This window comes from Haemophilus parainfluenzae ATCC 33392, from assembly GCF_031191205.1.
Lineage (GTDB): Bacteria > Pseudomonadota > Gammaproteobacteria > Enterobacterales > Pasteurellaceae > Haemophilus_D > Haemophilus_D parainfluenzae.
Genome location: NZ_CP133470.1, coordinates 1,794,074 through 1,851,744, shown reverse-complemented (window position 1 = coordinate 1,851,744; position 57,671 = coordinate 1,794,074). Strand labels below are relative to the sequence as shown.

The 57,671-nt window shown below is 38.5% G+C and carries 58 protein-coding genes and 1 tRNA gene (2 of these 59 running past the window's edge); 23 read left to right on the top strand and 36 right to left on the bottom strand.

The genetic code is table 11. The features are described 5' to 3' along the window. The 8 genes from RDV53_RS08990 to recB form a co-directional block, all read right to left on the bottom strand. A protein-coding gene (locus RDV53_RS08990) for a tetratricopeptide repeat protein (protein WP_005696074.1) crosses the window boundary here: on the bottom strand, positions 1-290 show its beginning. The gene continues 967 nt to the left of window position 1, outside the view; 290 of the gene's 1,257 nt are visible here — the first part of the coding sequence; it begins with the start codon at positions 288-290; its stop codon lies beyond the left edge, outside the window. Between the two features lie 85 nt (positions 291-375). Then, a complete protein-coding gene (locus RDV53_RS08985) occupies positions 376-651 on the bottom strand; it encodes a YceK/YidQ family lipoprotein (protein ID WP_005696073.1) in 276 nt (91 codons plus the stop codon). 206 nt (positions 652-857) lie between these two features. Beyond that, positions 858-1,319 (bottom strand): threonine/serine exporter family protein, encoded by a 462-nt coding sequence (locus tag RDV53_RS08980; RefSeq protein WP_005696072.1) that lies wholly within the window; start codon positions 1,317-1,319, stop codon positions 858-860. A 4-nt stretch (positions 1,320-1,323) separates the two neighbouring features. After that, positions 1,324-2,094, bottom strand: a complete 771-nt coding sequence (locus RDV53_RS08975; RefSeq protein WP_005696071.1) for a threonine/serine exporter family protein — start codon at positions 2,092-2,094, stop codon at positions 1,324-1,326. Between the two features lie 116 nt (positions 2,095-2,210). Beyond that, positions 2,211-2,855: a tetratricopeptide repeat protein gene (locus RDV53_RS08970; RefSeq protein ID WP_005696069.1), complete on the bottom strand. Its 645-nt coding sequence runs from the start codon at positions 2,853-2,855 to the stop codon at positions 2,211-2,213. A gap of 387 nt (positions 2,856-3,242) precedes the next feature. Further along, positions 3,243-3,890: a glutaredoxin 2 gene (grxB, locus tag RDV53_RS08965; protein ID WP_005696068.1), complete on the bottom strand. Its 648-nt coding sequence runs from the start codon at positions 3,888-3,890 to the stop codon at positions 3,243-3,245. 3 nt (positions 3,891-3,893) lie between these two features. Beyond that, positions 3,894-5,828 (bottom strand): exodeoxyribonuclease V subunit alpha, encoded by a 1,935-nt coding sequence (recD, locus tag RDV53_RS08960; RefSeq protein ID WP_005696067.1) that lies wholly within the window; start codon positions 5,826-5,828, stop codon positions 3,894-3,896. Continuing rightward, positions 5,828-9,469, bottom strand: coding sequence for an exodeoxyribonuclease V subunit beta (recB, locus tag RDV53_RS08955; RefSeq protein WP_005696066.1), 3,642 nt, complete (start codon positions 9,467-9,469; stop codon positions 5,828-5,830). Before recB ends, recD begins: the two co-directional genes overlap by 1 nt. Before the next feature lie 137 nt (positions 9,470-9,606). On the opposite strand from recB, the gene RDV53_RS08950 reads away from it, so the two are divergent. The 4 genes from RDV53_RS08950 (at position 9,607) to RDV53_RS08935 (ending at position 17,016) form a co-directional block, all read left to right on the top strand. Beyond that, a complete protein-coding gene (locus RDV53_RS08950) occupies positions 9,607-11,151 on the top strand; it encodes a type I restriction-modification system subunit M (protein ID WP_005696065.1) in 1,545 nt (514 codons plus the stop codon). A 7-nt stretch (positions 11,152-11,158) separates the two neighbouring features. Next, positions 11,159-12,295 (top strand): restriction endonuclease subunit S, encoded by a 1,137-nt coding sequence (locus tag RDV53_RS08945; RefSeq protein WP_005696064.1) that lies wholly within the window; start codon positions 11,159-11,161, stop codon positions 12,293-12,295. A 1-nt stretch (position 12,296) separates the two neighbouring features. Further along, positions 12,297-13,574, top strand: coding sequence for an AAA family ATPase (locus RDV53_RS08940; protein ID WP_005696063.1), 1,278 nt, complete (start codon positions 12,297-12,299; stop codon positions 13,572-13,574). A 346-nt stretch (positions 13,575-13,920) separates the two neighbouring features. Continuing rightward, positions 13,921-17,016, top strand: a complete 3,096-nt coding sequence (locus RDV53_RS08935; RefSeq protein WP_005696060.1) for a type I restriction endonuclease subunit R — start codon at positions 13,921-13,923, stop codon at positions 17,014-17,016. A gap of 80 nt (positions 17,017-17,096) precedes the next feature. Here RDV53_RS08935 and RDV53_RS08930 read toward each other — a convergent pair whose 3' ends face one another. The 3 genes from RDV53_RS08930 to RDV53_RS08920 form a co-directional block, all read right to left on the bottom strand. Continuing rightward, complete coding sequence (locus RDV53_RS08930) at positions 17,097-17,453, bottom strand: DsrE/DsrF/TusD sulfur relay family protein (RefSeq protein ID WP_005696059.1); 357 nt, start codon at positions 17,451-17,453, stop codon at positions 17,097-17,099. A 61-nt stretch (positions 17,454-17,514) separates the two neighbouring features. Continuing rightward, on the bottom strand, positions 17,515-18,822 hold the full coding sequence (locus RDV53_RS08925; protein WP_005696057.1) for an NCS2 family permease: 1,308 nt from the start codon (positions 18,820-18,822) through the stop codon (positions 17,515-17,517). A gap of 15 nt (positions 18,823-18,837) precedes the next feature. After that, the gene (locus RDV53_RS08920; RefSeq protein ID WP_005696055.1) at positions 18,838-19,791 is read right to left on the bottom strand and encodes an oxidoreductase; all 954 of its coding nucleotides are present in this window, start codon (positions 19,789-19,791) and stop codon (positions 18,838-18,840) included. A gap of 76 nt (positions 19,792-19,867) precedes the next feature. On the opposite strand from RDV53_RS08920, the gene ybaK reads away from it, so the two are divergent. After that, entirely contained in the window at positions 19,868-20,347 is a 480-nt protein-coding gene (gene ybaK, locus RDV53_RS08915) for a Cys-tRNA(Pro) deacylase (RefSeq protein ID WP_005696054.1), read from the top strand. 58 nt (positions 20,348-20,405) lie between these two features. Here ybaK and fabA read toward each other — a convergent pair whose 3' ends face one another. Then, a complete protein-coding gene (gene fabA / locus RDV53_RS08910) occupies positions 20,406-20,939 on the bottom strand; it encodes a bifunctional 3-hydroxydecanoyl-ACP dehydratase/trans-2-decenoyl-ACP isomerase (protein WP_005696053.1) in 534 nt (177 codons plus the stop codon). Positions 20,940-21,107: 168 nt separating this feature from the next. Next, positions 21,108-22,910, bottom strand: coding sequence for an AAA family ATPase (locus tag RDV53_RS08905; protein ID WP_005696052.1), 1,803 nt, complete (start codon positions 22,908-22,910; stop codon positions 21,108-21,110). Positions 22,911-23,012: 102 nt separating this feature from the next. On the opposite strand from RDV53_RS08905, the gene matP reads away from it, so the two are divergent. After that, a complete protein-coding gene (gene matP, locus RDV53_RS08900) occupies positions 23,013-23,462 on the top strand; it encodes a macrodomain Ter protein MatP (RefSeq protein WP_005696051.1) in 450 nt (149 codons plus the stop codon). Between the two features lie 80 nt (positions 23,463-23,542). On the opposite strand, the gene cspD is transcribed toward matP, so the two are convergent. The 5 genes from cspD to RDV53_RS08875 form a co-directional block, all read right to left on the bottom strand. Then, complete coding sequence (cspD, locus tag RDV53_RS08895) at positions 23,543-23,752, bottom strand: cold shock domain-containing protein CspD (protein ID WP_005696050.1); 210 nt, start codon at positions 23,750-23,752, stop codon at positions 23,543-23,545. A 146-nt stretch (positions 23,753-23,898) separates the two neighbouring features. Next, complete coding sequence (locus tag RDV53_RS08890) at positions 23,899-24,063, bottom strand: YoaH family protein (protein WP_005696048.1); 165 nt, start codon at positions 24,061-24,063, stop codon at positions 23,899-23,901. A gap of 22 nt (positions 24,064-24,085) precedes the next feature. After that, positions 24,086-24,802 carry a tRNA pseudouridine(65) synthase TruC gene (truC, locus tag RDV53_RS08885; protein ID WP_005696047.1) on the bottom strand — a complete coding sequence of 239 codons (717 nt, stop codon included), beginning with the start codon at positions 24,800-24,802 and terminating at the stop codon, positions 24,086-24,088. Then, entirely contained in the window at positions 24,803-25,123 is a 321-nt protein-coding gene (locus RDV53_RS08880) for a YqcC family protein (protein WP_005696046.1), read from the bottom strand. A 70-nt stretch (positions 25,124-25,193) separates the two neighbouring features. Next, the gene (locus RDV53_RS08875; RefSeq protein ID WP_005696045.1) at positions 25,194-25,463 is read right to left on the bottom strand and encodes an acylphosphatase; all 270 of its coding nucleotides are present in this window, start codon (positions 25,461-25,463) and stop codon (positions 25,194-25,196) included. Positions 25,464-25,584: 121 nt separating this feature from the next. Here RDV53_RS08875 and RDV53_RS08870 point away from each other — a divergent pair, with 121 nt between their 5' ends. The 10 genes from RDV53_RS08870 to RDV53_RS08825 all read left to right on the top strand — a co-directional run bounded on the left by RDV53_RS08870 (position 25,585) and on the right by RDV53_RS08825 (position 36,640). Beyond that, the gene (locus tag RDV53_RS08870; RefSeq protein ID WP_005696044.1) at positions 25,585-26,241 is read left to right on the top strand and encodes a curli polymerization inhibitor CsgI-related protein; all 657 of its coding nucleotides are present in this window, start codon (positions 25,585-25,587) and stop codon (positions 26,239-26,241) included. A gap of 98 nt (positions 26,242-26,339) precedes the next feature. Next, positions 26,340-28,493, top strand: coding sequence for a YccS family putative transporter (gene yccS / locus RDV53_RS08865; RefSeq protein ID WP_005696043.1), 2,154 nt, complete (start codon positions 26,340-26,342; stop codon positions 28,491-28,493). A gap of 102 nt (positions 28,494-28,595) precedes the next feature. Then, positions 28,596-29,174, top strand: a complete 579-nt coding sequence (gene rsxA, locus RDV53_RS08860; RefSeq protein ID WP_005696042.1) for an electron transport complex subunit RsxA — start codon at positions 28,596-28,598, stop codon at positions 29,172-29,174. 70 nt (positions 29,175-29,244) lie between these two features. Then, positions 29,245-29,829 carry an electron transport complex subunit RsxB gene (rsxB, locus tag RDV53_RS08855; protein ID WP_005696041.1) on the top strand — a complete coding sequence of 195 codons (585 nt, stop codon included), beginning with the start codon at positions 29,245-29,247 and terminating at the stop codon, positions 29,827-29,829. Between the two features lies 1 nt (position 29,830). Then, complete coding sequence (rsxC, locus tag RDV53_RS08850; RefSeq protein ID WP_005696040.1) at positions 29,831-32,167, top strand: electron transport complex subunit RsxC; 2,337 nt, start codon at positions 29,831-29,833, stop codon at positions 32,165-32,167. A gap of 14 nt (positions 32,168-32,181) precedes the next feature. Further along, positions 32,182-33,264: an electron transport complex subunit RsxD gene (gene rsxD, locus RDV53_RS08845; protein WP_005696039.1), complete on the top strand. Its 1,083-nt coding sequence runs from the start codon at positions 32,182-32,184 to the stop codon at positions 33,262-33,264. Continuing rightward, complete coding sequence (gene rsxG, locus RDV53_RS08840; protein ID WP_005696038.1) at positions 33,264-33,890, top strand: electron transport complex subunit RsxG; 627 nt, start codon at positions 33,264-33,266, stop codon at positions 33,888-33,890. The genes rsxD and rsxG overlap by 1 nt, the downstream gene beginning before the upstream one ends. Positions 33,891-33,900: 10 nt before the next feature. Then, positions 33,901-34,611 carry an electron transport complex subunit E gene (gene rsxE, locus RDV53_RS08835; RefSeq protein WP_005696037.1) on the top strand — a complete coding sequence of 237 codons (711 nt, stop codon included), beginning with the start codon at positions 33,901-33,903 and terminating at the stop codon, positions 34,609-34,611. Continuing rightward, entirely contained in the window at positions 34,608-35,243 is a 636-nt protein-coding gene (gene nth, locus RDV53_RS08830) for an endonuclease III (protein ID WP_005696036.1), read from the top strand. Before rsxE ends, nth begins: the two co-directional genes overlap by 4 nt. A gap of 26 nt (positions 35,244-35,269) precedes the next feature. Further along, a complete protein-coding gene (locus RDV53_RS08825) occupies positions 35,270-36,640 on the top strand; it encodes a sodium-dependent transporter (protein ID WP_005696035.1) in 1,371 nt (456 codons plus the stop codon). 42 nt (positions 36,641-36,682) lie between these two features. Here the strand turns inward: RDV53_RS08825 and RDV53_RS08820 are convergent, their stop codons facing one another. From RDV53_RS08820 to RDV53_RS08805, 4 genes are read right to left on the bottom strand one after another with little or no spacing between them, the layout of a single operon-like run. Continuing rightward, positions 36,683-38,626 carry an ABC transporter ATP-binding protein gene (locus RDV53_RS08820; protein ID WP_005696034.1) on the bottom strand — a complete coding sequence of 648 codons (1,944 nt, stop codon included), beginning with the start codon at positions 38,624-38,626 and terminating at the stop codon, positions 36,683-36,685. Between the two features lie 45 nt (positions 38,627-38,671). Beyond that, positions 38,672-40,024 (bottom strand): anti-phage deoxyguanosine triphosphatase, encoded by a 1,353-nt coding sequence (locus RDV53_RS08815; RefSeq protein WP_005696032.1) that lies wholly within the window; start codon positions 40,022-40,024, stop codon positions 38,672-38,674. Then, complete coding sequence (locus RDV53_RS08810) at positions 40,021-40,713, bottom strand: CidB/LrgB family autolysis modulator (RefSeq protein ID WP_005696031.1); 693 nt, start codon at positions 40,711-40,713, stop codon at positions 40,021-40,023. The genes RDV53_RS08815 and RDV53_RS08810 overlap by 4 nt, the downstream gene beginning before the upstream one ends. A gap of 9 nt (positions 40,714-40,722) precedes the next feature. Next, positions 40,723-41,139, bottom strand: coding sequence for a CidA/LrgA family protein (locus RDV53_RS08805; RefSeq protein ID WP_005696030.1), 417 nt, complete (start codon positions 41,137-41,139; stop codon positions 40,723-40,725). Positions 41,140-41,251: 112 nt separating this feature from the next. Between RDV53_RS08805 and RDV53_RS08800 the strand changes: the two genes are divergently transcribed. The 5 genes from RDV53_RS08800 to queF are packed head-to-tail and all read left to right on the top strand — an operon-like array spanning position 41,252 to position 44,979. Next, positions 41,252-41,767 carry a thermonuclease family protein gene (locus RDV53_RS08800; RefSeq protein WP_005696029.1) on the top strand — a complete coding sequence of 172 codons (516 nt, stop codon included), beginning with the start codon at positions 41,252-41,254 and terminating at the stop codon, positions 41,765-41,767. Next, a complete protein-coding gene (locus RDV53_RS08795; protein WP_005696027.1) occupies positions 41,757-42,959 on the top strand; it encodes a cysteine desulfurase in 1,203 nt (400 codons plus the stop codon). Before RDV53_RS08800 ends, RDV53_RS08795 begins: the two co-directional genes overlap by 11 nt. Next, the gene (locus RDV53_RS08790; protein WP_005696026.1) at positions 42,953-43,327 is read left to right on the top strand and encodes a SufE family protein; all 375 of its coding nucleotides are present in this window, start codon (positions 42,953-42,955) and stop codon (positions 43,325-43,327) included. Before RDV53_RS08795 ends, RDV53_RS08790 begins: the two co-directional genes overlap by 7 nt. Positions 43,328-43,329: 2 nt before the next feature. Continuing rightward, entirely contained in the window at positions 43,330-44,115 is a 786-nt protein-coding gene (locus RDV53_RS08785) for a Zn-ribbon-containing protein (protein WP_005696025.1), read from the top strand. A 24-nt stretch (positions 44,116-44,139) separates the two neighbouring features. Further along, positions 44,140-44,979: an NADPH-dependent 7-cyano-7-deazaguanine reductase QueF gene (queF, locus tag RDV53_RS08780; RefSeq protein ID WP_005696023.1), complete on the top strand. Its 840-nt coding sequence runs from the start codon at positions 44,140-44,142 to the stop codon at positions 44,977-44,979. A gap of 43 nt (positions 44,980-45,022) precedes the next feature. On the opposite strand, the gene tyrA is transcribed toward queF, so the two are convergent. From tyrA to RDV53_RS08735, 9 genes are all read right to left on the bottom strand, one after another. Continuing rightward, entirely contained in the window at positions 45,023-46,147 is a 1,125-nt protein-coding gene (gene tyrA, locus RDV53_RS08775; RefSeq protein WP_005696022.1) for a bifunctional chorismate mutase/prephenate dehydrogenase, read from the bottom strand. Positions 46,148-46,233: 86 nt separating this feature from the next. Then, positions 46,234-47,148: a tRNA pseudouridine(55) synthase TruB gene (gene truB / locus RDV53_RS08770; protein WP_005696021.1), complete on the bottom strand. Its 915-nt coding sequence runs from the start codon at positions 47,146-47,148 to the stop codon at positions 46,234-46,236. Continuing rightward, entirely contained in the window at positions 47,148-47,534 is a 387-nt protein-coding gene (gene rbfA, locus RDV53_RS08765; RefSeq protein WP_005696020.1) for a 30S ribosome-binding factor RbfA, read from the bottom strand. The genes truB and rbfA overlap by 1 nt, the downstream gene beginning before the upstream one ends. Positions 47,535-47,596: 62 nt before the next feature. Next, positions 47,597-50,116, bottom strand: a complete 2,520-nt coding sequence (gene infB / locus RDV53_RS08760) for a translation initiation factor IF-2 (RefSeq protein WP_005696019.1) — start codon at positions 50,114-50,116, stop codon at positions 47,597-47,599. A gap of 11 nt (positions 50,117-50,127) precedes the next feature. Beyond that, positions 50,128-51,615, bottom strand: a complete 1,488-nt coding sequence (gene nusA, locus RDV53_RS08755; RefSeq protein WP_005696018.1) for a transcription termination factor NusA — start codon at positions 51,613-51,615, stop codon at positions 50,128-50,130. Between the two features lie 15 nt (positions 51,616-51,630). Next, positions 51,631-52,086, bottom strand: a complete 456-nt coding sequence (gene rimP, locus RDV53_RS08750; RefSeq protein WP_005696017.1) for a ribosome maturation factor RimP — start codon at positions 52,084-52,086, stop codon at positions 51,631-51,633. Between the two features lie 129 nt (positions 52,087-52,215). Further along, a tRNA-Met gene (locus RDV53_RS08745) sits at positions 52,216-52,292 on the bottom strand. Between the two features lie 114 nt (positions 52,293-52,406). After that, positions 52,407-52,535, bottom strand: coding sequence for a hypothetical protein (locus tag RDV53_RS08740; protein WP_005696016.1), 129 nt, complete (start codon positions 52,533-52,535; stop codon positions 52,407-52,409). Beyond that, positions 52,532-53,254 carry an RIO1 family regulatory kinase/ATPase domain-containing protein gene (locus RDV53_RS08735; protein ID WP_005696015.1) on the bottom strand — a complete coding sequence of 241 codons (723 nt, stop codon included), beginning with the start codon at positions 53,252-53,254 and terminating at the stop codon, positions 52,532-52,534. Before RDV53_RS08735 ends, RDV53_RS08740 begins: the two co-directional genes overlap by 4 nt. Before the next feature lie 90 nt (positions 53,255-53,344). On the opposite strand from RDV53_RS08735, the gene RDV53_RS08730 reads away from it, so the two are divergent. Then, positions 53,345-53,905 (top strand): YceB family lipoprotein, encoded by a 561-nt coding sequence (locus RDV53_RS08730; protein WP_005696014.1) that lies wholly within the window; start codon positions 53,345-53,347, stop codon positions 53,903-53,905. A gap of 27 nt (positions 53,906-53,932) precedes the next feature. Here the strand turns inward: RDV53_RS08730 and qseC are convergent, their stop codons facing one another. From qseC to RDV53_RS08710, 4 genes are all read right to left on the bottom strand, one after another. Beyond that, the gene (qseC, locus tag RDV53_RS08725; protein WP_005696013.1) at positions 53,933-55,288 is read right to left on the bottom strand and encodes a quorum sensing histidine kinase QseC; all 1,356 of its coding nucleotides are present in this window, start codon (positions 55,286-55,288) and stop codon (positions 53,933-53,935) included. Beyond that, positions 55,278-55,946 carry a response regulator gene (locus tag RDV53_RS08720; RefSeq protein WP_032804152.1) on the bottom strand — a complete coding sequence of 223 codons (669 nt, stop codon included), beginning with the start codon at positions 55,944-55,946 and terminating at the stop codon, positions 55,278-55,280. The genes qseC and RDV53_RS08720 overlap by 11 nt, the downstream gene beginning before the upstream one ends. Positions 55,947-56,015: 69 nt before the next feature. Then, positions 56,016-56,384 (bottom strand): YgiW/YdeI family stress tolerance OB fold protein, encoded by a 369-nt coding sequence (locus tag RDV53_RS08715; protein ID WP_032822707.1) that lies wholly within the window; start codon positions 56,382-56,384, stop codon positions 56,016-56,018. A 146-nt stretch (positions 56,385-56,530) separates the two neighbouring features. Further along, positions 56,531-57,217: a hypothetical protein gene (locus RDV53_RS08710; protein WP_005696010.1), complete on the bottom strand. Its 687-nt coding sequence runs from the start codon at positions 57,215-57,217 to the stop codon at positions 56,531-56,533. Between the two features lie 106 nt (positions 57,218-57,323). Here RDV53_RS08710 and yfaE point away from each other — a divergent pair, with 106 nt between their 5' ends. Next, positions 57,324-57,572, top strand: a complete 249-nt coding sequence (yfaE, locus tag RDV53_RS08705; protein WP_005696007.1) for a class I ribonucleotide reductase maintenance protein YfaE — start codon at positions 57,324-57,326, stop codon at positions 57,570-57,572. Here yfaE and dapB read toward each other — a convergent pair. After that, positions 57,567-57,671 carry the 3' portion of a 4-hydroxy-tetrahydrodipicolinate reductase gene (gene dapB / locus RDV53_RS08700; RefSeq protein WP_005696006.1) on the bottom strand. It continues 708 nt past the right edge of the window, so 105 of the gene's 813 nt are visible here — the last part of the coding sequence; its start codon lies off the right edge, out of view; its stop codon occupies positions 57,567-57,569. The two genes, yfaE and dapB, sit on opposite strands and share 6 nt — an antisense overlap.

Genomic DNA, 57,671 nt, shown 5'->3' with positions numbered 1-57,671 from the left:
TCAAGATCGCCATTATCTATCGCATTCATCCCTAAGAAAAATAGGGCATCAGCGTCATCTAAATCAGCAGCATCTTTTAAAAATTTATCCGCTAAAGTACGATCAACCATTTTAGTGATCCCATATTCATAATCAAAACCTTTCTCATAAAGCGCTTTTGCTTTTTTAATACGTTGTTCCTGTGTCATTGAAGTTATATCACTAGTATGTTCTTGTGATAACTTAGGAAGTGAGTTTAATGTGCTTGCGGCAATAATAGTTGCAATGATAGTTGCAGTAAGATTAAGCATTTTTATTCCTTCTATTTTAAGAGCGGTTATATTTCTACTTTATGTTATAAAAACATCGTGAAATCTAACCGCTCTTTATTTGAAATTAATCTTGTGATAATTTTTGAATACCCTTAACTGGCAACATTAAGGTATCGCCAACGAAACTTAATGGAACATCAATAATGATAAATGGATAAAAAAGAATTGTACCAAAGGCCTCACCAACATCTCCTGCTGGAGCGGTTTTAGAAAAGGTAAGACGAGAAACATCTTCTTGAACACCACTATAAACCTCTGGTTGATCTAAAGTCATTAAGGTACCACACCCAGTTAAAGGCAACATCATAGCCAAAAGAAACGATTTATTTAAAATTTTCATAAATTAAATTCCCAAAAGATAATGTTTATTAAATATAATAGGGGTGAATAATATAGTTGTTTACTCAACTACTCAAGAAGAATAACAACAAATTCAAATATAAAATAAAAATGGACGAGTTAATGATCTGATTATAAAAAGATAAGGGCATGTTAAACATGCCCTTATACTAAAATTATTCGATCTCTTATCAAAACACTTCACTTTTATACGACAGGCTTTTGTCTATAAAACAATAATCCTGGCAAGGCTAAACCAAAAACAAGAGCACCTAAAATAAAACTGGTATTGATAAAAGAACTAATCATTTGCTCAAATAATTTATCGGAAAATCCATAATGATGAATTTGTACAATAGCAATCATGGCTTTATAAGCCTGAACACCAGGAATCATTGGAATAATTGCGGCAACAGTGAAAACCTTTGGGTGAGCTAAATAACGATGAGACAAATGTACGCCAATAAAGCCAATGACACAAGTTGCAAAAAAGGTAGAAAAAACAATAGGCAAACCAAAGTATAGTAATAAGGTTCTTGTGATATGTCCAAGTGCTCCTAAAATAGCACAGTACATTAAGGCCTTAGGGGGAACATTAAATGCTAAAGCAAATCCTACTGCCGGGATGGCTGCAAAAAACATATCATCGAGTAAATTCAGTAAAAGCATCTAATTACCCCACCCAAGAAACAATATTTAAAAGATTTAATGCAAAGACGATACCTAAACAAGCACCAAAGGTGAGAACGGTGGCTATGGTCCATCGACCTAATCCCATATTGACATATCCTTTCAAAATATCCGCAAGTGAATTAATTAATGGGAATCCTGGAACGAGCAATAAAACGCTAGAAGCTAATGCGATATGGGGATCGTTGCCTAAACTATATTTCAAACTCATACCTGAAATAAGTGAGGCAACAAATGCGGTAATAGCAAAAACGATGAGTGGATTGTAATGACGTTTAGAAATTTCTTGTCGAACAAACATGGCGATGGCGGAAGCAATAAAGGTAATTATACAAATTGTCATATCACCGCCAGAAAGATGAGCAAAAGAGGCGCAAGATAAACCAATCATAAAAACCACCAAATAACGGTTATATCTTAGTGGTTTTAATTTATCCAGTTTCGTTTGTGCCATCGATAAATCATATAAACGACGCTCTACCGCAATCACAATACGTTGAACATCTGTAACGATTTGCATATTAATGCCTTTATCAACATTCTTACGTATAGTGGTAATACAATGTTGTTTGGAAAGTGTGGTAAGTAATACGGCATTTGCCGTTAAAGCACACTCCACGCTTTCAATGCCTAAGGCAACTCCCAATCGCTGTGCCATTTGCACAACAACAGCACTTTCTGCTCCATGTTGTAATAATAACAAGGCGGTTTGCACACAAATTCGGGTAACCGCACGCTGATATTCTTGCTCCATATCTTTACGCTCTTATTAAAATAGACGTAAAAGATTATAGATCGATAAATAAAAAATACTGAAAAAATGACTGTACCTATGATCCAAGTCAAAGTTAGGAAATATTACAATTCACCTTATTTTAATTTTTTATAATACAAACAACCTTTTTTATCACCACTATCACAAGCCTTACCCAACCATTCTTTGGCTACAGTTCTATTTTGTTTTACACCTTCTCCATCGCGATACATCAGGCCCAAATTAAATTGAGCCATTGTATATCCTTTATCCGCCGCTTTTCGGTACCATTTCGCTGCTTCAACATAATCTTGTTTTACACCTACTCCATTATAATACATCACGCCCAAACTATATTGAGAACGTAGCCCCCCTTGATCCGCTGCTTTTCGGTACCATTTCACCGCTTCAACATAATCTTGTTCTACGCCCTCTCCTTTCGCATACATCATGCCCAAATTATGTTGAGCTTTTACATCCCCGTTTTCCGCTGCTTTTCGAAACCATTTTGCTGCTTCAACATCGTCTTGTATACCATTTCCATTACGATACATAAGGCCTAAATTATATTGAGCTCTTGCATCCCCTTGATCAGCCAGAGGCTTCCAAAGTTTCAACGCTGTTTGGTAATCTCCTTTTTTGACCGCTTCAAAACCTTGATCAAGCTGTTGGTCCGGTGTATTTGTCAAACCTGTTGAATGGCAAGAAGCAAGTGAAAAGCCTAGAATAGCTGTAGTGAGAAGTGTTTTTGTCAATTTCATGTTGGTTTCCTTATTTAATGAAGTCATTTTTAATATTCTGTTTTTTTCACAATAATTGAAAGTGTAAAGTTGGAAATATTTTGTCATTTTAGCATGTAGATGTCGAATAGATGAGGCTTCAATCATTATTATCTAAGTTTTGCACTGAGATCTTTCTTCTGAGCAAAATAAGTTTGAAGTTGAGTTAAATAAACACGGTAATTTTCGACCGCACTTTTCACCACTTATCAAACAGATTCTTTAACATTTTGCTCTTCATCAAAATGATGGGAAATTAAAATGAACGTTAGAGGTTATAAACCGATAAATAAAAATACTGAAAAAATGACCACACCTATAAACCATAGTCAAAATTTCAGTATTTCCAAAGCTTATGTATCACCAAGATTAAACAGCTTTATCAAAATATAATGGCACATCACTTAATTTAGCCATATTCGTGATATAAGCTAAAACTGCTGGTGGGAATTCGATGTCTTTCACACAAGTCAGATTTCGTAATACAGGGAAAACGATAATATCTTCAAGAGAAAGTTGGCCGTTTAACGCATTTTCAGATTGAATCAATACGGTTAATTTCTCTAAATCTCCTTTTAAGCGAGCAAGATAGGTTTCGGTCTTCGCAATATTTTCTGCAAAATCACCAATAAATTCCGTTTTCTTTTTAGTGAAATAATCAACCGCACTTTGGGTTTCAAATTCTGCTAAACCGATTTGTGTAAAGCGTGCAGTCGTAAGATGACCATAATAACTGCCAACTTCTTTTAACCATGTTTCAATTTCAGGACGAACGTGTTCAGATAAAATTTTTTCACCAAAATATTCATCTACATAATGCACGATATCCAAACTTTCCGGCATCGCAGTTCCATCTTCTTTGACAAGAATCGGTACAACTTTTTTACCCACTAAACCAATCGGTGTTGCTTCATCATCATTTGCGAGCACCACAAGTTCTACCGGCAGATTTTTTAAACCGAAAATCATGCGGGCTCGCACACAAAACGGGCAATGATCATAAACATATAATTTCATTTTTTACTCCTCTTTTTCCTGTAATAACTTTCCTAATCCACTTTGTCTTTTTACCGTATTTCTGACCGCACTTTGCCAGATTTTTTGATTGGCAAATACGGAAAGTTGATTTTTCGCACGGGTAACACCGGTAAATACCAGCTCTCGTGAAAGCACTGGATTGGGTTCTGTTGGTAACACCATAACCGTATGATCAAATTCCGAACCTTGGGATTTATGAATCGTCATCATAAACGCAGGATCGTGAGCAGGAATACGACTGGTCGAAACTTCTCTATTGCCGAACCATACTTTGCCTTTAGCTAAACACAAGCCAATATCACCGTTATACAGTTTCACATTATGATCGTTTTCTGTAATCATAATTGGCTTACCGATATACCAATCATCTTCTTGGCGGAACCAAAGTAGTTTTTCTGCACGCAATGCCAAGGCAATTTCACGATTTAATTCTTCCACACCTAATGCTGAAGCGCGAAGTGCGGTCAAAAATCTCACCGAATTAAAACGGTCTAAAATCGCTTCTGCATAAGTTTTCTCATTACCCTTTTCATCTATAAATTTTGCATTGAGATCTTTCTTCTGAGCAAAATAAGTTTGAAGTTGCGTTAAATAAACACGGTAATTTTCAACCGCACTTTTCACCACTTGGCGAACAGATTCTTTAACATCTTGCTCTTCATCAAAATGGTGGAAATGCAACTCTTGTGGATATTCCGCAAAGGTTGCCACACTACCCTCACCTTTTCCTTGTTGAATTTGCGCTGCAAGTTGTTTAATGCCCGACTCATCTCGGAAACGACGACTAAAGGTTAAATGGCAAATGGTATCGCGCAACGGACTATGCTCCCCCCCAGTTGGAACAGTATAGCCTGTTGTTGCATAGATATAATCGGCTTGAGTAGGGCTATAATCTTGCGTTAAAAACTGTGCAATTTCACCTAATACTGCCCCCGCTTCAACAGAAGCCAATTGAGCTTGGTCGCCCAATAAAATCAAACGCGTTTCGGGTTTCAACGCTTGCACAAGTTTCGCCATCATAGGCAAATCAATCATTGAGGTTTCATCCACTACTAGTACATCGATTTGCAGTGGATTATGTGCATGATATTTCACGCTATCGGTAAAAGGTCGAACGCCTAGTAAACGATGCAACGTTTCTGCAGTTTTAGGAATGGAGGCACGTAACTCATCTGAAATCGGCATTTGTGCCAAGGCGTTTTCGATGGATTCCGTTAAACGAGCCGTCGCTTTTCCCGTTGGCGCAACCAATTTAATATGAAGTTTGCCACCAAATAATTCCTGTAATACACATAACAAGCGAGTGACTGTCGTTGTTTTCCCTGTTCCAGGGCCACCTGTAATCACAGAAAATGGGCTTTTTACCGCCGTTGCGACTGCTACTTTTTGCCAATCAACTTGCGCTTGTTGTTGAGGAAAATAACGATCTAATAATGCCCGAATTTGTTGCGGTTCTACTGATAAAGTGCGATCATTTTTCAAGGCGTTTTTAACATATTGCGCAACGCGGAACTCATCTTGCCAGGCTCGATAGAAATAAATCGCCCCAAATTGAAATGCGAGAGGCGCAATCTGATTTTCAGGATCTTGTGTAAAAGCAATATGCCCCGCTAAGGCTGATTGCCATTTGGATACTGGAAGCGAACCGATCTTGTCATTGATCAGCAACAAAAAATCCGCTTCAGTATGGCGATAAGCCAAACCAAATAAATTACGTTCTAAGAAACGATCTAACACACAACAAGTATTGCCTTGTGTATAGCTCCAGTTGCAAAGTGCGGCTAATAAAATCGCTAAATTTTGGACGGGCTCGGCATAGCCTTTATCTTTTTGTTTATCCGCAATTAATTGAGCAAAATAATAATCGCCTTGAGTAATCACACCTTGTTCTTGCAAGGATTTTAATAGGCTTAACATTAAAATAATTCCTCTAATTGTTGGATTAATTGCCAATCTGGTTTATCAAAAAAGATGCCCGATTGTGGCGAACCATTCATTCCTCGTAAAAATGCATAGACCACACCACCAAAATCTCGGTTGTAATCGTAGTGAGGCAAACGTGTTTTTAAATAACGGTGTAATGCCACCACATACAACAAATATTGCCAATCATAATGATGTTCTAATATGGCTTTTTTCAATGCAGCTTGATCGTAATCCTTTAATATTTCACCCAAGAAATTCGATTTGTAATCAAGCAAATAATATTTATCTTGATGACTAAAAACTAAGTCCATTGTACCTCGCACCATACCTTGAATATCATCAAACTGTAACGGTTCTGACGGCAAATGATGCCAAGTTGCTAACGCTCGATTAAAACCTACGACATCAAAATGGCTTGTGATATTGAGATAAAACGCCAACTCTTTTAAGCATTGTTTTTCGTTAATTTGTGCAAGGGTAAAATCATCGTTTGACAAAATTGGTGTACTGAGTATTTGTTCAAACCACTGTTGAACTGCTACAAACTGCTCTTCTACAAGATTCAAATCCTGACATAATTTTTCAATGTTTTCTTTCTCAGCCAGTTGAGCAAAAGGCACCTTTTCAAAATAACGATGTAATAACGTACCGATTTGTGTTCCCCGTGGAAAATCTAAAACCATTTCATCGTTATCATGAGCAAGTGCGGTCAGATTTTCAGTGATATTTTCTGTTGAAATCGACGCATCATAATCTTTCGCATCGTCAAAAATGAGCGATTTTTTCACCGCACTTTCATTCAAATAAGCTTTGCGTTGATGTGTTTGTTCAATGCCACTAAAGCTCGTCACTCGCCAATCTTGTTCAATTTCACCTTGGAAAATTTCCGCACTTAAATTTTCTTGAGAAATATTTAAGGTAAGAGGTTCACTGGCTTTTAACACATCGGTTAATTCAATCGCTACATCATTTGGTAAAAGCTGCTTAAACTTTTCCAATAATGGTTGAGTATCCCAATTATTTGGCAAATCGAGTTTTCGACCAATTTCACCTTGCGTTAAAACATACAATAAAGCATTCCATTTTTTATCCAAGGCTTTCGGTAATACAAAGGCCATTTGGTATTTTGCTCGGGTTAATGCCACATAAAGCAAACGCAATTCTTCCGCAAAAACTTCTTGGGTCAAATCATCCAAGTGTTGATCTTGCATGTCCCACAAGGTTTTGTTTTGTTTCTTATCGTAATATAAATTAAACAGTTTCTTTTTAGTTGGGTCTTTTGCTGCATTTCCTAAAAATGGCAACCAAACTAAATCATATTCCAACCCTTTCGATTTATGGATAGTCACAATCTTCACTAACTGACGTTCGCTTTCTAAACGAATTTGTGCTTCTTGACGACCTTCATCTTGAATTTGCTTTTCAAACCAACGCAATAATGCCGCTTCACTTTCATTTAATGCCGCTGCTTGCTGTAAAATTTCAGCCAAATGTAATAAATCCGTCAGTTTTCGTTCGCCATCAGGCCGAGATAAGAGTTTTTCTGTGATATTTTCAGCTAAAAGTAAATGGTGCAACATCGGCAATACGCCTTGGCGTTGCCAAATTTGTTGATACTCTACGAATTTTTCAGCCCAACGTTGCCACTGAATTTCATCCTGGTGAATTTGGTGAATTTCAGCTGCATTTAAGCCGAAAAGTGCGGTCGCAATTGCATTTAAAATTGGGCGTTCCGTCACGCTTAAACAAGCTTGCAAAATCAAGGCTAGTTCTTTTGCTGTGTTACTCTCAAAGACATTTCCCCTATCCGAAAGGTAAACCGAAGCGATACCGAGTGCTTGCAATTCTTTCTTCACGAGATCCGCTTCGGTATAACCACGCACCAAAACGGCAATATTTTCTGCTCGCAATATTTGATTTTCCGCTTTGCTTTCATTTGGAAAAACAACCGGATTTTCAGCCGCACTTTTTAACCATTGCTGAATCGATGTCGCGCAAGCTTTCGCATAATCTTGCTGGGTGGATTCGTCTTTATCATTAATGTAAAAACGGAAGGCGGGCTCAGGCTGATTATTTAACTGAAAAACAAGATTTTTCTTGGCTGCGCCGACATTTAAAAATTCAATATTTTTATAAATAAAGGGATCATTTTTAAAATCAAATAATCGATTTACCCCTTCCACTAAAGGTTGGGATGAACGGTAGTTTGTGCCGAGATTAAAACGCTGACTCGCCTCTTCTGCTGCTTTTAAATAAGTGAAAATATCGGCACCACGGAAACGATAAATCGCCTGTTTTGGATCTCCGATCATCATAAAGCCAACATTACCAGACGCGGTTTCATTGTGATAAATTTTCGAGAAAATTTGATACTGCAATGCATCCGTATCTTGGAACTCGTCAATCATAGCAAAAGGATATTGAAAACGAATTAATTCCGCTAACTGTTCTCCGCCCTCACCATATAATGCTTCTTTCAATAAGCGTAATAAATCATCAAAGGATTTTTCAGGATGATTCGCTTTGTATTCAAGAAGTTTCTTTTGAATACCTTGACGATAGTGATAGAGAATGATTTTTTTAAATAAATCACTTGGTTGAATTTCTTCAATTAAAGCTTCAATCTCTTCAAAGGCAGGATGTGTTATTCTCACCCCTTTTTTCTTAAAATCTGCTTTGACGGCGTTATCTAAAGCCGATTGCGTAAATTTTTTTACTAATGTTTCATTTAAGGTGATATCTGCTCTATTTTTTGCCCATGAGGTGACTTCATCCACAAAAGATAAAATTGTTTTACTTGAATATGTTTTACCATTTAAACAAGATTTCTCTTTTTTTACGACTTCTTCATCAAAAAGATCGCGAATTTCAACCGCACTTTCTAACCAAGCGTCTTTAATCTTTTCAATAATTTCCGCATTTCTAGTGATATCTTTTTGCAAAAATTCTTTTAATGGCAGTTCTAACAGTTCTGGTTCATCAAGTTGTACAGAAAAATCATTTCCAATATTTGAGCCTAAATCATTCAATACCTCTTCTGGCGACTTTAATTCTTTTGAGATAAATGCAGCCAAATGGAAAGGTAAATCATAAAAATGCTCCCGCCAAAATTCATTCGCAAATTGCTTGAGTAAATCAGACTGATCTTTGAGAAGTTTTAAATTGAAATGCACGCCTGAATTAAAAGCATGTTGCATTAACATTCGACGACAAAAACCGTGAATGGTATAAATGGAGGCTAAATCTAAATTTTGTTCGGCCAGCTTTAAACGACGAAGTGCAGTCGGAATATCCTCTAAATAAGGTAACAATTCCGCTAAAAATTGATGTTCCCCAGTAAAAATCGCCTTATCTTTTGTCTCATAATATTCAGAGAAAACCGAAATTGCCGACGTTAAACGTTCCCGAATTTTACGTTTTAAATCTTCCGTTGCCATTTCAGTAAAGGTTACCACCAAAATTTCTTCCACATTTAACGGTCGAGAAAAACAATTTTCGCCTGCTTGTAAAAGTAAACGAAGATAGATAGAACCGATAGTATAGGTTTTCCCTGTACCTGCAGAGGCTTCAATTAAATTGACTTGATTCAAGGGCAACGAAATGGCATTAAGTGCGGTTGATTTTTGGCTCATTTTTTATTTTTCTGGAAACATTAGCGTGTTTCTATTGTAGAGGAATTTCCATAGAAATTCATTTAGTTATTATTTATTTCCTGTATAATTTTGAACATTTATAACTTAATAATTACACAAAATATTCTGAGGATTTTATGGCAGCAGCAATTCAACAACGCGCAGAACTTCAACGCCGCATTTGGCAAATTGCTAATGATGTACGCGGTTCCGTCGATGGTTGGGATTTTAAACAATATGTTTTAGGTACACTTTTCTATCGTTTTATCAGCGAAAACTTTGCTAACTACATTGAAGGTGGAGATGATAGCGTTGATTATTCTACTTTTAATGATGACGACCCTATTATTGCAGCCATCAAAGAAGACACCATCAAAGCAAAAGGCTATTTTATTTACCCGAGCCAATTATTTAAAAATGTCGTGGCAACAGCCAACACTAATCCGAATTTAAATACAGACCTAAAAAACATTTTTACAGCTATCGAAAACTCTGCTACTGGCTACCCTTCCGAACAGGATATCAAAGGTTTATTTGCCGATTTTGATACCACTAGCAGCCGCTTGGGTAATACAGTTGCCGATAAAAACAGCCGCCTAGCCGATGTATTAAAAGGCGTTGCTGAGTTAGATTTTGGTGACTTTGAAGATAATCATATTGATTTATTCGGTGATGCTTACGAATTTTTAATTTCCAACTATGCTGCTAATGCCGGTAAATCGGGGGGCGAGTTCTTTACACCACAATGCGTTTCCAAGCTGATTGCTCGACTGGCTTTATATGGACAAGACAAAGTCAATAAAATTTACGACCCTGCTGCCGGTTCGGGTTCTTTATTATTGCAAGCAAAAAAACAATTTGATGAACACATCATTGAAGAAGGGTTCTTCGGGCAGGAAATCAATCACACCACTTACAACCTTGCCCGTATGAATATGTTTTTGCATAACATCAACTATGACAAGTTTGATATCGCCCTTGGCAACACCTTAATGAATCCGCAATTCGGCGATGATAAACCCTTTGATGCTATCGTTTCTAACCCGCCTTACTCCGTGAAATGGATTGGCTCAGACGATCCAACGCTAATTAACGATGAACGCTTCGCCCCTGCTGGCGTACTCGCACCAAAATCTAAAGCGGACTTTGCCTTTATTTTGCATGCGTTAAGTTATCTTTCGGCAAAAGGTCGCGCGGCGATTGTGTCCTTCCCTGGTATTTTTTATCGTGGCGGTGCGGAGCAAAAAATTCGTCAATATTTGGTGGATAATAACTATGTGGAAACGGTAATTGCGCTTGCGCCAAATCTTTTTTTCGGCACTAGCATTGCGGTGAATATTTTGGTGCTTTCCAAACATAAACCCAATACCCAAACCCAATTTATTGATGCCAGCGGTTTATTTAAACCCGACACCAATAACAGTTTAGAACCGGAACATATTGAGCAAATTCTCAAACTGTTTGCCGATAAAGAAGATGTGCCGCATTTGGCCAAATCCGTGTCCTTTGAAGAAATCGTTAACAATGAATACAACCTTGCGGTGAGTTCTTATGTGGAGCAAAAAGACACCCGAGAAGTCATTGATATCGATAAACTCAACGCAGAAATTAAGCAAACCGTTGCCAATATCGACCGCTTACGTGTAGAAATTGACAAAATTGTGGCGGAGATTGAGGGGTAAAAATACCATGAAAAATAACCGCACTTTTTTAGAAAAATTATTGGATGGGGCTGAGGTAAAATGGATACCACTAGGCGATGTTGCCGATTATGAACAACCCACTAAATACCTTGTTAATTCAACAGTGTACAATGATAATTATCCAACCCCAGTATTAACTGCTGGGAAAACATTCATTCTGGGATATACGAATGAAGATGAAGGGATATATTTTGCATCAAAATCACCAGTGATAATTTTTGATGATTTTACAACAGCAAATAAATGGGTTGATTTTGACTTTAAAGCAAAATCATCAGCAATGAAAATGATAACATCCAAAAATGAAAAATTTGCTTTATTAAAATATATTTATTATTGGTTAAACACATTACCAAATAACCAAATTGATGGTGATCATAAACGTCAATGGATTTCTAATTATGCTAATAAATTAATCCCCATCCCCCCACTCTCCGTCCAAACCGAAATCGTAAAAATTTTGGATGCATTGACAGCGCTTACCAGCGAACTTACCAGCGAACTTACACTACGTCGGAAGCAGTATGAATACTATCGGGAGAAATTATTAAGTGAAGAAGAACTTGGGAAGGTTGGGTTTGAGTGGAAAACTCTAGATCAAATTTCAGAAAATTTAGATTCTAAAAGAAAACCTATTACAAGTGGCTTACGTACTTCAGGTAAAATTCCTTATTATGGAGCTTCTGGTATTGTTGATTATGTAGAGGATTACATATTTGATGGAGATTTTTTACTTATTTCTGAAGATGGGGCTAATTTATTAGCTAGAAATACGCCTATTGCATTTAGTGCCACTGGAAAAATATGGGTAAATAATCATGCGCATATTCTAAAATTTAACTCTTACGAAGAACGTCGATTCATTGAATTTTATTTAAATAAAATAGATTTAACTCCTTATATTTCAGGTGCTGCTCAGCCAAAATTAAATAAGAAGAATCTAAATAGCATTAAAATACCAATTCCTAGTATTCCTAAACAACAACACATCGTTTCAATCTTAGATAAATTTGAAACCTTAACCAATTCAATCACCGAAGGCTTGCCTTTAGCGATTGAGCAAAGCCAAAAGCGGTATGAGTATTACAGAGAATTATTATTGAATTTCCCAGGCAGAGAATAATATGACTAAAAGTTTAGACGAAATTGCAAAACAATTAAAAGATTCTGATAAAAATGTTAATCTAATTTACGCCTTTAATGGAACTGGAAAAACCCGTTTATCAAAAGTCTTTAAGGATCTTATCGCACCTAAAGAAAATCATGGCAATGAAGAAGATCTAACACGAAGAAAAATACTTTATTTCAATGCATTTACCGAAGATTTATTCTATTGGGATAATGATCTAGTTAATGACACCGACCCCAAATTAAAGATTCAACCAAATTCTTTTATTCGTTGGCTGATTAAAGATCAAGGGGATGAAGGTAAAGTAATTGGAAAATTTCATCATTATTGTGATGAAAAACTTATGCCTAAATTTGATATTGAAAATAATCAAATTACATTCAGCTTTGCGCGTGGAGATAATACGCCTGAAGAAAATATAAAACTATCGAAGGGGGAAGAAAGTAATTTTATTTGGAGTATTTTTCATACGTTAATTGAACAAGTTGTTGCAGAATTAAATATCCCAGAGCCTAGTGAACGCACTACTAATGAATTTGATGAGCTTAAATATATTTTTATTGATGATCCAGTAAGTTCATTGGATGAAAATCATCTTATTCAGTTGGCGGTTGATTTAGCAAAATTAGTCAAAGATAGTCCCAATACTATAAAATTTATTATCACTACACATAATCCTTTATTTTATAACATTCTATATAACGAGACTAGTAGATTAAAAAATAAGAAACGTGGAACATTTAGGCTTGAGAAAACAGAAAATAATACTCATAATTTATACCAGCAAAACAATGACTCCCCTTTCACTTATCAGGTTCATTTATTTCATAAACTTGAGGATATTTTTAAGAAAGAAATTCAACCAAAAGAATTTTTAAAAGAATTTCTTCTTAATATAGAAAATGATTTTAAATATAAAGAAGAAAACTTTTTAAACACTTCAGAATATGACATGTGGCTATTATCAAATAAAAATCCAATATATTATATTAGAGACATTCTGAATGATAATATAAATAAAGAAATAGCTAGATCATTAGACAAAAAAATAAAAACAAGAAAAAATAAAGAATTCAAGCTAACCAAAAACACAAGAAAAATATTAAGCATTAATGTGGTAGACTTATTAAATAAAACAAAAATGTTGAATGACAACATAGTAAATATATTAAATGGCGGGAAAATAGATGATAAAAAACTATCTATTTTCTACCAGCAAGTTAATGATAAAATAAAAGAAGATACATTCTTTATAAAAAAAATCATGTTTTAGATCACGAGTTTAAAATTTCATTCTTTAAAGAAAAAAACATTGAAGATTGTCAAGTGGAAAAGTATCATTTTAATCTGATTAGAAATATACTCGAGAAGCTTGCTACATTTCTTGGCTATAGAGAAATGAAAAATGTGTTACCTCAAGATAGTAGTGGCCCAGATCTATATATGAATAGAATAGTTAACTTATCAAGCCATTCAAAGCATTCAGATGAGGAGACTGTATATATTTTATCTAATGATAAGCGCGTTCTTAAAAATTTAGTAGAAGAACATATATGTAAAAAATATCACTTTAGAAGTAATTTCATTAAACTTGGTAAAATTTAAGTTGGTAAAATTTTATGAATGACTATTCCAAAATCGTCGAATCCAATCACTTTATCGTTTTAGATCAATATAATAAGTTCGTGGAAGAACCCAATGCTGGTTATCAAACAGAAGGTAGCCTTGAGCGAGAGTTGATTCGTGATTTACGGGCACAAGGCTATGAGTATTTACAAGAGCTTAATAATCACGGGGAACTGATTAAAAATTTACGTATTCAATTACAGCGATTAAATAATGTGGTTTTCTCAGATGCGGAATGGCAACGTTTTTTAGAAGAGTACTTGGACAAACAAAGTGATAGCCTCATTGAGAAAACCCGTAAAATTCACAATGATTATATTTACGATTTTGTGTTTGATAATGGACGCATTCAGAACATCTATTTGCTTGATAAGAAAAATCTTGCCAATAACGCTGTGCAAGTTATCAATCAATTTGAGCAAAGCGGCAGCTATGACAATCGTTATGATGTGACAATTTTGGTGAATGGTTTACCGCTTGTACATATTGAATTAAAAAAACGTGGCGTGGCTATTCGTGAAGCCTTTAATCAAATTCATCGTTACAGCAAAGAAAGCTTTAATAAAGAAAATTCGCTCTTTAAATATATTCAGATTTTTGTCATTTCTAATGGCACAGATACCCGCTACTTTGCCAATACCACCAAGCGAGATAAGAATAGCTATGATTTCACAATGAATTGGGCAACAGCGAAAAATACTCTGATTAAAGATTTAAAGGATTTTACAGAGACTTTTCTACAAAAACATACTCTGCTCAATGTGTTGGTGAATTACTGCGTGTTTGATGTTTCCGACACCCTATTGATTATGCGCCCCTATCAAATTGCTGCCACCGAGCGTATTTTATGGAAAATTAAAAGCTCATATCTAGTGAAAAATAGGAACAATAAAGAAAGCGGCGGCTACATTTGGCACACCACTGGCTCAGGTAAAACGCTCACCAGCTTTAAAGCTGCACGCCTTGCAACGGAATTAGACTTTATTGAAAAAGTATTCTTCGTAGTTGATAGAAAGGATTTGGACTATCAAACCATGAAAGAATACCAACGCTTTTCACCTGATAGTGTAAATGGTTCGGAAAGTACGGCTGGGCTAAAACGCAATATCGAGAAAGACGATAATAAGATCATTGTTACCACCATTCAAAAACTCAATAATCTGATGAAATCAGAAGATGGATTACCGATTTACGATAAAGAGGTCGTCTTTATCTTTGATGAATGTCATCGTTCTCAATTTGGTGAAGCACAAAAAAATCTAACGAGTAAATTCCAAAAATACTATCAATTTGGTTTTACCGGCACACCAATTTTTCCAACTAACTCGTTAGGTGCAGAAACAACAGAGAGTGTTTTTGGTGTTAAACTTCATTCTTACATTATTACCGATGCGATTCGTGATGAAAAAGTGCTGAAATTTAAAGTGGATTACAATGATGTTCGTCCACAATTTAAGAGTATTGAAACTGAAAAAAATCTTGAAAAACTGACCGCACTTGAGAAGAAACTAGCCTTTTTACATCCTGAACGAATTGAACAAATCGCCCAATATGTTTTAGATAATTTTAAACAAAAGACCCATCGTTTTAATGTGGGTAATAATGGCTTTAATGCCATGTTTGCAGTAAGTAGCGTGGATGCGGCCAAAGCTTATTACCAAACTTTTAAACGTTTGCAAAGTGCAATTCCAAATCCATTGAAGATTGCAACGATCTTCTCTTTTGCTGCAAACGAAGAACAGGATGCGATTGGAGATATTGTCGATGAAAGTTTTGAAGTGGATGCGATGAATTCCTCTGCTAAGGAATTTTTAAAATCGGCTATTGATGATTATAACGGCTATTTTAAAACTAATTATGATGTAGACACTAAATCGTTCCAAAACTACTATCGAGATCTCGCCAAACGCGTCAAAAACAAAGAAGTGGATTTACTAATTGTCGTTGGAATGTTTTTAACCGGTTTTGATGCACCAACCTTAAACACGTTATTTGTAGATAAAAACTTACGTTACCATGGTTTGATTCAAGCTTATTCTCGTACAAACCGCATTTACAACAGCACCAAAAATTTTGGCAATATCGTCACTTTCCGGGATTTGGAACAAGATACCATTGATGCGATTACCCTTTTCGGTAAATCCAATACGCACCATATCGTATTAGAAAAAAGTTACCAAGAATATATGGAAGGCTTTACCGATGCAGGTGTTGCCCGTCGTGGGTATTTAGAGGTTATTGCAGAGTTGCAAGAACGCTTCCCGGATCCAGATGAAATTCAAACAGAAAAAGACAAGAAAGACTTTGTAAAATTATTTGGTGAATATTTGCGAGTTGAAAATATTCTGCAAAACTATGATGAGTTCGCTGCTTTACAAGCATTTCAATCACTCGATACCAGTGATGCAAAAGCCGTTGAAGCCTTTAAAGAAAAATATTATTTAACGGACGAAGCTTTTGCTGAAATGCAACCTATTGATATGCCAAGCGAACGCCGCATTCAAAATTACCGTTCGACTTACAACGATATTCGGGACTGGCTCCGTCGTCAAAAAGATGGCGAGGAAAAAGCAAAATCGACCATTGATTGGGACGACGTGGTGTTTGAAGTGGATTTATTAAAATCCCAAGAAATCAATCTAGATTACATCTTAGAATTGATTTTTGAACACAACAAAAAAATGAAAAATAAAGCTGAACTGATTGATGAAATTCGAACCACAATCAGAGCTAGCCTAGGTAATCGAGCCAAAGAAAGTTTGATCGTAGATTTTATCAATCAAACTGACTTAGATAGCATAGTCGATAAAGCTGGTATTATTGAATCCTTCTTCCAGTTTGCCCAAAAAGAGCAACAGAAAGAAGCTGACGAATTAATTAGCAATGAAGGTCTGAATATCGATGCTGCGAAGCGTTATATTAACGTATCCTTAAAACGCGGATATGCTAGCGAACAAGGTACGGATTTAAATGATGCCCTACCGAAAATGAGTCCGCTTAATCCGCAATATCTCACGAAAAAACAAAGCATTTTCCAAAAGATCGTTGCCTTTGTTGAGAAGTTTGTTGGGATTGGTGGCGAGGTTTAAAAACTTAAACCAACTATATAGAATTTAAAAGGTGCACTCTATATGATTGCACCTTTTTATTTTGTCAGTTTTATCAGAAATTAGAACGTTAAAACTTTATCCGCCCATAATGTCCATTCTGAAACATCATCTAAAGTACCAAGGGTCACGCCGTCAATTAATTTAGCATCTAATAAACCACGTGCTTTTACGCAGCTGGTGCATAATTTAATTTCAGCACCTTGTGCCGCTAAAATGTCGATAAGTTGTTGGATATTGAAACCTTCATTTGGGTTTTGCCCCGCAATACCGCATAAAATCGCATCAGAAAAGCAGAACAATTTAATATTCACATCCTTGCTGTGCTCTTCTTTCATATTGATGGCGAAACGAACAGCGTTGAAGGTTTTTTCTCCGCTATATGTGGAATCATTGACGATAAAAAGAATATTTTGCATGACGCACTCCTTGTTACAATGCTATAAAAATGAAGGCGTAATAAATTACGCCTTTATGAAATCAGCCAACCCAAACGAACTTGGCCACAAATAATAAAGACACCACCCACACTGGGGCATTGACCTCTCGTATTCTACCTGTACAGGCCTTCATGACGCAATAACTAATAAAGCCAAATGCGATACCTTCAGTAATAGAATAAGTAAATGGCATCATCGCTGCTGTGATAAAGGCAGGTGTTGCTTCGGTTAAATCATCCCAGTGTACACGAATAAGACTAGATGCCATTAAAATCCCTACATAGACTAATGCTCCTGCGGTTGCATAAGTCGGTACCACACTCGCTAATGGTGAAAAGAAAATGGTGAGTAAGAATAAAATACCAACTGTTACTGCTGTTAAACCTGTTCTACCACCGACTGAAACCCCTGCACCACTTTCGATATAGGTACTAATAGCGGATGTTCCAATATAAGAACCTACTACCGCACTCACGCTATCTACATAAAGAGCTTGTTTCATTTTTGGAAAACGACCTTTTTCATCGCTGAAACCTGCTTTATCAGTTACACCTAATAACGTACCTGATGAGTCAAATAGATTTACTAAAAGGAAAGAGAAAATAATGCCTAGCAAAGCCGTATCTAAAGCACCAGCAATATCCACTTTACCCACAACTGCACCTAAGCTTGGTGGCATAGAAACAATGCCATGGAAAGTAACTTGGTCATCAATTAAAAGCGCTAAGCCAGTTACTACCGCGATAGAAATTAAAACACCAGAGAAAATATTACGAGCCGCTAAAACTACGATAATGAAGAAACCTAATACTCCAAGTAGAATTTTCGGATCATGTAAATTGCCTAATGCCACTAAGGTTGCAGGATTTGCTACAACCAACCCCATATTTTTAAAGCCAATTAAGGCAATAAAAAAGCCGATACCTGCGCCGATTCCCACGCGCAGTGAAAGCGGAATCGAGGCCATTAACCAATAACGGATTTGGAATAGGGTGAGAACAAATAAACCAATCGAACCCCAGAAAATGGTGCCCATGCCTACTTCCCAAGAATAACCAAGCTTACCAACGACTACATAAGCAAAGAACGCATTGAGTCCCATAGCTGGCGCAAGGGCGATAGGTAAATTACTGAATAATCCCATCGCAATGGTGCCGAGTGCGGCAATTAAACAAGTGGTCACAAAAACAACTTGCTTATCCATTCCCGCATCACCTAATACGGATGGGTTCACAAACACAATATACACCATGGTAAAGAAGGTGGTAATACCGGCAATAATTTCGGTTTTAGTGGTACTGCCCTTTTCTTTAATCGAAAAAAGGCGTTCAAGTAAAGATTGTTGCATAGTCTTCCCCTTAACTTAATAACCTTGGTGATAAATCGACTCAAGTAATTTCACACCTAATAAGGCGATATTGAAACGTTGTTCATCGGCAACCGTCCAAAATTCAATGCTATTTTCAACCGCACTTTGTTGGCTAAGATGCAATTTGACGCTTTCTTCACCGTTTTCGTTTTCACCGTTAATCACGGGGGTAACAAGGCTATCGTGTAATTCAATTAATTCGCTTTGTTGTGGTTGGAAATCAAATTCATAATCTGAAAGTGCGGTCACTTTTTGTGCCATGCCGTAGAAGACAGGCACTTGAATTTGATGGAAAATCACATTGTCTAACTGTGGGAAGATTTTTTGTAATTGCAGATTTAAATTTGCCGCTTGTTGTGGAAAAACATCAAAGGCAAAACGGGTTTCACCTTCTTCTAATGGCATACCATTCAGTAAACGAGCGGTTTGTCCCGCAAGTTTATTCACGGCTTCACCATCCGTATAAGAAGCGGGTAAAAGTGACGTCGCAAAGACTTGAGTTAAATTTGTTTGTTGAATAATTGGTAGTAGAGATAAGGCTAATTGACTCACTTGCGGATCAGGCAGACTCACAATGTTACGTTGTCTTAATTCAGTCAGATTTTCTTCATTAATTGTAGGAACTACGACAGGTACATCAGACAATGCAGAGCAAATCCCTTTTAAATCAATCACCACACAGCCACTTTCTGCAGCTTGAGCTAATAGAGGCGCTTGGTCAATTTGGCCTGCGAAGAAAAGATAATTAACGCTGTCCCACTCAGTCTCATCAGTGGCTAATTGAGCAACCGCTTTATTGCGAAAACGTACCGCTTGCTCTTCTTCAAAAGGATAAATTTCTACAATTGAAACCTTGCCTACATCAAGCTCACTTTGTTCAAGGGCTTCGGCAATTTTTTCACATAGATCAAATTCTGCTGCAATAGCAATATTTAGGCTTGCGTCCATTTTTCTCTCCGCTGTAAAATGTTCTGAACCGATTTATTCTACAGAAAAAAGACGTATAAATACATAAGGAAATCAGATGACACCGGCAATTGATTTACTAAAGAAAAATAAAATTCCTTTTACTCTCCATACCTATGATCATGACCCTAACAATACGCATTTTGGTGATGAAGCCGCTGAAAAACTTGGGCTTGATCCGCACCAATCCTTTAAAACACTTTTAGTCGCTGAAAATGGTGATCAGAAAAAATTAGCGTGTTTTGTGCTTTCCACAGCAAATATGTTGAGTTTAAAGAAAGCGGCAAAATCAATTGGTGTAAAAAAAGTTGAAATGGCCGATAAAGATGCGGCACAAAAAAGCACGGGATATTTAGTCGGTGGCATTAGTCCATTAGGTCAAAAAAAACGTGTAAAAACAGTGATAAATTCGACCGCACTTGAGTTTGATACGATTTTTGTTTCTGGTGGAAAACGTGGATTAAGCGTCGAATTGGCCCCACAAGATTTGGCTAAATTATTAAATGCCGAATTTGTCGATATCATTGACGAAGAATAGAAAAAGAAAAGCCCGAATGAATCGGGCTATCTTTTTTATGATGTTGTGTTTATTTAAATTAGAAACTTGATGTATCTTGGAATAAGCCAACTTTTAAATCGGTTGCAGTGTAGATAACACGTCCATCTACTTCCACTTCACCGTCAGCCATTCCCATTACTAATTTGCGATTAATCACACGTTTCATATTAATGCGATAAATCACTTTTTTCGCGGATGGTAAGATTTGTCCGGTAAATTTCACTTCACCTACGCCTAATGCACGGCCTTTACCTTTACCGCCTACCCAGCCAAGGAAGAAACCGACTAATTGCCACATCGCATCTAAGCCTAAGCATCCTGGCATAACTGGGTCACCAATAAAGTGACAACCAAAAAACGGTAAATCTGGATGAATATCTAATTCCGCTTCAATATACCCTTTACCAAACGCACCGCCGTCTTCGGTCATTTTTACAATGCGATCCATCATCAACATGGTTGGTGCTGGAAGTTGCGGGCCTTCTTTACCAAATAATTCACCACGACCAGAAGCTAATAAATCTTCATAAGTGTAGCTGCTTTTGATGTTGGGTGTACAGGTGTTTTCCATTTTTTATTTCCTTGTATATATAGTTTTGCTTGGTTACAAACAATAAGTGCAGATTCTATGGGGATTTATAAGAAATGTAAACAGCGAACACTTGTTAGCTCAACTTGTCGGATCAGTCAGTAAAATTCACATAAAAGAAAAGCGAACTCAAGGTTCGCTTTAAAGAAATTAAGATTTAAAGAAATCTAACCAGTTTTTTTTCGGCGTTTCCGAACGAAAAGCAATTCGATTTTGAATTAAACGTGCAATAGGCTCTTTGCCCTTCGCATATTCTTCTTTCTCTTCCAATAAATCGCGGTCAAATAGGATTTTGGCTGTTTGATAAATATCCTCGACTTGATAGATAAAGAACTGCTCATTTTTCACCGCCTCAACCACTTCGTCAGATAAACTTAATTGCTGAATTGTTGTTGCAGGAATAATCACACCTTGTTTACCCGTTAAACCACGACGTTGGCAAATAGTGAAAAAGCCTTCAATTTTGTCATTCACTCCGCCTACTGCGTGCACCAAACCAAATTGGTCAATGGTACCGGTAATGGCAATATTTTGTGGCAATGGCAAATCAGATAACGCGCTGACTAATACGGAGAAAATAGCTAGAGACGCACTGTCACCATCAATTTCACCATAAGACTGCTCAAATACTAAAGAAGCAGAAAATGGTAACTGTGATGGCAACTCTAAGATACTTGCCAAGCATGCTTCAGAAATCATCATACCTTTCCCGTGGAGGTTGCCCGCTAATTCGTTTTTACGCTCCACATCCACGACTTCACCATCACCAAACTGCACTAAACAGCTGATGCGAGAAGGTTCACCAAAACAAACCGGTGTGCCTGGATATTCAATCACAGACAAGCCATTAATCTGCCCAACAATTTCACCATTGGTTTCCACATAAATTTGTTCATTGAGAATATCTGCATAAGTGCGTTCACGTAAAAAACCATGCTGTTCATTCTTTTGTTTAAAAGCTTGCTCAAAATCAACCGCACTTAAGGTTTGTTTTTGTGACAACGTCGCAGCATTGAGTAACATTTCTGTTGTTTTTAATGGTGAAATGTTAATTAAAAAGCGATCTTCACTCTCACGCACCAGTAACTGATAGAGTTTATTTAATGCGGTTAAATCTAAATCAAGCTCATATTTTGAGGCTAATGCCAACACATAATTGGCCCAATTTTCTTGTGCTTTCGGTTGTGCAACAGAATAATAGCTTTCAATTTCCGCGTAATCAGCCAAGCTGTAAAGATCTTCTTCTAACTCACCTAAGGTCGCAATTTCAGTGCGATTGCCTAAAATCACCACTTTTAAATTGAGTGGATAACTTGGAATATCACAAGGCAAGGTTTTAAATGGATGGGCTGAATACCAATCAAAAGTTTGCGTTTGCAAAATATGTTTTAAGCGTTGCCATAAATCAAACTGGCTTAGCATCGTTGCTGCACTTAAAATCAAAACGCCCCCATTGGCTTGATGCACTAAACCTGGCGTAAGCAAAATATCTTGCGAACTTGGATGAACGCGTACACTACCAAAAAGACTAAATTGATCAGCGTGTAATGCCTTCAACACATCACCTTGTGCGGCAAAATTATCTGCTGGTGATTGAGCAGGCTCGGTATAAATACGAGGGAAAGAAAAATAATCCCCCTGCTCAACCACATAATTCACCCCAAAAACTGACCGCTCTTTTGGCTGTTTTTGGCGAATATGTTCTGCTAATAAATCGGCATATTCTGCTTGATCATCTGCTTTTAAAACCAACAAAGAACGACGAGGTTGTTTTAAGAATAAAGAAATCGCTTTTGTGGCATGTTTTTGTAATGACCAAAAATCAGCCTTTTCAGCTGAAAGTTCAGTAATCGATAATTCTGGTTGTAAGGCTTGCCAATTTAAGGCTTGTTCTGAAGATGTTGAAGTCACGACATATCTCGCTTTAATTAAATTGGCGGTATTATCGCACACTTCACCCTGAGTGAAAATCCGTTATAAAAATCTACTGGAAAAATTTATTTAAACAGAGTATATTTATGAGGTTACCACGTCACTAAAAAGCATAATAAAACGATGAAATATCAAAAATTAGAAAACCAAGAAGCAAACTGGAAATGGATTTATCTCATTCGTAAACATCGCGAAGGGGAAAAAATTACCCGTTACGAAGAAAAAAGCTTAGAAGAAAGCAAAGTTCAAGAATTAATAGAATGTCAGAATTATCCTGAAAAAATCGAGGAATGGATTAAAAATCACCTTTCTCTTGATTTACCTATTAAGCTTGATCAGGCTATTCGTGCAAGACGTAAACGCTTTTTTAATGCAGAAAAACAATCAACGAAGAAAAAATCTATTGATTTAGAATATGGCGTTTGGCTTCGTTTGTCTAAATATTCAAGAAAAATGAAAATGACGCTTTCTGAAACCATCACTTATATGATTGATGAACGTGAAAGCAAAGCATTATATGAAAGCCAAATGACAGCGATGAAAGCTGGGTTGAAAAACTTACTCAATAAATAAGATGAAAAAAAGCCAAGGCCGAAACCTTGGCTTTTGATTATGCTAAATAGAGAAGATTTTGAAACGTTTTAGCGTTTCGCCTATTCCGCAATCGGAATAATTTTTGTGGCGTGAGATCCTTTGTCGCCGTGAATCACTTCAAACTGTACACGCTGCCCCGCTTTTAATGAACGGTAACCATCCATTTCAATTGCTGAATAATGTGCAAAGATGTCTGTATCCACGCCTTCTGCAGAAATAAACCCAAATCCTTTTGCGTTATTAAACCATTTTACTACACCAATTTCCATAGTAGACCTCTATAGGCTTCGCCCTTAATACTTAAAAACAATAAGACTCATGCCTTATCACCTCAATTGGAAATATATTCAAACATTTTATTTTTTTATGCAACAAGGAAACTTTAAAAATGATACATTGATCACAAAAATTTTTATTATTTACTATCAGAAGCCTCTTTCTCACCTTTTTGATGAATTTCACGCAATGCTTTTGCCACAATTTGAATGGCCTCACCGCTGCTCATTCCTTGTGCCATTAATTCCTGAATTTGCTCTACTGCTTTTTGTTGCTGTTCGTGGGTTAAATTAATATCTAACATGATTTTTCTCGTTTTTTTCTCGTTAAATAGACCAATTAAATAATTCCATCACTTTCATCCATTGCTCATCTAAATTAGCTTTAATTTCAAATTTTGTTGAATGGATAGGATGCTCAAAAATAAGTGTATCTGCATGTAAAAATAAACGCTGACAGCCTGAATGTTCCGTCAATGCACGATTTTGATGCAAATCACCATATTGTGTATCCCCTAAAATAGGATGAAAGATATGCTTCATGTGACGTCGTAACTGATGTTTCCTGCCTGTTTGAGGAATGAGCTTCACCAAGGAATATCTCGTGGTTTGATAACGCCCTACCGCATAAGGCATTTCCACAATGTTTAAGCCTTCATAATCCGTTACCGCCTCTTGAGGGGCTTTGTCTTCTTGTGCAAACTTATCTGCAATCTTATCTAATTGGATTTTAAGAGGATAATCAATCTGCCCTTTTCCTTGCAAATACCCTCGCACAATCGCTAAATAAGATTTTTGCACCGTTTTCTGTTCAAATTGCTGACACATTAAATTCGCTATTTCACTATTTAAAGCAAACAGCAAAACACCTGATGTGGGACGATCTAATCGATGAATAGGAAAAACATGCTGCCCGATTTGATCGCGCAAGGTTTGCATCACAAATTGCGTTTCATGAGTATCAAGCCAACTACGATGTACCAACATACCTGCAGGCTTATTAACGGCGACAAGATATTCGTCTTGATATAAGATCTCTAACATTTATTGATTTTGTAATAAGGCTTCTAATTCACGTAACGGTGTTAATAATTCAACTAAAAAATCTTCTTCTGCTTCTTTAAACGCTTCCTCTAAATAAGGCGACACCGCAATTTTTGAGGGTAATTCAGCGCCACTTTCAAGTAAGGCAAACATTCTTGGAATAAAAATCCATTGCAACCATTCTTCTGGTGACATGGTATCAATAGCAAAAGGCTCTTCACTTAAAAAAGCATCTTGTGAAGGTGGAACGGCTTGCCATAAATCAAGTTTTTGCATAGCAAGTTGTAATTGTTGAAGATGAAGTTTTGTTTGATTACGCATGATTTTTCCTATTTATAAACAAGCGGCGTATTCTACGAGCATCAATTCATACTGTAAAGTGCGGTCAGTTTTAACGATGAATAATCGAAAAGTCAGAATATCGTTTATCTTCAATATTATCGATTAAGACCCGTTCAACACTTGCGGTTCTTGGCCCAACGTTTAACCAATCATAAAAGTGTTGCAGTTGGTCATCATTGCCTTCCGCAATGATTTCGACACTTCCGTCTGTACAATTTCTTACCGTGCCTTTAATTCCAATTTTCTCTGCTTCTTTCCAAGTAAAATAGCGAAACCCGACACCTTGTACTCGACCATATACGACAAATCGTTTTGCCATGATTTGCTCCTTTGTTACAAAAACTTTTTAAAAATTAACCGCACTTTCCTATTCCCATTTTTTAAAATTTAGCATAGCATTACAACCATCTAATTTCATTCAAAAAATAAAAGGAGTAATTATGAAATTATGTCAGTTTGCATTAGGTGTTGTTGCCTTTGCAGTCAGTGCGAGCAGTTTAGCCGGTACGGTCACCACGTCATCAAACCTTGAGTTTCTTGCAATCAACGGCCAAAAAGCCAGCAAATCCCTTCTAAAAGAAAAAAAATCATTCAATGCTGAAGCTGACCAAACACAACAGGTTGTGGTACGTTTAGGTGAGATCGTCGGTACTGGTTCTAGCCAAGGACTTTTTGAGTCTAACCCTGTTATTGTGACTTTTAAAGGTACGGCTGATGATGTTGTCGTATCTGCAGAAAAAATTCGTTCTCAAGAAGATGGCGAAAAATTTAATGCACAACCACAAATTACCGTTAAAACGAAATCAGGTAATGTGATTGATGCTAAAGTGGATACCTTAAAACAAGAAGGTTTATTCCCATCAGCAAATATTGTTAATGATCTTGCTGAGTATAATGCATCTAATGCACCAGCAGCGGTTTCAGCTTTAGCAGCACCTGCAGTAGGTATGATGCCTGCAGCATCAGGAAAAGCAGCGAAAGGCAAAGTTGTTGTGCAAGGTGAAAACGTTGCTGAGCAACAATTACAATACTGGTTCCAACAAGCCGATAAAGAAACCCAAACTCGTTTCTTAAACTGGGCAAAAAAACAAAAATAATCGTTTTTTTAACCGCACTTTGATAAAGAAGTGAGCCTTCCCGCTCACTTTTTTATCATCCATTTTTTAGTCATTAAATAATAAGCAAGGATATCAACATGAATCAATGGCTTAATGCAAAAGTAATCGCTTCAATACCTATTTTTATTGCAGTGAATATCGCAGCGTTCGGCGTCTGGTTTTTTGATATTTCTACGCAATCCATGCCCTTAATTTTAGGGATTATTGCAGGCGGTTTAGTGGATTTAGATAATCGTCTTACCGGACGATTAAAAAATATTTTTTACACATTAATTGCCTTTGCCATTTCAACCTTTATCGTTCAACTCAATATTGGTAAACCTATTCAATACGTATTGTTGATGACCATCATCACCTTTTTATTTACGATGGTTGGTGCCGTGGGGGAACGTTATCGTACCATTGCGTTTGGTACGCTGGTGGTCGCCATTTATACCACCCTCACTTATATACCAGATAATTCTGCGAGCTGGTTTATCAATCCGGTGATGATTTTATTAGGCACTTTGCTCTACAGTATTGTGACTATCATTGTTTATCTCTTTTTTCCAAACCGCCCAGTACAAGAAAGCGTGGCAAAAGCGTTTTGTGCCTTAGGCAATTATCTAGATGCAAAATCAGAATTTTTTGATCCTGATGAGATTGATGAAATTGAGAAAAAACACCTTAATTTTGCGATGAAAAACACCAATGTGGTGGAGGCTTTTAACCAAGCAAGAACAGCGCTTTTCTATCGCATTCGTGGACAACATCGCCATGCACGCACACAACGCATGATCCGTTATTATTTTGCAGCACAAGACATTCATGAACGTGCAAATTCAACACATTTTGATTATCGACAAATTGCGGAACAGCTCAAAAATACGGACTTAATTTTCCGCATTCAGCGTTTGCTCGAATTACAAGCGCAAGCCTGTCACGATATTACGGCTTGCCTGCGTCAGAATACGCCTTATCACTATAATATTCGCGTAGAAAAAGCATTGATGGGCACAATTCAATCCCTTGAACTTTATAGCAAAGAACATACCAATCAAAACAATGTTTTGCTAGCCCTTCAAACACTTATTGATAATCTGCAAAGCATTAACTGGCAGCTACATCAGCTCGAGCAAGAAACCAGTGAAAATGAGCAAACTGCACAGATCCATACCGAACAAATTACGGGCTTAAAAAATATTCTTTCTGTTATTGGAAGTAATTTCACTTTTGAATCACCACTTTTCCGCCATGCTGTACGTTTGTCTATCGTGGTGTTTTTGTGTTGCGCAATTGTTGAATTTTTCCAATTTAATTTAGGTTACTGGATTTTACTTACTGCAGTCTTTGTGTGTCAGCCAAACTATTCTGCAACCAAAGTACGATTACGCCAGCGTATTATTGGCACGATTTTAGGGGTAATTATTGGCTCCTTATTGCCATATCTCAACCCAACATTAGAGATGAAACTTGGCTTAATGGTAGTAACCAGTACGCTCTTTTTCTTCTTCCGCAGTAATAATTACAGTTTCTCCACCTTCTTTATTACCTTGCAAGTATTGATCAGTTTCGATGTAATGGGATTTGATACTCAAGCGGCGCTCTTCCCTCGCCTCATTGATACCGTATTAGGTTCAGCCATTGCGTGGTTTGCAGTTTCTTATTTATGGCCGGATTGGAAATATCTGCAACTCGATAAAGTGAGCCGCCAAGCGATTCAAAGTGATGCACAATATTTATTGCACATTATCAGCCAACTACAATTTGGTAAAAGCGATGATTTGAAATACCGTATTGCACGCCGTAATGCCCATCAATATGCAGCTGCATTGAGCACAACGCTTTCCAATATGAATAATGAGCCGAAGAAATATCAAGCTTATTTGCAGGAAGGTTTTGACTTGTTAAAAATGAATTATTCTCTATTGAGTTATATTTCTGCTTTAGGGGCATATCGCTATAAAATGACGCAGTTACAGCAAACTACAGAATTTTTAGCAGACTTTTATCCTGTTGCGAAAAAGGTTTTATATACGCTGGAAAATATTGAAAAGCTTCGTCCTGAAATCTTCGCCAAACTACAAGGTAATATCGAGCAAAGCCTAAAAGAAATTCAGTTGGATGAAAATCAAACTAAAGCAGATATGGCTTTTGCGTTACCATATCAGCAACTTAACTTGATTTCTCAATTGCTGCCTCAGCTGTATCGCTATTTCCAACATAGTCAGAAAGAATCCATTACCAAATAAAAAAACAAAGGAAAAACTGACCGCACTAACCCAAATTTTTTATTGTTCTCAGTGCGATAAATAGAGATAATACGCCACTTATGTAAAATAAATTTAGACGCAATGACACATTACATTCTACTCATTATCAGCACCGCATTAATCAATAACTTTGTTTTGGTCAAATTCTTAGGACTTTGTCCATTTATGGGCGTGTCCAAAAAGATTGAAACGGCAATTGGTATGGGGCTTGCTACGACATTCGTATTAACCGTAGCGTCACTGTGTTCTTATTTAGTCGATAATTATATTTTAATGCCGCTAAACGCCACATTCTTGCGTACGTTAGTCTTCATTTTAGTGATCGCCGTTGTGGTTCAATTTACCGAAATGGTGATCAATAAAACAAGCCCATCACTTTATCGCTTATTAGGGATTTTCTTACCGCTGATTACCACAAACTGTGCCGTACTCGGTGTGGCATTATTAAACGTTAATTTGGCACACAATCTAACAGAATCTGTCATTTATGGTTTTGGTGCTTCTTTAGGTTTCGGTTTAGTTTTAGTTTTATTTGCAGCCTTACGTGAACGTCTTGTTGCTGCAGATGTACCCATTACGTTTCGTGGCTCGTCTATTGCGTTAATTACGGCCGGTTTAATGTCTCTCGCCTTTATGGGCTTCGCCGGGTTAGTAAAATGATTTATCTCTTAATGTTTATTACTGTGACAGTGATTTTTCTCGGCTTATTTTGGAATAACACTAAAAAATAATGTTTATCTTAATTTCAGTAACCGTTCTCGCTTTAATTTTTGGTGCAATTTTAGGTGTTGCTTCGATTAAATTAAAAGTCGAAGCTGATCCTATCGTTGAAAAAATTGATGCCATCTTACCGCAAAGCCAATGTGGGCAATGCGGCTATCCTGGTTGCAAGCCTTATGCTGAAGCAATTGCGAATGGTGACGTTATCACAAAATGTGTACCTGGTGGTCGTCCAACAGTGGTAAAAATTGCAGAAATCATGGGCGTTGATGTGCCCGCAATGGATGATGTGGCAGAACCAGAAGAAATGGTTGCCTTTATTGATGAAAATATGTGTATCGGCTGTACCAAATGTATTCAAGCCTGCCCTGTTGATGCCATTATTGGCACGAATAAAGCGATGCATACCATTATTGCCGATCTCTGTACTGGCTGTGAACTTTGCGTCGCACCTTGTCCGACCGATTGTATTTCCATGATTAAAGTGAAAAAAGATATTGATAATTGGAACTGGAAATTTGATCCTAAATTAGTCATTCCGGTTGTAAATACCACAGAAATCGAGAAAAAATTAGTGGTTGGGGAGTCGGAATAATATGGCTGATGTATTAACAAGATTTAACTCCGGCAAAATTTGGGATTTTAAAGGTGGTATTCATCCTCCTGAAATGAAATCTCAATCAAACCAATCCCCGATTCAGCAATCAGAACTTGCTCATGACTTTTATGTGCCGATTAAACAACACGCTGGCACAGCGGGAAATGTATTAGTTAAAGAAGGCGATTATGTCCTAAAAGGCCAGCCTCTAACACAAGGCGATGGCTTAAGAACCTTGCCTGTTCATGCGCCGACTTCTGGTACGGTAAAATTTATCGGAAAACATGTTGCGCCCCATCCTTCTGGTTTAACCGAGGACATGATTCATATTCAAGCGGATGGCTTGGATAAATGGCGTGAGCAATTTCCACTTGAAGAGTTTTTCACACAACCTGTCGAACAACTCATTGAGCGTATTTATCAAGCAGGCGTTGCAGGCTTAGGTGGTGCGGTATTCCCGACTGCAGCCAAAATTCAATCGGCTGAAAAGAAAGTTAAACTCTTAATTATTAATGGCGCGGAATGCGAACCTTATATTACCTGTGATGACCGCTTAATGCGTGATTACACCGATGAAATGATCGAAGGGATTCGCATCTTACGTTATATCTTACGTCCTGAAAAAGTGGTGATTGCAGTTGAAGACAATAAACCCGAAGCGATTCAAGCTATTCAACAATCGTTGCATGGTGCAAATGACATTGAATTGCGGGTTATTCCGACTAAATATCCATCTGGTGCAGCCAAACAGCTGATTTATTTGCTTACCGGCATGGAAGTGCCAAGCGGTGGACGTTCTTACGATATTGGCGTATTAATGCATAATGTCGGCACGGCTTTTGCGATCAAAAGAGCGGTCATTAATGACGAACCTTTAATTGAGCGTGTCGTCACGCTGACTGGTGATAAAATTTCAGAGAAAGGCAACTACTGGGTTCGCTTAGGTACACCAGTTGACCACTTATTGGCACAAGTTGGCTATAAATATGACGAACGCTTCCCTGTTTTCGCAGGCGGACCAATGATGGGATTGCAACTTTCAGATCTTAATGCGCCCGTCACTAAATTAATTAACTGTCTATTAGCACCCGATCATTTTGAATATGGTGAGCCAGAACCAGAGCAATCTTGTATCCGTTGTTCAGCTTGTTCTGATGCTTGCCCTGTCAATTTAATGCCACAGCAACTTTATTGGTATGCTCGCAGTGAGGATCACCAAAAATCAGAAGAATATTGCTTAAAAGATTGTATTGAATGTGGCGTGTGTGCTTATGTTTGCCCAAGCCATATTCCGCTTATCCAATATTTCCGTCAGGAAAAAGCCAAAATTTGGGAAATTAAAGAAAAAGCGAAAAAAGCCGAAGAGGCTAAAATCCGTTTTGAAGCCAAACAAGCTCGAATGGAACGTGAAGAACAAGAACGTAAAGCACGTTCACAACGTGCGGCAGAAGCTCGTCGAGAAGAACTTGCAAAACAAAAAGGTGAAGACCCAGTTAAAGCAGCGTTAGAACGCTTGAAAGCAAAACAAGCGGGTTCAGCAGCAAATAAAGAAACGAAAACTATCGTATCTGAGAAAGGCGAAATCTTACCGGATAACCATGAACTCATGGAGCAACGTAAAGCTCGCCGTCTTGCTAAACAACAAGCGCAAGCAGATACAGGCACTGTGACGGATACAACACCGTCACAAACTGATGAAAAAGAGGCGAAGAAAGCAGCTGTTGCTGCAGCTCTAGCAAGAGCAAAAGCCAAGAAAGCTGCTGCTCAAGGTGAAACAGTTGCGACACATGCAACTGAAAGCGCGGTCGAAAAAACAGATGAAAATCCAACCGCACTTGATCCGAAAAAAGCGGCTGTAGCCGCTGCTATCGCAAGAGCTAAAGCTAAGAAAGCTGCTGCTCAAGGTGAAGCTGTTACGACAAATACAACTGAAAGTGCAGTCGAAAAAACAGATGAAAATTCAACCGCACTTGACCCGAAAAAAGCCGCAGTAGCTGCAGCCATTGCGAGAGCCAAAGCTAAGAAAGCTGCTACTCAAGGTGAAACGGTTACGACAAATGTAACTGAAAGCACGGTCGAAAAAACAGATGAAAACTCAACCGCACTTGATCCGAAAAAAGCTGCTGTAGCCGCAGCTATTGCAAGAGCTAAAGCCAAGAAAGCCGCTGCTCAAGGTGAAACAGTTACGACAAATGCAAATGCAACTGAAAGTGCGGTCGAAAAAACGGATGAAAACCCAACCGCACTTGATCCGAAAAAAGCCGCTATCGCAGCAGCCATAGCGAGAGCTAAAGCAAAAAAAGCAGCCGCTGAAGCTGCCAAAGAAACTGAATAACGCAGGAAAATATTATGTTTAAGAAGATGGTAAGTTCGCCTCATACCCATTCAGGCAAATTAACCGCCCGTATTATGTTGTGGGTGATTGCAGCCATGCTGCCTGCCCTGCTCACACAGATTTATTATTTTGGAATGGGTGTTTTGGTGCAATCCGCTTTGGCTATTTCTTTCGCATTAGTGCTTGAGTTTATTGTGACCAAATTGCGCAATAAGCCAAACCTGGTCTATATTTCAGATTTTAGTGTGGTGCTTACAGCCTTAATTTTAGCCATGGCAATTCCGCCTTATGCACCTTATTGGGTTATTTTAATTGGTACGCTTTCCGCTGTTATTCTAGGAAAACATGTTTATGGTGGCTTGGGACAAAACCCGTTTAATCCGGCTATGGTGGGTTATGTGGTGCTATTGATTTCTTTCCCACTGCAAATGACAAGTTGGATGCCACCGATTTCATTATTAAATGAACCCCCAACATTTGAGGATTCTCTTTCTTTAATTTTCACCGGCTTAACCACTGATGGTTTTAGCTTAAGCCAACTCGTCCATTCCATTGATGGAATTACACAAGCGACGCCATTAGACAGCGCAAAAATCTTCTATAACTTGCATCAAGGCGATGAAAGTGTATTCCATGATTTTGTAAAATTACCAATTTTATTACAAAACGGGACTGACTTTGCTGAAGGTTGGTGGCAAGTTAATCTTGCCTTTATGCTTGGTGGAATTGTATTAATCTTAAAGAAAAAAATTCACTGGCAAATTCCCGTTTCAATGCTCGTGACCTTTGTGACCTTAGCGACTATCACTGCGATGTCAGGCCATCATCATTTAAGTATGATTAGCCAACTCTTTAGCGGCGCCATGATGTTCGGTGCATTCTTTATTGCTACCGACCCTGTCACAGCTTCCATTACACCTCGTGGAAAACTGGTGTTTGGTACTTTGGTCGGGTTATTGGTTTACCTCATTCGTTACTTTGGCAACTACCCTGACGGCGTGGCATTTGCGATTTTGTTAAGCAATATTTGTGTACCACTTATCGATCACTATACCCGCCCTCGTGTAGCGGGCCACTTTGCAAAAGGGAGTAAATAATGGGTATTTTTAAAGTCACCTCCCGTTTTGGTCTTTTATTAGGTTTCATCGCATTGCTTTGTACAGCTATTTCTGCGGGCATTTATATGCTAACAAAAGATAGAATTGATGAAGCCATGGCTGAACAGCAAAAGGCGTTATTGCTCCAAGTAATCCCTCAAAATTATTTTAATAATAGCTTGCTTGAAAGCGTTGAAACGCCCGAGCAAGATAAACTCAAAGGTATTCAAAAAGTCTATTTTGCGATCAAAGATCAGGTGCCAACAGCCTATGCTTATGAAACTACCGCACCAGATGGTTATTCAGGGAATATCCGTTTATTAGTGGGGATTACACCAAAAGGTGAAGTTTTAGGTGTGCGTGTGATTGAACACCATGAAACCCCTGGGTTAGGCGATAAAATCGAACTTCGCATTTCTGACTGGATTTTAAGTTTTACAAACCAAGTTATCGTACCTGAAAGCCTAAAAGATTGGGCGGTCAAAAAAGATGGCGGTAAATTTGATCAATTCTCTGGCGCAACCATTACGCCACGCGCGGTTGTAAATCAAGTAAAACGCTCTGCTCTCGTGATGCTTGAAAATGAGGCATTACTCAACGAGATGGCAAAAAAATACGCGCAATAGGATATTTATTATGACTGATTTAACCGAAAAAACGACCGCACTTGATGAGCAAAGTGCGGCTGAAAATTCAGAAGAAATAATACAAACGCCTTCTGTTTGGAAAGAAATCTTTATTCAAGGCGTATGGAAAAATAACTCAACTCTCGTACAATTATTGGGGCTTTGTCCGCTCTTAGCTGTATCGAGTACTGCGACGAATGCATTGGGTTTGGGCCTTGCAACTATGTTGGTTTTAACCTGTACAAATACTGTTGTTTCGCTCTTTCGTAAGCAAATTCCTCATGAAATCCGTATTCCGATTTATGTGATGATTATTGCCACCACCGTAACCGTGGTGCAATTATTGATGAATGCTTATACCTATACACTCTATCAAGCTCTTGGGATTTTTATTCCTTTAATTGTGACTAACTGTATCGTCATCGGTCGTGCAGAAGCCTTTGCCTCTAAAAATAGCGTAGCACATGCTGCCTGGGATGGTTTTTCGATGGGATTAGGCATGGCATTAAGTATCACCGTATTAGGTGCGCTACGTGAAATCTTAGGCCAAGGTACCCTTTTTGAAGGCATTGAAAACTTATTCGGTCAAGGGGCAAAATTCCTGACATTACATATTTATCACGCTGACAGCAGCTTTTTACTCTTTATTCTTCCTCCAGGTGCGTTTATTGGATTAGGCATCCTACTGGCGATTAAAAACCGAATTGATATGAAAAAATGAACCAAGCTAAACGAATTGAAATTCTCACTCGACTTCGGGAGCAAAACCCGCATCCCACCACGGAATTAGAGTATAATTCGCCTTTCGAATTACTCATTGCTGTGATTTTGTCAGCTCAAGCCACCGATAAAGGCGTGAATAAAGCGACAGCAAAATTATTCCCTGTGGCAAATACCCCACAAGCTATTTTAGATCTCGGCTTAGAGGGATTAAAAGAATACATTAAAACCATCGGGCTTTATAACAGCAAAGCAGAAAATATCATTAAAACCTGCCGTGATTTAGTTGAAAAACACAACGGTGAAGTACCTGAAAGTCGTGAAGCCTTAGAAGCCCTTGCGGGAGTCGGCAGAAAAACGGCGAATGTCGTGTTAAATACCGCTTTCGGTCATCCAACTATTGCAGTGGATACGCATATTTTTCGCGTATGCAACCGCACAAACTTTGCCCCTGGCAAAGATGTGGTAAAAGTGGAAGAAAAACTGCTCAAAGTTGTGCCAAAAGAATTTAAAGTGGATGTACATCACTGGCTTATTTTACATGGGCGCTATACTTGTACCGCGCGGAAACCTCGCTGTGGGGCTTGCATTATTGAAGATCTCTGCGAATACAAAGAAAAAACAGAATATTAAACGAATAAAAGCAAACGGAATATATTATGACTACAAACACTCAATCTCGCCAAACGTGGTCTAGCCGACTAACTTATGTGCTCACCGTTGCGGGCGCGACAGTTGGCTTTGGAGCCACTTGGCGCTTTCCTTATTTAGTGGGTGAAAATGGCGGCGGTGCCTACGTACTCCTTTTTTGTATCGCGATGATTGTCATTGGTATCCCAATGATTTTAGTGGAAAACGTTATTGGTCGCCGTTTGCGTGTGAATTCCATTGATGCCTTTGGCGACAAAATCCAGGATAAAGGTAAAATCATCTCCAAATATTGGAAGATTCTTGGTTACATGGGGCTTCTTGGCGCATTTGGTATCATGGCTTATTACATGGTATTAGGTGGTTGGGTGATGTCTTATATCATCAGTCTGATTAATAACACCCTTGATATTAGCGCACCAATTACAAAAGAAGTGGCCAAAGATTTCTACGATTTACACATCAGCAACAGCCCATGGGAAATCATGCTTTATACCTTCCTGTTCGTTGCGGTGAATTACATTATTTTGGCAAAAGGTATCATCGGCGGGATTGAACGTTCTGTAAAATACTTAATGCCATTACTATTCATCTTCCTAATTGGTATGGTAATTCGTAATCTTACCTTACCGGGTGCAATGGAAGGTGTGACTTTCTACTTAAAACCAGATTTCAGTAAAATCACACCTAAATTATTCATTTTCGTATTAGGTCAAGTATTCTTTGCATTAAGTCTTGGTTTCGGTGTATTGATTACCCTCTCCAGCTATTTAAACAAAGAAGAAAACCTTATTCACACAGCGGTTATTACAGGTTTCACCAATACCATTATCGCTGTGTTATGTGGTTTTATGATCTTCCCATCATTATTTACATTCGGTATTGAACCTAACGCTGGCCCAACCTTGGTTTTCCAAAGTTTACCAATTGTATTCTCACATTTATGGGCGGGTAAATTCTTTGCTATCGTGTTCTTCGGCTTATTGCTTATTGCGGCATTAACCACATCAATTACGATTTATGAAGTCATCATCACCGCATTGCAAGAAAAACTCAGAATGCGCCGTGGTAAAGCGATTTTTGTGACCTTAATGGGGATTTTCTTATTAGGTAATGTGCCCTCTATTTTAGGTGACAACCTTTGGAAAGATTTCACTATCTTCGGTAAAAGCATTTTCGATGCCTTCGATTTCGTCAGTGGCAATATTCTCTTTATGCTGACCGCACTTGGCTGTGCCATTTTCGTTGGTTTCGTGTTAAAAGACGATGCAAAAAAAGAGCTATCACCAACGCCAAATTCACTTTTCACTACAATCTGGTTTAACTATGTCAAATTTGTGGTTCCTGTGATTATTTTGGTGATTTTTATCAGTAATATGTAACAAAAACCGAGCTATTTAGCTCGGTTTCTTTTTATCTATACCTTATTTTGCTTCAGCTTGAGTCTTTTTCTCTTCAAGCTCTTCCCAACGGAGGAAGGCTGTTTCAAGTTCTGCTTCCGTATCCGCTAATTCTTTAAGCTTCGCATCTGTTACATCATGGGCTTGTTGGAAAAAGTGAGGGTCACCAATTTCAGCTTGAAGTGCGGTGATTTTCTCTTCGAATTCTTCCAATAATTGTGGTAGCTGTTCTAACTCACGTTGTTCTTTATAAGAAAGTTTAACAGATTTTGGCTTTTGGGAAACAACGTCATTTTTAACCGCACTTTCCTGTGCTTTTGGTGCTTCTTTTTTGATTTTTTTAGCTTCTTGCTCTGCTTTCATGGCAAAGTAATTGGCTTGTTGTCCTTTCGCATCAAAGAAACCGCCTACGTATTTATTCAATACACCGTCGCCTTCAAAGAAATAACACTCCGTCGCGACGTTATCAATAAACTGACGATCATGGCTGACAATCAATAAGGTGCCTTGATAATCCGTGAGGATTTCTTCCAATAATTCTAAGGTTTCTACATCCAAGTCATTGGTTGGTTCATCGAGAATCAATAGATTATTCGGTTTCAGTAATAATTTAGCTAATAACAAGCGATTACGTTCACCACCTGAAAGCGCTTTGACAGGTGTCATGGCGCGTTTCGGTGGAAATAAGAAGTCCTGCAAATAGCCTAACACATGGCGTTTTATACCATTGACTTCAATATCCTGTTTGCCATCGGCAACGTTATCCATCACCGTTTTTTCTGGATCAAGATCAGCGCGATATTGATCAAAATAAGCGATATCTAATTTTGTACCACAATGAATACGACCACTGGTTGGCTTGATTTCACCTAATAAAAGTTTAATAAATGTGGTTTTTCCGCAACCATTTGGGCCAACCAATGCAATTTTATCGCCACGTAAAATGGTCGTACTGAAATCTTTGAGAAGTTGTTTGCCTTCAATTTCATAGCTCACATCTTCCATTTCAAACACGATTTTGCCAGAACGACTTGAGTTATCTAATTGTAACTTAGCAGTACCCATCACCTCACGACGCTGACGACGTTCTTCACGCATGGCTTTTAAAGCGCGCACACGGCCTTCATTACGCGTACGGCGAGCTTTAATACCTTGACGAATCCAAACCTCTTCTTGCGCTAAGCACTTATCAAAAAGCTCATTCTGCAATGCTTCGACACGTAAGATTTCCTCTTTAGCGGTGAGGTATAAATCATAATCACCAGGATAAGACACTAATTTACCGCGGTCTAAATCCACAATACGAGTGGCCATTTTGCGGATAAAAGAACGGTCATGAGAAATAAACACAATACTTCCAGTGAATTCTAATAAGAAGTTTTCTAACCATTCAATTGCATCTACGTCCAGATGGTTGGTCGGTTCATCTAATAACAAAACATCGGGGTTACATACCAAAGCACGTGCAAGAGCGGCTTTACGCAACCAACCACCCGATAAATCAGCTAATTTAGTATCAGGATTTAACTCGAGCTTTTGCAGAACTTCATTGATTTTATTTTCAAATTGCCAGCCGTTGGCATGCTCTAATTTGTCTTGCACTTGTGCCAGTTGATTAAGAATTTGTTCACTGTAATTTTGTGTCAACTCTTGTGAAATATGGTGATATTCCTTTAATAAATCCGCCAAATGCTCAATGCCTTCCGCCACATAATCAAACACGTTGCCTTCCGCATGACGTGGCGGATCCTGCTCTAAACGGGACACGACCAAGTCTTTTTCATACTGCACTTTGCCGTCATCCATGGTGACTTGCTGTGCAATAATTTTTAATAATGTTGATTTACCCGCACCGTTACGCCCTACCAAACACACTCGCTCATTCGGTTCAATATGCAGTTCAGCGTGATCAAGTAAGGGATGATCACTAAAAGAAAGATAAGCGTTAGTTAAACTAATTAATGCCACAAAATTGTCCTATAAATTCAAAATATCAATAAAAATAACCGAACTTTAAAGCTGGTGATAAACCTTTAAGGCATAGGCATCTGACATGCCCGCAATATAATCACAAATAATGCGTTTTTTGCCCTGTTCTGGTGCATTTCTCCAGCGATTAGCGGTATTCGTTGGCAATAAACGTTCGGGGTCCGACTCAAAAATCTGAAACATTTCCGTGAGAATGCGTTGCCCTTTATATTCAATACGTTGCGTTTCCACATGACGAATCACGTATTTCCACACAAATTTTTTGAACACATTTAATGCAGCAATCACATCTTTCGGTAGTTCTGCGTTATAACGTAACAAAGGCTCATCAAAATTGCCGGTAACTTTCCAACGTACATGAGTAATAAAGAAATTCACTAATGCACCAATGGCATTTTTACGTTCAAAATGATGATTGGAGAACAATCGTTGGCTGACTTGCTCTATATTTTTTGCCAGCCAATCCGAAGGAATCGTTTTAAGTTCATCTAAGGCTCCTTGCCATTGATGTTGATTTACTACACCGGTCACAATCGCATCTTCTAAATCATGTACGCCATAGGCAATATCGTCTGCCAACTCCATAATGCTACAATCTAACGATTTAAATTGTGTTTTTAAAAACTCGGCAGGATTTGACCGCACTTTTTGAAATGAACCAAATAAAGTGCGGTCATTTTCAGAAAGATTTTGCAACAGCCAATCAAACATTGTGACGTCATCACGGAATAACCCTTTTCCTGGTTTCCAATCACTAATTTTGACATAACGTGGATCAGCGCTTTCAGTATGCGGCAACTGGACATATTGAGGGGAAGATAAGTCTAAAATATTCGGATATTTCACCACGCCTAAAATAGCACGACGCGTTAAATTCATCCCTGCGGTTTCAGTATAAGGCTCAAGTTTAGTAATGATACGAAATGTCTGCGCATTGCCTTCAAAGCCGCCATGATTCCGCATCATATAATTGAGGGCCACTTCCCCACCATGACCAAATGGTGGATGGCCAATATCATGCGCAAAGCACAAACTTTCAATTAAATCATTACTTGGTAATAAAGGTCTGAGTTGTTTCTGTAATTCACTTTTTTCAATATGAAGCTGGTCTGAAATAGCAACATAACTTTCCGAAAATTTTAATTGGGAAACAAGACTGCTACCGATTTGTGCTACTTCAAGAGAATGAGTTAGGCGCGTACGATAAAAATCATTTTCGCCCACCGCGTGAATTTGTGTTTTTGCTTGTAAACAACGGAAAGCGGCGGAATGTAAAATCCGTCCGCGATCACGACGAAAGGGAGGTCGATGATCTTTTTCGCGCGGCGGATCAGGGAGGAAACGTTCCGTCCAAAAATCAGCTAGTTGGGTTCTCATAAAAATAGACGAATAATATGGAATACTAAGGGTGCTAAAATGGAGCTCATAATACCGCAAAGTACCAAAGAAATCGAACTATAACTACCTGCTTTCGGATCCGCTTCCATACAACTTACCGTACCTAATGCGTGAGAAACTGCACCAACAGATAAGCCAACCGCTTCTTGTTGTTTAATCCCGACTTTTTTCAAGATAAGATAACCAAAAACGGAGCCTTGTAAACCGGCAACGACCACACCTACCGCAGTCACGGCGGGAATACCGCCTAAATGTGAAGACACTTCCATCGCAATAGGGGTAGTAATCGATTTTGGTAATACTGTAGCTACCATTTCAGGACTTGCGCCTAAAATAATAGCAAAAATAGCCCCTGTAAACATTGAGAATATCGAAGCCAATGTGACGACTGAAAGGATAATTTTCCACTGTTTGGCAATTTGACGAAGTTGTTCATACAACGGTAACGCCAGTGCAACAATACTCAATCCTAATAAATTATTAATCGGCGCATTTCCTGCCATATAATTATCATAAGGAATACCTCCTACCTCTAAGATAAAAACGAGAATAGATACAGTAAGTACGAAAGTATTGAAAATCATGGACTTCCAACGTTTACTAATTTGTAATGCGAGCCAAAATCCAAAAATCGTTAAACCAGTATAAAGATAAATTGCATACTGCATAATAAAACCTTAGTCTGCCTGAAAATTACGTTTCTCTAATACTTTCTGACGTTTATGAGTAAAAGATTGCTTGTAAAACAAATAATTACCCAAAAATGCGATAATAAAGAGCGTCAGAAAAGTACTGAGAATATTTGGAATGAGTAAAATTTTCCATTGAGAAACAAGTAAATCATAATATTTGATAATGCCTACACTCACTGGCACAAAAAGTACTGCCATATACCGAATTAACAAACTAGAACCCAAATAAATCCATTCTAAACGAATAATACGTGTCGTTAAGCCTAAAAAAAGTAGTAATAACCCCCAAATGCTACCAGGAATCCCCAAAGGGATATAGTGAGAAATCAAATTGCCGAGTAGTAATATAATGTATAAAATGACAAGCGAACGAACTAGTTGAATGCCTTTTTGGAGTAACATATTTCCTCTTTCAACTTATTTAACAATAATTCAAATTTATTTTACGCTTTTTTTGTTAGAATTACCCTCTCTTTTTAGTTAAATATTGCGATATAGATCAAAGAAATTCCAAATGATTAAAAATGCTTTCTTATTTTTAGCCCTAATTTTGACCGCACTTTGGACGCAATTTTCAGTCGCTACTGAACGCCAAATGGCATGTTGGGTTGTAGGTGTCAGCGATGGCGACACCCTAACTTGCCTCTTACCCACTAAAAAACAATTTAAAGTACGATTACAAGAAATTGATGCTCCTGAAAAAGGCCAGCCATTTGGAAAAAAAGCCAAACAATATCTTTCCCAGCTAGTTTTCAAACAAAATGTGACGTTGTCCGTTTCTGGTTACGATCGTTACCAACGTATTTTGGCAACGGTTTACCTGCAAGAACAAAACATCAACTTAGAAATGGTAAAAAACGGCATGGCGTGGGTTTATCCGCAATATGTTAAAAATCCACTCTACTTTCAGGCACAAGATTTTGCCCAACAACAAAAAATTGGCTTATGGCGAGATTCCAACCCTATTGCCCCTTATGAATGGCGAAAACAGAACAAAGCAGGCAAACATGGAGGTCAACATGGCTTTTGATTATCAATCATTTAAAAATGAATTTCCTTATTTTAAATCGTCAAATGCCGTGGTTTATTTGGATAATGCGGCAACAGCATTAAAACCTCAAGCACTAATTGATGCAACAAGTACTTTTTATCAATCGGCAGGCTCCGTGCATCGTAGTCAGTATGAAGCCGCACAAACAGCACAATATGAAAATGCCCGTCACTTAGTTAAAACCTTAATTAATGCAGAAGATGAAAAAGCAGTGATTTGGACTTTAGGAACGACGCATAGCATTAATTTAGTCGCTAATGGTTTACTCCCCTCTTTGCATACGGATGACGAGATTTTAATTAGCCAAGCAGACCATCATGCTAATTTTGTTACGTGGCATGAGACAGCGAAAAAATGCGGAGCGAAAATTCAAGTGTTGCCTATTTTGGATAATTGGTTAATCGATGAAAATGCCTTAATTGCAGCCTTAAATGAGAAAACCAAATTAGTGGCGCTCAATTTTGTTTCCAACGTAACGGGAACAGAACAACATATTCAACATTTAATTCACCTAATTCGTCAACATAGCAATGCGCTCGTTTTAGTGGATGCCGCTCAGGCTATTAGCCATATACAAATTGATTTGCAGGCATTAGATGCGGATTTTATTGCCTTTTCGGCACACAAAATTTATGGGCCAAACGGCATTGGCGTATTAAGCGGAAAATTAAGCTCACTTTCCCTGCTACAACCGCTTTTTTACGGTGGAAAAATGATTGAGCGCGTATCCCATGAATGTATTACCTTTGCTGATTTGCCTTATCGATTAGAGGCTGGCACACCGAATATTGCTGGCGTGATTGGCTTTGGTGCAGTGCTAGATTGGCTCAAAAAATGGGATTTTCAGGCAGCCGAGACACATGCTGTTGAACTTGCCGAGCAAAGTAAAGTGCGGTTGAAAAACTATCCGAATTGTCGTTTATTCAATTCACCGCAAGCAAGTTCTGTTGTATGTTTTGTTTTTGATGGCATTGCAGCATCCGATCTTGCTACCCTATTAAGTGAACAAAAAATTGCGTTGCGTGTTGGCGAACATTGCGCCCAACCTTACTTAGCCCGCCTTGGCGAGCGCACCACATTACGACTTTCTTTTGCGCCTTACAATAGCCCGCAAGATGTGGACGCTTTTTTTGCGGCATTAGATAAATCCTTAGAGTTATTAACATGCTAGAAAACATTAAACAGGCAAAAAATTGGGAAGATCGTTACCGTTTCATTATTCAAGCCGGTAAACATCTTCCTCAACCTTCTCCAGATGAATTGGCTCAAATGCAATCAATTCAAGGCTGCGAAGCGGGACTTTGGTTTATGACCATTCTACAAAATGACGGTACGTTTCAATTTCAAGCTTACAGCGAAGCGCGCATTATGAATGGTTTGTTATGGTTGTTGTTACAACACATCAACGGTAAAACCCGAGACCAATTACAACAATTTAATATTCGTCAATTTTTTGATGAGCTTGGTATTGCCTCTCGCTTAAGTGAAACCCGCTTAAATGGTTTAAAGCAAATCGAAGAAATCTTGCACAATCTGTAATTATGTATCTGATCGAACCCTTTTTTAAATTAACCGCCTTAGAAAATGATATTGGGCAACAAAGCCGTTTACTCAATGCAGTCACCGACCAATGGCGTTATAACGGACAAATTATCGGCCGTGAAATCCCCCTTTATTTAACGGAAGAAGATGGCGAACAAGGTTTTGCGATGCGCGTTATTTGCCCTGAGCAAGATAGTCTTTTACCCGAGAATAATAACCAAACTGTAAATCTGGCGATGGAAAATGCTGAAAAGTGCGGTCTAAAATTTCAAGGTTTTCAAATTATTGCCGATGATTTAAATGCAGACAGCACCGCAGAATGCAGCCATCCTGCATGGCAGATGCTTTATACCACACATTTGCAATCTTGCTCGCCATTGCATAGCGGAGATGATTTCTCCCCAATTCCACTTTATAAACAGCTAAAAAATCAACCGCACTTAAGCCAAGATTTGATTAAATGGCAGGAAAATTGGCAGGCTTGCGATCAGTTGCAAATGAATGGTTCAGCTTTAGAAAAAGAAGCGTTAAATGAAATCGCCGAGGTTAATAGCACGCTTAGCAAACATGGACGCTACCTTGCTGCTGAAATCGAAAAAGAAAGCGGCATACCGACCTATTATTATTTATACCGTGTCGGTGGACATTCTTTAGAATCGGAACAACAACGCTGTTGCCCGCAATGTGGTGGCGATTGGACATTAGACGCACCACTATTTGATGTAATTTACTTTAAATGCGACCAATGTCGATTAGTCTCGAATGTGTCGTGGAATTTTTTATAACGCTTTCGTCATTCAGGAAAACAAATGAACTATCAAGATAAAAGCCTTCAATCTTTAAAACTCGGTCAAGCAACAGAATATGCTGCGAATTATGACCGCACTTTGTTACAACCCGTGCCTCGAAAACTCAATCGTGATGGCTTAGGCATAACTGAACAGCAGCCATTTTCCGAAGGGACGGATATTTGGACAGCCTACGAAATTTCTTGGTTAAATCCAAAAAGTTTGCCACAAGTAGCTATTGCCGATGTGGAAATTGATTATCGCAGTGAAAATTTAATTGAATCGAAAAGCTTTAAACTCTACTTAAATAGCTTTAACCAAAGTAAATTTGCTGATTTTGCTAGCGTAGAACGCACTATGCGTGAAGATCTAAGTGCTTGTGCTCAAGGCGAGGTCAAAGTACGTTTGCATCCTTTATCCCATTATCAAGGACAAAGTATTGATACTTTACCGGGCGATTGCATTGATGATCAGGATATCGAAATCCACAGCTACGAATTTGATGCAGACATTTTGCAAGATTGTACGTCCAATAACGTGGTGGAAGAAACCTTAGTAAGCCATTTATTGAAATCTAACTGTCTTATCACCAGTCAGCCGGATTGGGGAACCGTGCAAATTCATTATGTGGGTAAGCAAATCGATCGCGAAAAACTTCTCCGCTACATAGTGTCTTTCCGTCAACATAATGAGTTTCACGAGCAGTGTGTCGAGCGTATTTTCTGTGACTTGATGCATTACGCCAAACCAGAAAAACTCACCGTCTATGCACGTTATACGCGCCGTGGTGGATTGGACATTAATCCATTCCGTTCGAACTTTGAGGAAATTCCACAAAATTTACGTTTGGCAAGACAATAAGTAAAAAGAAAAAGTGCGGTGAAAATCAACCGCACTTTTTACTTTATACGTGACGTAAATCGTGAGCTTGTTGTAATAACTGACGACTTTCTTGCAAAAATTGATCAGAATATTCCCCAAACCATTCTCTCACTTGATGGAACGCATCAATAAATCCTTGGCGATCGCCTTTTTCAAAGAATTGTAACGCCTCTTCATAAGTTTGTTTCAAGCTTTCAATCACATCTAAATTTTCTGGCTTATCCATAATAATATCGGCATAAAGTGCCGCATCTTGGGCGAATAGACGACCAATCATGGCTAATTCCAAACGATAAATCGGGGAAGATAGCGCCAATAAATTGCTTAAATTGACGGGCTGTTTAGAAAGATGCAGACCATTCGCAAAGGTGGAAAAGTGACGTAATGCTTGAATATACGTCATATTGTGGTCGTGCTCTGACGCATCAATTTGATAAATTTTAGCCCCCCAGATTTGAATTTGCTCTAGCAACCATTCATAACGTTCACTAAAACGCCCATCACAACGCACAACCACTTGTTTTGCCATGCTAGCAATATCAGGTCCAAACATTGGATGCAGCCCAACCACTGCCCCTTTATGCACGTCTAACATTTTAGCCAATGGTGCTCGTTTCACGGAGGTGAGATCCGCCAATAGCATATTTTCCGTTAAATAGGGTTTTAAACGTTCTATGGTTTCTAACGTGTGATCAATTGGCACGGAAACAATGACAACATCTGCATTCGTTAAAATGCGTTCTGCCACATCCCAATCATCTAGATCTAAAATAGAAATAGGATAACCAGAAGCGCGCAAATAGCGGGCAAGTAATTGCCCCATTTTTCCGTAACCGCCGACAATAACAATTTTGTTAATGGCTGGATTCAGAGTTTTAAAACCAAATTGATTTTCATTGGAGTAAGATTCTCGCATGAAACGACGCAGCACATCTTCGATGAGTTGTGGAGAGATTCCTGCTTTCGCCGCTTCTTCTCGGCGTGCTTGTAACATCGCTAATTCACGATCTGGTGCATAAATCGGTAAACCTTTTTCATGTTTTACTTCGCCGACTTGGGTTACCAGTTCGAGGCGTTTAGCAAAAAGTTGAATCAGTTCACGATCGAGCGCATCAATTTCCTGACGTAAATGGCTAAGAGCATCCATAATTCACCTGTAATATCTTATTTACATAGATTGCAATTAAAAGGTTACAGGTGAGATTACTGGAATTAAAACAGAAAGGCAAATGGTTAGAGAGATTGTGTAATCAAACGTTGCGGACGAATTACATTGTTATCATCGATAAGTGCCACGCCTAAAAAGATATTCTTGTCAGAAAACAACCGCACTTGACCACGCAATTTTGCTTCATTAGCAAATTTAACGCGCTGTCCAAAGCCTATACCTTTACTTTGCTCTGCGTTTAACTTTAATGCAGGTAATTTACTGACTGCTGTATCTATTGGTAAAAGATGTTGATCAAGATCACCTTGCTCCGCAAGCGCCTGCAAAGCATCCCATGTCATCATCTTTTCTGTTGGATAATCCGCAACCGCAGTTCGACGTAACACTGTCACATGAGCGCCACAACCTAACACTTCACCTAAATCATCCACTAATGTGCGGATATAGGTTCCTTTCGAACAATGCACTTCTAAAGTTAAAGAAGGTGCTTGATACTCGATAAAGTTTATCTCAAAAATCGTGATAGGACGGGCTTCACGTTCTACGGTAATGCCTGCGCGAGCATACTCATACAACGGTTTTCCATTGTGCTTTAATGCAGAAAACATGGTTGGTACTTGCAAAATATCACCACGGAATTGTTCAAGTGCGGTCAAAATTTGTGATGTTTCCACATTGACAGGGCGCGTTTCGACCACTTGCCCTTCAGCATCTGAGGTATCCGTACGTTCACCTAATTTTGCTGTAACCACATAGCGTTTATCTGCATCTAACAAAAACTGAGAAAACTTTGTAGCTTCACCTAAACAAATAGGCAGCATACCGGTTGCTAATGGATCGAGCGCACCGGTATGTCCTGCTTTATTCGCTTGGAATACGCGTTTCACCTTTTGCATAATGTCATTCGATGACATGCCTTGTGGCTTATCTAATAAAAATACGCCATCAATATCACGTCCACGCTTACGAGGTCTCGACATTAGTCATTTTCCTCAACGTGTTTTTTCTCGTCTTCACGTACTACGTTTGTTACTAAATTAGACATACGCATCCCTTCAACTAAGGATTGATCGTAGAAGAAACGAATTTCCGGCACAATGCGTAAGCGCATCGCTTTACCCACTAATGAACGGATATAAGGTGCTGCTTTTTCTAACCCTTTCATGCCTTGTGCGATCGCTACTTCATCATGATCAAACAAAAATGTGACAAACACTTTTGCATAAGCTAAATCGCTTGATACCTCCACATCAGACACGGTTACCATGCCAATACGGGGATCTTTCACTTCACGTTGCAAAATGATGGCGATTTCTTTTTGTAATTCCTGTGCAACGCGATCGCTGCGTTTAAATTCTCTTGCCATAATATTTCTCTTATTAAAAAGCGGTCAAAAATACGTTGAATTTTGACCGCTCTTTTTATCGATTAGATTGAACGTTTAACTTCAACGACTTCAAACACCTCGATTTGGTCGCCGACTTTCACGTCATTGTAGTTTTTAACGCCGATACCACATTCCATACCATTACGGACTTCAGAAACGTCATCTTTAAAGCGACGGAGAGATTCCAATTCACCTTCAAAAATTACCACGTTATCACGTAATACACGGATTGGGTTGTTGCGTTTTACTACACCTTCGGTCACCATACAACCTGCAATTGCACCAAATTTCGGATGTTTAAACACATCACGCACTTCAGCCAAGCCGATAATTTCTTGTTTGAATTCAGGTTGTAGCATACCACTCATCGCGGCTTTCACATCATTTAATAGTTCATAAATGATGGAGTAATAACGAAGGTCAATGTTTTCTGCTTCGATAATACGACGAGCAGAAGCGTCCGCACGTACGTTAAAGCCAACAATAATCGCATTAGAGGCTGCCGCTAGGGTTGCATCAGTTTCAGAAATACCACCGACACCAGAACCAACAACTTTCACTTTCACTTCATCAGTAGAAAGATCTTGTAACGATTGAATAATCGCTTCCACAGAACCCTGTACGTCTGCTTTTACGATGATATTCAGTTCAGCAACATCACCTTCAGCCATATTGCTAAACATATTTTCAAGTTTCGCTTTTTGCTGACGAGCAAGTTTCACTTCACGGAACTTACCTTGACGGTGTAATGCGACTTCACGTGCTTTTTTCTCATCACGCACTACAGTCGCTTCATCACCCGCTGCTGGTACACCAGAAAGACCTAATACTTCAACCGGGATAGATGGGCCTGCTTCATCGATTTCTTTACCGTTTTCATCGCGCATTGCACGAACACGACCGTATTCAAAACCGCAAAGTACGATATCACCTTTACGTAAAGTACCTGATTGAACAAGAATTGTCGCAACCGGACCACGACCTTTATCAAGGTAAGATTCAATCACTACACCGCTTGCCATGCCGTCTTTTACAGCTGTTAATTCAAGTACTTCTGATTGAAGTAGGATGGCATCTAATAAGTCATCAACACCGGTACCTTTCTTCGCAGAAACAGGAACGAATTGCACATCACCACCGAATTTCTCAGAAATCACTTCGTGTTGAAGTAATTCTTGTTCTACTCGGTCTGGATTTGCTTCTGGTTTATCAATTTTGTTCACCGCAACCACTAAAGGCGCACCTGCTGCTTTCGCATGTTGAATCGCTTCAATGGTTTGAGGCATCACACCATCATCTGCCGCAACAACAAGAACTACGATATCCGTTGCTTTCGCACCACGTGCACGCATTGAAGTAAATGCGGCGTGTCCCGGCGTGTCTAAGAAGGTGATCATTTTGCCGTCATCCATTTCTACGTGGTACGCACCAATGTGCTGAGTAATACCACCCGCCTCACCTGCAGCAACTTTCGCTTTACGAATATAGTCAAGCAATGAGGTTTTACCATGGTCAACGTGCCCCATGATCGTTACAACTGGTGCACGAGTCACTTTTTCTGCGTTAACATCACGATCGCCTAATACTTCTTCTTCAAGTTCATTTTCATTGCGAAGAATCACTTTGTGACCTAATTCTTCAGCCACTAATTGTGCCGTTTCCTGGTCAAGCACTTGGTTAATGGTCACCATTTCGCCCATCTTCATCATTGCTTTGATGATTTCAGTCGCTTTGGTTGCCATTTTATTTGCTAATTCTGCAACGGTAATGGTTTCACCAATAACAACATCTTGTTTCACAACCTGAACAGGTTTTGTGAAGGCTTGTTGTAATGCTGCACCTTTCTTACCATTTTTACCTTTACCGAATTTACCGTCTTTTTGATTTTTACGGTTAGATTCGCGCTCATTTTTATTGCCGCCTTTCACGTCATCGCGTTCTTTTTTCGCTTTAGCGACTTTATTTTTACCGCGACCGCGATTTTCATTACGACGTTCTTCTTCGTCTTCTGCTTCTAAAGCATAACGAGAGCTTAAATTGTAATCAGTATAATCTTCTGATGCGCTTTCATTGCTTGACGTATCCGCTTCAGCATAACGTTTAGCATCTTCAGCTGCTTTACGCGCTTGCTCTTCTGCTTTTTGGCGAGCAAGTTCTTCTGCTTTGCGACGAAGTTCCGCTTCTTCCGCTTTACGTTTTTCTTTTTCTGGATCAACAGATTTAGGTTTATTTTCAACCGCACTTTGTGCTGGTTTCGCTGCTTTTTCTGCTTCAACCTTCGCTTTTTCAGCTTTCACTTTTTCAGCTGCAGCTTTTTCAGCAGCTAAACGTGCTTTTTCTTCTGCCGCTTTCTTTTCTGCTTCTTGCTGTGCTTTTAATTTTTCTGCCTCAGCTGCTTTTCGAGCGGCATCTGTTGGCACAGTACGTTTTTTACGAACTTCAACTTGTACCGCTTTTGCTTTACCGCCAGCTGTTGTACTGCTTACGGTTGTTTTTGTTCTGCGTTGAATACTTAGTTTTTTCGGTGCATTCGCATCCGCATTTTTTACATCTTCAGTCATTATTAAACTCCTTACTCTTCGCTAAACCAGCAAATATTACGCGCAGCCATAATAAAGTCAGCGGCTTGCTCTGCGGTTAATTCTTCGATATCAGCTAAATCATCTACACCTTGCTCAGCAAGTTCTTCAAGCGTAGTAATTTGTTTTTCAGCTAATTTAAAGGCAATGTGACGATTCATCCCTTCAAGATTTAATAAACGATCTTCAATATTCGCTTTTTTCAAGGCTTCTTCTTCAGCTGCAGCAGCTGCAGTAATGGCATCTTTTGCGCGACCTTGTAATTCTTCGATAAGATCTTCATCTTCTAAACCATCAATTGCACTCAGTTCGCTCACAGGAACATAAGCCACTTCTTCTAATGAAGTAAAACCTTCATCTACTAAGATTTGAGCAAACTCTTCATCAAGACCTAATTTATCCATGAATAAATTTAATACTTTAGTATCTTCTGCTTGATGTTTCTCATTTAATTGTTCGGTAGTCATGACATTTAATGTCCAACCGGTTAATTGTGTCGCTAAACGTACGTTTTGACCGTTACGACCAATTGCTTGTGCTAAGTTGTCAGCATTAACCGCAATATCCATTGAGTGATTATCTTCATCTACGATAATTGAAGTCACATCAGCTGGTGCCATTGCATTGATCACATATTGTGCTGGATTGTCATCCCAAAGTACGATATCCACACGTTCGCCACCTAATTCATTGGTAATCGCTTGAACGCGTGCACCGCGCATACCCACACACGCACCAACTGGATCGATACGTTTATCATTTGATTTCACCGCAATTTTCGCTCGAGAACCAGGATCACGTGCCGCACCACGAATTTCAAGCATTTCTTCGCCGATTTCTGGTACTTCAATACGGAATAACTCGATTAACATTTCAGGTTTTGCGCGAGTCACAAATAATTGTGCGGTTTTGCTTTCTGGATTCACTTTATAAAGCACACCACGAACACGATCGCCAGGACGGAAGTTCTCACGAGGAAGCATATCTTCACGCATAATCACGGCTTCAGCTTTATTGCCTAAATCTAAAATAATGCTTTCACGGTTTACTTTTTTCACCGTACCCGTAACAATCTTGCCTTCTTCAGAACGGAATTGCTCAACTACTTTTGCACGTTCTGCTTCACGGATTTTTGTACTGATAACTTGGCGAGCGGTTTGCATTGCAATACGGTCAAATGCGATAGACTCAATTTGATCTTCGACATAATCACCAAGTTGAATATTCGGATCTTCAAATTGTGCCGCTTCTAATGTCATTTCTTTTGTTGGCACTTTAACTTCATCAACCACCAACCAACGACGGAATGTATCAAACTCACCTGTTTTAGGATTGATAGATACACGAATATCGGTTTCATAGTCATATTTTTTCTTCGTTGAAAGTGCAATCGCACTCTCTAATGCTTCAAAAATCTTTTCGCGTGGTAATAACTTCTCGTTAGATACTGCTTCAGCAGCTAACAAAATCTCTTTACTCATTTTCCTTTTTCTCCTTTAAAATTTTGCGATTACATTGGCTTTTTGAATGTTGCCAAAAATAAGAACTTGCTCCTGACCATCAACAATAAGTGTCAACATGTCATTTTCAATTTTTTCCAACTTACCTTGCCATTTACGACGATCTAAAACAGGAATACGTAAATGCACGGCGATATCCTCACCCACATAACGTTGGAATTGTTCAAGCGTAAATAATGGACGATCGAGACCTGGTGATGATACTTCTAGGTTATATTTATCCGCAATCGGATCTTCCACATCTAAAATCGCGCTCACTTGACGACTTACATCAGCACAATCATCAACGCCTACGCCACCTTCTTTATCAATGAATAAACGCACGGTCATAAAACGCCCTGCACGTTGGCATTCAATTCCCCAAAGCTCGCAGCCTAAGTCTTCTACTGCACCTTGAAGCATCTCTTGCAATTTTTGTTCTAATGTTGCCAATTTTTGCTCCTAATCTTAAAATTCAGACATAAAAAAAGGGTTAGGTTCGTCAATGAACCTAAGCCCAGTTTCTAAATTTCTCGTACAAAAAAACCCCAAACTTGGGGTTCTTACTACTGAACTTGTTATTGGTTGCGGGGGCCGGATTTGAACCGACGGCCTTCGGGTTATGAGCCCGACGAGCTACCAAGCTGCTCCACCCCGCGTCCGAAATATGGAGTGTATTATAGTGATCTAAATCAAAAGATCAAGCGATTTCTGCTAATTTTCTTGAAAACGTAAGATTTTTTGACCGCCCTTTGCTTTATCTAAAGTGAGAGTTAGAATCCAAAGCCAGTGCCAAGACCTACTCCAACGCCCACACCATTACTGCCGCCGCCAGCACCTACACCAACAGAACAAGCACTCACTAAAGCACTTAATACAGCCACTAAAAATAATTTTTTCATAGATTTTCCTTTGTTAAATGTTCAAATAACCGATAAACGGCCAATAGGTCCGTTCGTGCAATCGGTTTGAACGGAAGTAAAAGATAATAAAGCCAACGAAATCTTCTCACATAAGACAACATATCAGTCCAATAAGTTGTCGGGCAATGAGATTTATAATAATTAAATAATTCATCAAGCTTTTCATCATCTAAGCTTTTCACACGACATAAACTGTCTAAAAATGCCAGCATATCACGTGTAATCAACCAGTGTTCATTATGGCTTTTTGAATGGGATTCAAAGTCCATAAAACTAATCTTACCATCTTTCCATGCAATATCCCGTATGGCTGGACGCCCATGAATAATGCCTTGTTGATGAAGATTAATCAATATATCTATCGCTGAATGCAAAATATGTGATTTTTCTGCCCAAGACAACGTTTCATCATTCAGCCAGATGTTTAATGTTGGCCCCGCATCTTCCAATACTAAATAATTATCACCGAAATAACATAATTTAGGTACTGGTGCACCAATATTATTTAGATGCTGTAGTATTTCACACTCTTCTTTAAAATGTTGCTTTGGATGCGGTTTTAATAATAACCATATCCCTTTTAATTGCTCGGGTTGTTTTAACCAATAATGTTTCCCTAAATATTCAAATTGGAAAACACGTTCCCCACGGTGTTCTTTAAGAAGCATTTGTACATGGGCTTTAAACGACAAACTCATGTTCTCTTACCTAAAATTTTTATTGTATAGTGAAAAGATAAGCGATACATTCTACAAAATTTTTATTCTTTTTCAATCAAGGAGAAAAATATGCATTTTTTCAAAAAAGTGCTTACCGTACTGACATTAGGTTTCTTTACGCTATCTGTACAAGCTTCCCCTTTTAGCATCAGCGAGCAACAAATTAACCAGTATTTAAGTGAAAAAGGCACAATTAATGACAAACTCGGTATTCCAGGATTATTTTCTGTCGATTACGCACTGAAAGATTTGGTGACTAAAATCGGGCAAACTGAAAGCAATCGTGTTGAAATGAGCGGTTTGGTTGATACACTTATCCGTTTATCCGGTAAAACCTACCCAGCTAAATTGAATTTAACCTTTGATGCCGTTCCAGAGTATAACGCACAAGAAGGTGCACTCTATTTAAAAAATCTGCGAATTTTACGCTGGTCTGGCGAACCTAATAGTGCCATGGAGCAACTCCAAGATGTTATGCCGCTATTAAGCGATGGTGTAGCAGCCTTATTAAGTCAGATGCCGGTTTACACCTTAGATGAAAGTGATATGAAACAAATGCTCATTAAGAAATTTGCCAAAGAAATTAAAGTTGAAAAAGGTCGATTGGAATTAATTGGTGGAATGTTTTAACAAAAAGGGCGTATTAAACGCCCTTTTTTATAACTCAATGATAGCTCGCAAACCTTGAGTGTGTCCGTTATCTTCAATATTTTCCAGGCAGAAACGGTAATGGTGCAATTCTGCGATTCTTGCCACAATAGACAATCCAAGCCCACTTCCCTTTTCATTTTGTCCTGCCGGACGATAAAAACGCTGCCCTAATTTTGCTAATTCTTCTGGGTCAACACCACCGCCATTATCTTCGATAAGAATCTTACGCGGCTGCAAAATCAAACGTACCTGAGTACCTTGCGGACAGTATTTAATGGCATTATCCAATAAATTTCGTAGCATTTGTGCAAGTAATAATGGCTGTCCTTGCTTAACGGCGGGTTCTCCTTGATGATCAAACTGCAATTCGATTTGGCGTTGCTGCGCACTGAAATATAACTCACCGATAAGTGAAGTTATCATTTCTGACCAACGAATCGGTTCCTGACGATTTAATTCTTTAAAATTATCTAATCGGGAAAGCGTAAGAAGCTGTTCGATTAATTGAGTTGCTCGGTCGATACCTTGGGTTAAATGCGCTAAAGCCGTTTCACGTGTTTGTGCATCATCGCCAGCCAACTGTGCGACTTCTGTTTGAATACGTAATGCCGCTAATGGACTGCGTAATTCATGTGCGGCATCGGAAACAAAACGTCTCTCCCGTTCCAACTGCTCACCAGTACGCGTAAAAAATTGATTTAAATTTTGAACTAACGGTAGAATCTCTGTCGGCACATCATCATCTTCTAATAACGATACATCACCTGGTCGGCGAGCTTGTACGTTTCGACTCAATCGATTAATCGGTTTTAATGCACGATAAATCACAATAAACGCGACCAATAATAGTATTGGTAATCCAGCAAACCAAATCCCTGTTTGGCTGAAGACCATTTTATTGACTAACTCTTCACGATATTCTAACTCTTGACCTACGGCGATCACCAATTCACCATTACCAACAGGTTGCCAATAAATCAACCATTCATCGTCATCATCTAAAATATGCGCTTTACTAAAACCAGTTTTATTTTGAAAAATAAATTTATCGCCATTATCACCATCGGTTAATAATCTTTCACCTTTGTTAGAAAATATGGCAAAGGCTAACGCATCATTATCGTAATGACGTTTCTGTGATTTAAATCCACCACGTGGAAAGTTCGCATTTTCGCCCAATAATACATTTTTCAAATCAGAAGCTGCCAAACGCTCGGCAAAAAGTACTTGTTGTGCATTAAACACATCTTTGACTTCTTTTTTAACAACCGTCCAAGCAACAGCCGTGGCAACGCACCACACACAAAGTGCGGTCAAACTTAAACCGATTAAGAGACGGAAACTCAGTCGTTTATTTTTCATTAACTTGTCCTAAAGCATAGCCTACACCATGTACAGTACGAATAAATTGTTTACCCAGCTTTTGACGCAAATTATAAATATGTACGTCCAATGCTCCGCTACTTAATTCTTCATCCCAATTTGACAGTTTTTCTTCAATGGTCGCACGTGAAAGCACTCGTTCTTTATTCAGCATAAAAAGCTCGAGTAATTTATATTCACGTCCAGTTAATGTAATTTCATCCTCATTCAACCAAGCCTTACGCTGTGCAGGATCGAGTTTGACATTGCCATGCTCAATCTGTGGTTTAACTTGCCCATAACGACGACGAATTAATGCTTGCAATCGCACCACCACTTCAGCCAAGGCAAAGGGTTTGCAAAGATAATCATCCGCACCTTGTTGAATGCCTTTAATGCGTTCATCCAATGTATCACGTGCAGTTAAGATCAACACTGGCACATCTTGATTATTTGAACGCCATTGTTTTAATACCTCCAAACCATCTAGTTTAGGCAGGGTTAAATCCAATACCACTGCATCATAAGGCGCGCCGATTAAGGCGTTTAATCCACTTTGCCCATCAGTAAACCAATCTACAATAAAGCCTGATTTCGTTAAACCAATTTGCAGACCATTGCCGATGAGAGGATCGTCTTCTACTAATAAAACTCGCATAATATTGACCGCACTTTTCTTAAAACGAAAAAATGGCGGGCTTTTGCCCACCACTTCAAATTATATGAATTATTGCGCTTTTTCAACGCTAATGACTTCAAGCTCTGCTTTTTCAAAAGCGTCATTATCTAATTTACCGTAAACGCGGATTTTATCCTGAGGTCCCACATTTAAACCATTCCAAACACGGTTTTTAATTTCCAATTTGATTTGGTCTGTACCATCGGTGAAAACATATTCATCACCATCAATTTGTTGAGTGATGTTACCTACTAAGGTAATCATAGAATTATCTTTCGCAGATAATGCTTGTTTAACAGTAAGTTGTTGACCTTGATCACCACCTTGGAAGCCACCTTGTGCAGTGTTGCCATTAAAACCAGCAAATGCCACTGAAGTAGATAAAGCTAAAAGAGTCGCTAAAGCAAATTTTTTCATCATGTTCTCCTAAATAGAATTAAGCATAAATTAATCATGTTTCAAAGCGAAGGATTATCCTCATTGCCGCCTTGTTGATGCTTATTAAACACAACAAATCTTAATGAAATCTTAAGCAACCTTAAGATTTTTAAATTTTTTTAAAATCACCAACAAAATCGCTCATTCACCAAGTTATCTTGGCGTTCTTTCTCCCATTTTGCTTTATTTTCAGGATTAGCAAAATAGCGGTCTTGCTCAACTAGGCGCGCATCAAGTTTTGCCTCTGCTTCTTTTAATGCCTGTTTTCTATCTGGATGTTTGCTTGGTAATTGAGGTAAAAATACAGTCTGATATGGGTGATTTTTCGCCCAGTCAATCGCATCTTGCGATGCCTTGTGTTGCTTATTCAAATCACAGAACGCATAGGGATTAACATGCTGTCCCACTAATTGCCCAAATGCTGTATTATTCGATACTGTTAATTTATCTAAATCCAACACATATAACGCGGTGATTAAACGGTTTTGCCCACGATAAAACCATTTTACTGCTTCATCACGTAAACCAAAATCATAAGCACGAGCAGAAAGTGCAAACATTGTCATCGGAGAAACAAAATCCACTTTTTTCTCAATAATATTGACCGCACTTTCAAAATCTTTTTGTGTATTTTTCAGTAATAACGCATCAATATCTTTGTTCACATTAATCTGTTCAAGTCGCCCATCTCTGGCATCATAATAAGGCTTTACATACATATCAATATGCTTAACCGGCTCTTTTGAAATGGTGCTACAAGCCGTTAATAAAAGCGCGGTTGAAATTAACGTTAATTTTAGAAAGGTTTGCATGTTCTTCCCTTATGATGAATATTAGCTCGCTATATTACAACAAAAGAGCCGTGAGTTTTACTTCTCTTTCTTCTATAATGAGCAAAATTTTGTTTTATTTTGTTTCATGAAAATTCATCTTATTCAGCGCCAAATCACCTTAGATTTCGATAACCAAACTTCCCTGCTTAACTTTTTAGAACAACATCAAATTCACCATGAATATCAATGTCGTTCGGGCTATTGTGGTTCTTGCCGCGTGAAGATCACAAAAGGCAAGGTGTCTTACGCTGAAGCCCCCCTTGCCTTTATCCAACCCGATGAGATTTTGCTCTGTTGTTGTCGGGTGGAAAGTGATTTAGAAATAGAATTATAAATTATTCAAATCCAACACATCTGTCATATCGAACAATCCGTGAGATTGTTTTTCCAACCATTTACCTGCACGCACTGCGCCATTAGCAAAGGTCATACG

What these genes read in the sequence shown, in the direction of transcription:
- RDV53_RS08985 (WP_005696073.1), bottom strand. Translation starts at nt 651, where the DNA reads ATGAAAATTTTAAATAAATCGTTTCTTTTGGCTATGATGTTGCCTTTA.
- RDV53_RS08980 (WP_005696072.1), bottom strand. Translation starts at nt 1,319, where the DNA reads ATGCTTTTACTGAATTTACTCGATGATATGTTTTTTGCAGCCATCCCG.
- RDV53_RS08975 (WP_005696071.1), bottom strand. Translation starts at nt 2,094, where the DNA reads ATGGAGCAAGAATATCAGCGTGCGGTTACCCGAATTTGTGTGCAAACC.
- RDV53_RS08970 (WP_005696069.1), bottom strand. Translation starts at nt 2,855, where the DNA reads ATGAAATTGACAAAAACACTTCTCACTACAGCTATTCTAGGCTTTTCA.
- grxB (WP_005696068.1), bottom strand. Translation starts at nt 3,890, where the DNA reads ATGAAATTATATGTTTATGATCATTGCCCGTTTTGTGTGCGAGCCCGC.
- recD (WP_005696067.1), bottom strand. Translation starts at nt 5,828, where the DNA reads ATGTTAAGCCTATTAAAATCCTTGCAAGAACAAGGTGTGATTACTCAA.
- recB (WP_005696066.1), bottom strand. Translation starts at nt 9,469, where the DNA reads ATGAGCCAAAAATCAACCGCACTTAATGCCATTTCGTTGCCCTTGAAT.
- RDV53_RS08950 (WP_005696065.1), top strand. Translation starts at nt 9,607, where the DNA reads ATGGCAGCAGCAATTCAACAACGCGCAGAACTTCAACGCCGCATTTGG.
- RDV53_RS08945 (WP_005696064.1), top strand. Translation starts at nt 11,159, where the DNA reads ATGAAAAATAACCGCACTTTTTTAGAAAAATTATTGGATGGGGCTGAG.
- RDV53_RS08940 (WP_005696063.1), top strand. Translation starts at nt 12,297, where the DNA reads ATGACTAAAAGTTTAGACGAAATTGCAAAACAATTAAAAGATTCTGAT.
- RDV53_RS08935 (WP_005696060.1), top strand. Translation starts at nt 13,921, where the DNA reads ATGAATGACTATTCCAAAATCGTCGAATCCAATCACTTTATCGTTTTA.
- RDV53_RS08930 (WP_005696059.1), bottom strand. Translation starts at nt 17,453, where the DNA reads ATGCAAAATATTCTTTTTATCGTCAATGATTCCACATATAGCGGAGAA.
- RDV53_RS08925 (WP_005696057.1), bottom strand. Translation starts at nt 18,822, where the DNA reads ATGCAACAATCTTTACTTGAACGCCTTTTTTCGATTAAAGAAAAGGGC.
- RDV53_RS08920 (WP_005696055.1), bottom strand. Translation starts at nt 19,791, where the DNA reads ATGGACGCAAGCCTAAATATTGCTATTGCAGCAGAATTTGATCTATGT.
- ybaK (WP_005696054.1), top strand. Translation starts at nt 19,868, where the DNA reads ATGACACCGGCAATTGATTTACTAAAGAAAAATAAAATTCCTTTTACT.
- fabA (WP_005696053.1), bottom strand. Translation starts at nt 20,939, where the DNA reads ATGGAAAACACCTGTACACCCAACATCAAAAGCAGCTACACTTATGAA.
- matP (WP_005696051.1), top strand. Translation starts at nt 23,013, where the DNA reads ATGAAATATCAAAAATTAGAAAACCAAGAAGCAAACTGGAAATGGATT.
- cspD (WP_005696050.1), bottom strand. Translation starts at nt 23,752, where the DNA reads ATGGAAATTGGTGTAGTAAAATGGTTTAATAACGCAAAAGGATTTGGG.
- RDV53_RS08890 (WP_005696048.1), bottom strand. Translation starts at nt 24,063, where the DNA reads ATGTTAGATATTAATTTAACCCACGAACAGCAACAAAAAGCAGTAGAG.
- truC (WP_005696047.1), bottom strand. Translation starts at nt 24,802, where the DNA reads ATGTTAGAGATCTTATATCAAGACGAATATCTTGTCGCCGTTAATAAG.
- RDV53_RS08880 (WP_005696046.1), bottom strand. Translation starts at nt 25,123, where the DNA reads ATGCGTAATCAAACAAAACTTCATCTTCAACAATTACAACTTGCTATG.
- RDV53_RS08875 (WP_005696045.1), bottom strand. Translation starts at nt 25,463, where the DNA reads ATGGCAAAACGATTTGTCGTATATGGTCGAGTACAAGGTGTCGGGTTT.
- RDV53_RS08870 (WP_005696044.1), top strand. Translation starts at nt 25,585, where the DNA reads ATGAAATTATGTCAGTTTGCATTAGGTGTTGTTGCCTTTGCAGTCAGT.
- yccS (WP_005696043.1), top strand. Translation starts at nt 26,340, where the DNA reads ATGAATCAATGGCTTAATGCAAAAGTAATCGCTTCAATACCTATTTTT.
- rsxA (WP_005696042.1), top strand. Translation starts at nt 28,596, where the DNA reads ATGACACATTACATTCTACTCATTATCAGCACCGCATTAATCAATAAC.
- rsxB (WP_005696041.1), top strand. Translation starts at nt 29,245, where the DNA reads ATGTTTATCTTAATTTCAGTAACCGTTCTCGCTTTAATTTTTGGTGCA.
- rsxC (WP_005696040.1), top strand. Translation starts at nt 29,831, where the DNA reads ATGGCTGATGTATTAACAAGATTTAACTCCGGCAAAATTTGGGATTTT.
- rsxD (WP_005696039.1), top strand. Translation starts at nt 32,182, where the DNA reads ATGTTTAAGAAGATGGTAAGTTCGCCTCATACCCATTCAGGCAAATTA.
- rsxG (WP_005696038.1), top strand. Translation starts at nt 33,264, where the DNA reads ATGGGTATTTTTAAAGTCACCTCCCGTTTTGGTCTTTTATTAGGTTTC.
- rsxE (WP_005696037.1), top strand. Translation starts at nt 33,901, where the DNA reads ATGACTGATTTAACCGAAAAAACGACCGCACTTGATGAGCAAAGTGCG.
- nth (WP_005696036.1), top strand. Translation starts at nt 34,608, where the DNA reads ATGAACCAAGCTAAACGAATTGAAATTCTCACTCGACTTCGGGAGCAA.
- RDV53_RS08825 (WP_005696035.1), top strand. Translation starts at nt 35,270, where the DNA reads ATGACTACAAACACTCAATCTCGCCAAACGTGGTCTAGCCGACTAACT.
- RDV53_RS08815 (WP_005696032.1), bottom strand. Translation starts at nt 40,024, where the DNA reads ATGAGAACCCAACTAGCTGATTTTTGGACGGAACGTTTCCTCCCTGAT.
- RDV53_RS08810 (WP_005696031.1), bottom strand. Translation starts at nt 40,713, where the DNA reads ATGCAGTATGCAATTTATCTTTATACTGGTTTAACGATTTTTGGATTT.
- RDV53_RS08805 (WP_005696030.1), bottom strand. Translation starts at nt 41,139, where the DNA reads ATGTTACTCCAAAAAGGCATTCAACTAGTTCGTTCGCTTGTCATTTTA.
- RDV53_RS08800 (WP_005696029.1), top strand. Translation starts at nt 41,252, where the DNA reads ATGATTAAAAATGCTTTCTTATTTTTAGCCCTAATTTTGACCGCACTT.
- RDV53_RS08795 (WP_005696027.1), top strand. Translation starts at nt 41,757, where the DNA reads ATGGCTTTTGATTATCAATCATTTAAAAATGAATTTCCTTATTTTAAA.
- RDV53_RS08790 (WP_005696026.1), top strand. Translation starts at nt 42,953, where the DNA reads ATGCTAGAAAACATTAAACAGGCAAAAAATTGGGAAGATCGTTACCGT.
- RDV53_RS08785 (WP_005696025.1), top strand. Translation starts at nt 43,330, where the DNA reads ATGTATCTGATCGAACCCTTTTTTAAATTAACCGCCTTAGAAAATGAT.
- queF (WP_005696023.1), top strand. Translation starts at nt 44,140, where the DNA reads ATGAACTATCAAGATAAAAGCCTTCAATCTTTAAAACTCGGTCAAGCA.
- tyrA (WP_005696022.1), bottom strand. Translation starts at nt 46,147, where the DNA reads ATGGATGCTCTTAGCCATTTACGTCAGGAAATTGATGCGCTCGATCGT.
- truB (WP_005696021.1), bottom strand. Translation starts at nt 47,148, where the DNA reads ATGTCGAGACCTCGTAAGCGTGGACGTGATATTGATGGCGTATTTTTA.
- rbfA (WP_005696020.1), bottom strand. Translation starts at nt 47,534, where the DNA reads ATGGCAAGAGAATTTAAACGCAGCGATCGCGTTGCACAGGAATTACAA.
- infB (WP_005696019.1), bottom strand. Translation starts at nt 50,116, where the DNA reads ATGACTGAAGATGTAAAAAATGCGGATGCGAATGCACCGAAAAAACTA.
- nusA (WP_005696018.1), bottom strand. Translation starts at nt 51,615, where the DNA reads ATGAGTAAAGAGATTTTGTTAGCTGCTGAAGCAGTATCTAACGAGAAG.
- RDV53_RS08740 (WP_005696016.1), bottom strand. Translation starts at nt 52,535, where the DNA reads ATGAAAAAATTATTTTTAGTGGCTGTATTAAGTGCTTTAGTGAGTGCT.
- RDV53_RS08735 (WP_005696015.1), bottom strand. Translation starts at nt 53,254, where the DNA reads ATGAGTTTGTCGTTTAAAGCCCATGTACAAATGCTTCTTAAAGAACAC.
- RDV53_RS08730 (WP_005696014.1), top strand. Translation starts at nt 53,345, where the DNA reads ATGCATTTTTTCAAAAAAGTGCTTACCGTACTGACATTAGGTTTCTTT.
- qseC (WP_005696013.1), bottom strand. Translation starts at nt 55,288, where the DNA reads ATGAAAAATAAACGACTGAGTTTCCGTCTCTTAATCGGTTTAAGTTTG.
- RDV53_RS08720 (WP_032804152.1), bottom strand. Translation starts at nt 55,946, where the DNA reads ATGCGAGTTTTATTAGTAGAAGACGATCCTCTCATCGGCAATGGTCTG.
- RDV53_RS08715 (WP_032822707.1), bottom strand. Translation starts at nt 56,384, where the DNA reads ATGAAAAAATTTGCTTTAGCGACTCTTTTAGCTTTATCTACTTCAGTG.
- RDV53_RS08710 (WP_005696010.1), bottom strand. Translation starts at nt 57,217, where the DNA reads ATGCAAACCTTTCTAAAATTAACGTTAATTTCAACCGCGCTTTTATTA.
- yfaE (WP_005696007.1), top strand. Translation starts at nt 57,324, where the DNA reads ATGAAAATTCATCTTATTCAGCGCCAAATCACCTTAGATTTCGATAAC.